Here is a 57,671-nt window from a genome sequence, read left to right on the forward strand (position 1 = left end):
GCACCCTTGCGGAGATGAACCACGCCCTGATGCAGGACTTTGCCCCGTTCGGGGTGACGGAGGGGCGGACCCCGGCGATGCCGGCGAAAGTCTACCCGCGCGGACGGGTGCTGTTCGGCAAGACGCGGCTGCTGATGGATGAGGTGGCCCGGCAGTGCAATGCCAGCTGGATGTTCGTTGACGGGCAGCGGGTGATGCTGACGAAGGACGAGTACATGCATGACGCGGTGGTGCTGAACAGCCGGACCGGACTGGTGGGGACGCCGACGCAGACCCTCGGCAAGGGAATCAACGTGCGGTGTCTGATTACACCGAAAATCCGCACAAACGGCCTTATACACCTAAACCAGGCAGAGGTTATCATCAACCAGCAGAACCTCCCGGCTGAGGATGTGGCGAAGGGCAGCGGGTACTTACCTGTGAATGACAGCAACGGAAACCGGCAGGCGACACGTCCGGCATCGAAAACACAGCTTGCCAGCATCGCGACTGACGGCGTTTACATCGTGCGGGGGATTAACTACAGGGGCGATACGCGGGGCCAGGAATGGTATATGGATATGGTGTGCGAGGCACGCGGCTCAAGAGATGCTTTATCAGCGCCAGAACTAAATAGTGGTGGAGATAAATAATCAGTGAAATCAACATCATTACTTTTATTTATTATTTTATTTATAAAGTCGATTTCGACATCATTTGCAGCATTTCAATGTGGTAGCTACCTTCTGTCTGTTGATGAACGAGGTTATGCTTTTATCAATAAAGAGGAAACGACATCACAGAAAATAATATTTCTTAAAGATTATGGGGATTATGCCAATATGGCAATGGATATGGGCTTAATGCCTGCTAGCGATGGCAATAATTACGGCTTCGAATTCGTTAAGCGTAATGGCAAAGCTTTCTTAAACGTTCAGTTGCTTCAGGCCAATATGGATATACCCCCGATTATTGGCTCATTCCCATGTAAAAAAGTTCCCGACTAACGGGAGTGTTATCAACATTATTGCATTAATCCCCCCCGCCAATCAGCGGATTTTTTATCTCTACGTCTTTAAAGGTGAAACAAACGTACGCTTTTCTATAAGGAGGAACGACGCTAATGGCTATAAATGATTTTAAGCCCTTTGCCACGGGTGAAAACGCAAACGTGACCAACCAGGCCGACTGGGAAGCGCTGCCTGCACTGGGCAGCGGTTTTCAGTCCGGCACTGCATCCAGCGCACAGGTGAATAAGGCGCTGCGGCAGGCAACAGCAATGGGTTCAACCATGGGCCAGTTTATTGCTAACGCAGGCAGCGATGCCTTAGACAACGGCGATATTGCTACTTTGGTCGCGCAATTTACACAAGCATTGACTACCAGCCTTGGCCTGGGTACGGCGGCATATCTTGAAACTGTAACGTCAGCTACCGACTTCAGTGCAAATAGAGTGGTGACAACTGGATGGATGGGGTTAGGTGGGGGGTTAAGTATCGGCTCAGATTCTGAGGCCATATCTGGACAACAATTATTTGATCTGCTTAGGACAAACTATCCCGGCTCGTGCTTTATTCGTTGTAATTACCAATCCAGCGATAGCAGTTTTGCTACCGACTCGCCTGGCGTATGGTTCGTCGGGGGAGATACCTGCACATATATTCAATCTGATTATAGAAATGGCGTTGTACGTGTTTTATCTGGAAACATGTTGGGAACATTATTTGAAAATACACTTTACGGAACGGCTAATCCCCCTCCCTGTGTGCAAAATATTCAGTTAGGGGCCATGAGTGAGATGGACTCACCAGATGATGGCTCATCCCGGCAATTTTTTCCGCCCACGGGTTGCGTACTGACGGGATTGTGGATTGATGAATCACCTAGCGGGGCTGCTGATAATACGGTGGCAATCTATGCTAAGCCGATCCAGCAACTGCTCAACGGCACGTGGGTGACGATAAGCGGTTAATCAATAGGAGGTAAGCATGAAAAATATCAAAAACTTTACGCTCTATAAAAACCCTACGCATCAGTTAATCTCTCCCGGCACGTCAGAAAATATTCTTTTCTTAAAATCTGAAGATAATCTGGACTGGTATGAGAGCCAGGCTCTTTTTGCTGACGATACTATAAAAATTCAATACGATAGCAACGGAACTATTCGTGCCGTAGTGGATAAGCCCGTTCCGCAACGTGGTAATATTTACGCCGTATCTATGCTATGGCCTATCAATATGAGTGTGGCTGAGATCGCAGTAGAGGACTATCCGAAAAGCCTAACGCTTGATGGAACGTGGAAGTTTAACGGTACGTCTGTTTATCAAGATGCTGAGGTCATCGCGCAAAATTCCCGGCAAGCCAATGCGGCCCTACGCTATAAATATATGCTTGATGCAACGCTGGAGATTTCTGCGATCCAGAGTAGCAAGACGGTGGGTAACGCCCGCGAAAGCGATAGTAGCAACCTGCTTGCTCTTCAGCAGTACGTTGATCAACTGCGCGACGTTGACTTAAGTAATCCAGCCTGGCCGCCAGCGCCTGCATTGGCTAATTAACATCATACCAGCTTCTTCACCAGTGCCTCGCTGTGGCGGATGCGCTCCGGGGCGTGCTCCAGATCCTGCTGCACCAGCGCCATAAACAGCAAATCGGTGAGCAGCATCTGGGCGCTGGTGGAGGAGATGGCGGCACTGCGGGTGGCCTGCTCCTCGGCGATGGTATAGAGGCAGCGGGTTGAACGCTGCTGCAACGCGTTAGGGGTGAAGCCGGTGATCGCCAGGATCTTCGCCCCGACGTGTAAGGCCTCATCCGCCGCCATGTTGATCTCCCGCCGTTCGCCGGTATAAGAGATGGCCAGCAGCAGGTCGCTGCTCTCCATCGCCTGCGTCGTCGCCAGCAGGGCGTGCATATCCTGCTCGACCACGGCGTGTAAACCAATCTTCATTAGCTTCCAGCCAAAGTTACGCGCCACTAACCCGGACGCGCCGATACCTGTCAGCACGATCCGCCGCGCATCGCGCAGCATGATCACGCTCTCCTGGAGCTTATCTTCGGTATTCACATCAAGGGTCGCGTTCATAGCGCTGACCTTCTCATGGATCAGCTTCTCGCCTACCACGCGCAGGGGATCGTCACCGCGGATCTGGTTATGCACCGGAACGGAGTGGGAAGTTGGCGTGCTGACCAGCGCTTCGCTAATGGCCAGCTTGAGCGCCGGAAAACCTTTAAACCCCAGCTTCTGGGCAAATTTCACCACGCTCGACTGGCTAATGCCCGCCTCGGCAGCCAACTGCTGCGAACTCAGATGGCGAGCACGATCGGGCTGGGTCAGCAGAAAGTCCGCCAGCTTTTTATCGCTCTGCGCCAGGCCCGCATAGCGCTGACGGATGTGAATCAAACAGTTCATGACAACTCCGGGGGCAAAACGTGACAACGGCAACAAACATCCTGTTCGCAGGCATCAATGAATTATATATTCCATTATACTGCGCGGGACACGAATTAAATATTCAAAAGGTACTGATAATGAATCTTGGCTCACTGGTATCAGAAACGCGAAATTCTGAGACGATGGATCTGGACGCACTTTCGACTATCGAGTTAGTAACCCGTTTTAATCAACAGGATACGCTGGTCGCGCTGGCAGTGAAAGAGACATTGCCAGATGTTGCACGGGCGGTGGATGCTGCCGCAACGGCGCTGAAAGCAGGTGGACGCATCATCTATATGGGTGCAGGCACCAGCGGCCGGCTCGGTGTGTTGGATGCCTCGGAGTGCCCACCGACCTTTGGCGTCCCGCACGGCCTGGTGATTGGCCTGATCGCCGGTGGTCCTGGGGCGCTGCTGAAAGCGGTAGAGGGAGCAGAGGATAACCCGCAGCTGGGAGAGGACGACCTGCGCGACTTGTCGCTCGCCCCCCAGGATCTGGTAGTGGGCCTGGCCGCATCTGGACGCACGCCTTACGTTATCGGCGGACTTAAGTATGCCCGGGCCACAGGCTGCACCACGGTGGCTATCTCCTGTAACCCCGGCTCGCCGATAGCCCAGGCGGCGGATATTGGTATCTCGCCGGTCGTGGGGCCGGAAGCATTGACCGGCTCGACCCGCCTCAAGTCCGGCACGGCGCAGAAGCTGGTGCTGAACATGATCTCCACCGGGGCGATGGTCAAGTTTGGCAAGGTCTACCAAAACCTGATGGTCGATATGAAGGCGAGCAATATCAAGCTCGTTGATCGCGCCTGCCGGATGGTCGTTGAAGCAACGGGCGTTACCCTTGAGCAGGCTCGCAGCGTGCTGGAGCAGACCGGGTATGACGTCAAGCCCGCTATTTTGATGGTGCTGACCGGCCTGGACGTGGACGCCGCCCGCGCCCGGCTCGACATGCATCAGGGATTCTTACGTGCCGCGCTGAATGGCTAAGAGGTTCATATGGATAAGTCACTGACGCTGGCAGGCGAGATTTTGCAGGGCATCGGCGGGCAGGGCAACATCCTGCGGCTGGAAAACTGTATGACCCGCGTACGGTTTGAGGTGCAGGATGAGGGGCTGCTCAATATCGGCAGGCTGAAAGCGCTCCCGGGCGTCAGCGGCTACGTCAAGCAGGGCGAGCAGCATCAGCTGATTGTCGGGCCGGGAAGAGCCGGACAGGTGGTGGATGCCATGCGCTCGCTGGTTAACGGGGCGGAAGAAGCCACGATCCCGGATGAGATCGCCCGTAACAAGGCGCAGGCGAAAGCCCAGTATAAAGCGCCGATGAGCGACGCCCTGCGCATGCTGGCGAACGTGTTCATTCCGCTTATTCCGGCGTTCATCGCCTCCGGGCTGATTACCGGCATTATCAATATCCTGAAGCGACCCGATATTGCTGGTGATATCGCGATTCACTATCCCAACCTGCTGGGGCTGCTTGGCATCTTTGGCAGCGCCGTGTTTGCGATCATGAATATTCTCGTGGGGGTCAACGCAGCGAAGGTGTTCGGCGGCTCGCAGGCGTTAGGCGGGGTGATGGCAGGTATTCTCTCCAGCCCGCAGCTGGCGCAGATCACGCTGTTTGGCGAAGCGTTACAGCCTGGGCGCGGCGGGGTGATCGCCGTGCTGCTGGTGGTGGCTCTGATGTGCTGGTTTGAGAAGCGGCTGCGCGAACGGCTGCCGGGTTCGCTGGAGCTCATTCTTAACCCGCTGCTGACCACCCTCATCACCGGGGCGATCGCTATCGTGGCGCTACAGCCGCTCGGGGGCTGGATCGCTGAATCTATTGCCCATGGGGCAGGTTGGGCTATCGATCGCGGCGGTCTGCTGGTGGGCGCGGTGCTGGCCGGAACCTTTCTGCCGCTGGTGCTTACCGGGCTGCATCAGGGGCTGGTGCCTATCCACGTGGAGCTGGTTCAGGCGCACGGCTATAACGCCCTGCTGCCTATCCTCTCAATGGCGGGCGTCGGCCAGGTCGGGGCGGCGCTCGCCGTGCTGCTGAAAACGCGCAATGCCCGGCTAAAGACGGTTATTAAAGGTGCGCTGCCGGTGGGGCTGCTGGGCATCGGTGAGCCGCTGATTTTTGGCGTCACGCTGCCGCTGGGTAAGCCCTTCATCGGTGCCTGCCTGGGCGGCGCGGTGGGTGGGGCGCTTGTCTGCTACTGGAAAGTGGCAACGGTCATCACCTTTGGCATTTCCGGTTTACCGCTGGCTTTAACGATTGTTACCGGAAAAGTCACGATCTATCTGTTAGGCTATTTATTGGCGGTCATCGCCGGGTTCCTGTTTACCTGGCTATTAGGTTTTAACGATCCAAAGGAGTAGGGTTTGGCAAATAGCGAGCGTCGTGTTGTATTTTTCGATCTGGATGGAACGCTGCATCAGCAGGATATGTTCGGGACATTTCTGCGGTATCTGCTGCGGCATCAGCCACTCAATGCGCTGCTCGTTCTACCTTTGCTGCCGGTTATCGGCATTGCGTTACTGGTAAAGGGGCGGGCCGCCCGCTGGCCGATGAGCCTGCTGCTGTGGGGCTGCACTTTTGGTCACAGCGAGGCGCGGCTTAAGGCGCTGGAAAAGTCATTTGTTACCTGGTTTCGCGAGCGCGTCACTGCCTTCCCGGTGGTGCAGGATCGCCTGACCAACTACCTCGACGCGTCGGATGCCGATATCTGGCTGATCACCGGCTCGCCGCAGCCGCTGGTAGAGCAGGTCTATTTTGATACCCCGTGGCTGCCCCGCGTCAACCTGATTGCCAGCCAAATCCATCGCAGCCACGGCGGCTGGGTGCTCTCCATGCGCTGCCTCGGCCATGAGAAGGTGGTGCAGCTGGAGCGGAAAATCGGTACGCCGCTGCGCCTCTACAGTGGCTACAGCGACAGCAAGCAGGATAACCCGCTGCTCTACTTCTGCGAGCATCGGTGGCGCGTCACTCCCCACGGTGAGCTTCAGCAACTCGAATAGTGTGTGCGTACTTACACCTGTGTATAATGCGCCCCGTTTTGACTACTGGAGTGCTGAGCCGTGTCCGATACCGAATTAACCCATGAAGACTGGATGCGCCACGCGCTTATGCTCGCGCAGCGCGCCTGGGATGAGGGGGAGGTGCCGGTCGGGGCGGTGCTGGTGCACAACAACCGCGTTATTGGCGAAGGGTGGAACCGGCCCATCGGCCACCACGATCCCACCGCGCACGCCGAGATCATGGCCCTGCGTCAGGGGGGGCTGGTGCTGCAAAACTACCGTCTGCTCGATACCACCCTCTACGTCACCCTGGAGCCCTGCGTGATGTGTGCGGGGGCGATGGTTCATGGCCGTATCGGCACGCTGGTGTTTGGCGCGCGGGATCTGAAAACCGGCGCGGCAGGCTCCCTGATGGATGTCCTGCACCATCCTGGAATGAACCACCGGGTTGAGATCGTTGAGGGAACGCTGAGTGACGAATGCTCGGGCATGCTCAGCGAATTTTTCCGCCAGCGTCGGCTGGCGATAAAAGCGCAAAAGCAGGCGCGCTAATGCGTCTCCGCGTCAGCGCCTGCTGACGCCTGGTTCAGGATCCCCGGCAGCGTAAAGCTGGACTGACCAAACGCCTCGGCGGGAGAGAAGGCGCTCAGCGGCATCACGCCATAGTGCCTCTCTGCCAGCTCCTCCTGAGCGACCACCGGATAGCTTTGCGCCATACGCTGCTCATGGGCGATCTGCTGCTCCTGCTGCCGCGCTTTCTCCTGCAGATAACCCACCAGGCTAATCTGATACTTACGGATATTTTCCACATAGGCGTAAGCTTCATGCCCCCGGGCGTAGCCGTAGGTCAGTCTGCTGTACCACGCCTTCTGGCTAAGCAGCGGCAGGCGCTGCTTTACATCGGACCAGCTATCCGGGTTGCCTTTGGTCTTCGCCGTCAGGGCGCGGGCGTCAAGCATATGGGCATAGCCCATGTTGTAGGCCGCCAGCGCAAACCAGATCCGCTCCTCCTCGGGCACCGTTGCCGGGACGTGATCCATCATATCCTGGAGATAGCGCGCGCCGCCGCTAATGCTCTGTTCAGCATCGGTGCGATCGGTCAGGCCCAGGCTCTGGGCGGTATTTTTGGTCAGCATCATCAGGCCACGCACGCCGGTAGGAGAGGTGGCCTGGGTGTCCCAGTGGGACTCCTGATAAGAGATAGCCGCCAGCAGACGCCAGTCAATCTTCTGGGCGTACTTTTCAAACAGCGGACGCAGGTCAGGCAAGACGCTATCGATGGCGCGCAGGAAGGCGCGGGTATCAACATAGTCGAACCCTTTGCCGTGGCCGAGATACTTCTCCTCAAGGCGCGCCAGGGTGCCGTCCTCGTTAATCACGTTGAAGAAGTCCAGCATGGCGGCGGAGAGGGCATTATCGCTATCTTTTTGGCTAAACCACGCCACCGGCTGCTCGTCGGTAATATCCAGCGCCACCGCCAGCTCGGGGTGCACGCGCTGGAACAGGCTAATGGCCACGGAGTCAGCGATGGTATAGGCCAGCTTCCCCTGGGCAACCTGCAACAGCAGATCGTTAGTGCCCAGCTTCTCGTCCACCTTCCAGCTCAGATCCGGGTACTTCTTCTCCTTCAGCGCCTGCAGATCGCTAATAACAACGTGCCCCGGCGCGACGGTCAGCTGCGCATCGGTCACTGTCGCTAACGTGCGCGGACGCAGGCTGCCTACGCGATAGACCAGCTGCTGGGAGACGGAATAGTAGACCGGCCCGCTCTGATAGTGCTTGATGCGCTCGTTGTTATAGACCAGCCCGGCCGCCAGCATATCGGCATTGTCATCATCGAGATCGTCAAACAGCTGGTTGATGTTTTGCCGCACGGTGATGCGCAGCTTCACCCCGAGATAGCTGGCGAACTGCTCGGCCAGCTCATAATCGAGGCCGGTGGGTTTATCGCTGGTGGCGTTCCAGGTAAGCGGAGAGACCAGGGTGCTGACGCGCAGCTCGCCGCGCGCCTGGATAGCAGCGATGCGGTTTTCGGCTTTGCCCGACCAGGGGATTGAGGGCCACAGGGCCGCTGCCAGCAGCAGGGTGACAATGCCGATAAGCAGATAATTAAACTTTAATTTTCTCAAGGAGTTAATTCTCTGCGTCGCCTGACGCCTCAGTCCGCCGTCATTATTATAGAAAAGCATTTGTCCGGAAGTGAGCGGCATTTTGCTTAAGATTGCGGCACTTAGCAACTTATTAGAGAATTAGGTAACATCTATTGTTAAAAAATGCGGGCAATTTTATTTCCACGCAAACGGTTTCGTCGACGAGCAGGATTCTTTATAATGACGCCCGTTTTCCCCCTGGCGCATTCTTACAGCGTCATCGACGCGCTAAAGACGAGAGACTTATGATGGAAATTCTGCGTGGTTCGCCTGCACTGTCTGCATTCCGTATCAATAAACTGCTGGCACGCTTTCAGGCAGCCGCCCTCCCGGTAAGCAACATTTACGCTGAGTATGTCCATTTCGCTGACCTCAACGCTCCTCTAAATGCCGATGAACACGCCCAGCTCGGCCGCCTGCTGACCTACGGCCCGCGCCTGAGTAGCCACGCGCCGACCGGCAAGCTGCTGCTGGTGACGCCGCGTCCGGGGACCATCTCTCCCTGGTCTTCTAAAGCAACGGATATCGCCCACAACTGCGGCCTGACGCAGATCGCCCGCCTTGAGCGCGGCGTCGCCTGGTACGTTGAGGCGTCGACCCTGAGCACAGCGCAGTGGCAGGCGGTGGCCGCTGAGCTGTATGACCGCATGATGGAGACGACCTTTGACGCGCTGGAAGAGGCGGAGAAACTCTTTGCCCACCATCAGCCCGCGCCGGTAGAGAGCGTGGACATGCTGGGGCAGGGACGTCAAGCGCTGGTGGAGGCTAACCAGCGTCTGGGTCTCGCGCTGGCGGAAGACGAAATTGATTACCTGTTCGATGCCTTCACTACCCTCGGGCGCAACCCGAACGATATCGAGCTTTACATGTTTGCTCAGGCGAACTCTGAGCACTGCCGACACAAAATCTTCAATGCCGACTGGGTGATCGACGGCGAGCAGCAGCCGAAGTCGCTGTTTAAAATGATCAAAAACACCTTTGAGAAAACCCCGGATCACGTGCTGTCTGCCTATAAAGACAATGCGGCGGTGATGGAAGGCTCAGAGGTTGGGCGCTTCTTCGCTGATAGCGAAGCAGGCCGCTACGATTTCCATCAGGAGCCAACCCATATTCTGATGAAGGTCGAGACCCACAACCACCCGACGGCGATCTCGCCATGGCCGGGTGCGGCAACCGGCTCCGGCGGTGAGATCCGTGACGAAGGCGCAACCGGACGCGGCGCGAAGCCAAAAGCGGGCCTGGTAGGCTTCTCGGTATCTAACCTGCGTATTCCAGGCTTTGAGCAGCCGTGGGAAGAGGATTTCGGCAAGCCGGAACGTATCGTGACTGCGCTGGATATTATGACAGACGGCCCGCTGGGCGGCGCGGCGTTCAACAACGAATTTGGCCGTCCGGCGCTGACCGGTTACTTCCGTACCTACGAAGAGAAGGTCAACAGCCACAACGGCGAAGAGCTGCGTGGCTACCACAAGCCGATCATGCTGGCGGGCGGTATCGGGAACATTCGTGCCGACCACGTGCAGAAGGGCGAGATCACCGTTGGCGCGAAGCTGGTGGTACTCGGCGGTCCGGCAATGAATATCGGCCTTGGCGGTGGGGCGGCTTCGTCCATGGCCTCTGGCCAGTCCGATGCTGACCTCGACTTTGCCTCCGTGCAGCGTGACAACCCGGAGATGGAGCGCCGTTGCCAGGAGGTGATCGACCGCTGCTGGCAGCTGGGCGATGCCAACCCAATTCTGTTTATCCACGACGTTGGCGCGGGCGGTCTCTCTAACGCCATGCCGGAGCTGGTGAGCGACGGCGGCCGCGGCGGGCGTTTCGACCTGCGCAGTATCCTGAGCGACGAGCCGGGCATGAGCCCGCTGGAGATCTGGTGTAACGAATCGCAAGAGCGCTACGTAATGGCGGTGGCCGCCGACCAGATGGAGCTGTTTGACGCCCTGTGCCGCCGTGAGCGCGCGCCCTATGCGGTGATCGGCGAAGCGACCGAAGAGCGTCACCTGAGCCTGACCGACAGCCACTTCGACAATCAGCCTATCGATCTGCCGCTGGACGTCCTGCTCGGTAAAACGCCGAAGATGACCCGCAACGTTGAGTCGCTGAAAGCCGCCGGGGATGCCTTCGACCCGCAGGGCATTACCGTGGCCGACGCGGTTAACCGCGTGCTGCACCTGCCTGCGGTGGCAGAGAAAACCTTCCTGGTGACCATCGGCGACCGTACGGTCACCGGCATGGTCGCCCGGGATCAGATGGTTGGCCCGTGGCAGATCCCAGTTGCCAACTGCGCGGTAACCACCGCCAGCCTCGACAGCTACTACGGTGAAGCAATGTCCATCGGGGAACGCTCTCCGGTGGCTCTGCTGGACTTTGCCGCCTCCGCCCGTCTGGCGGTCGGTGAAGCGCTGACCAACGTGGCCGCCACGCAGATTGGCGATATCAAACGCATCAAGCTCTCTGCAAACTGGATGGCCGCAGCTGGTCACCCAGGTGAAGATGCTGGCCTCTATGAGGCGGTGAAGGCGGTGGGTGAGGAGCTGTGTCCGGCCCTCGGCCTGACCATTCCGGTGGGTAAAGACTCGATGTCGATGAAAACCCGCTGGCAGGAAGGAAGCGAGCAGCGTGAGATGACCTCGCCGCTGTCGCTGGTGATCACCGCGTTTGCCCGCGTTGAGGACGTGCGCCACACCGTGACGCCGCAGCTCTCTACCGACGATAACGCCCTGCTGCTGATTGACCTTGGCAAAGGCCACAACGCGCTGGGCGCGACGGCGCTGGCGCAGGTTTACCGTCAGCTGGGTGACAAACCGGCCGACGTGCGCGACGTGCATCAGCTGAAGGGCTTCTACGACGCCATGCAGGCGCTGGTGGCGGCACGTAAGCTGCTGGCCTACCATGACCGCTCCGACGGCGGCCTGCTGGTGACCCTCGCCGAGATGGCCTTTACCGGCCACTGCGGGATCGAAGCTGATATCGCCACCCTGGGCAGCGACCGTCTGGCGGCGCTGTTTAACGAGGAGCTGGGGGCGGTGATCCAGGTGCGCGCCGAGGATCGTGACGCGGTGGAAAACATCCTTAGCGCCCACGGTCTGGCCGACTGCGTACACTATCTGGGTCGCGCCGTCGCAGGCGATCGCTTCGTGATTACCGCCAACGATCGGGCGGTGTTCAGCGAAAGCCGCACCACGCTGCGTATGTGGTGGGCAGAGACCACCTGGCAGATGCAGCGCCTGCGTGATAACCCGGCCTGTGCCGATCAGGAGCATAACGCCAAGGCGCAGGATAACGATCCGGGCCTCAACGTGAAGCTCTCCTTCGACATCAACGAAGACGTGGCTGCGCCTTATATTGCTACCGGCGCACGGCCAAAAGTGGCCGTCCTGCGCGAGCAGGGGGTTAACTCCCACGTTGAGATGGCAGCCGCCTTCCACCGAGCGGGCTTTGACGCCATCGACGTGCACATGAGCGACCTGCTGGCGGGCCGCACCTCGCTGGAGAGCGCTCACGCGCTAGTGGCATGCGGCGGCTTCTCCTACGGGGACGTGCTCGGCGCAGGCGAGGGTTGGGCGAAATCGATCCTTTTCAATGAGCGCGTACGCGACGAGTTCGAAACCTTCTTCCACCGTCCGCAGACCCTGGCCCTGGGCGTCTGTAACGGCTGTCAGATGATGTCCAATCTGCGGGAGCTGATCCCAGGCAGCGAGCTGTGGCCGCGCTTTGTGCGTAACGTCTCCGATCGCTTCGAGGCGCGCTTCAGCCTGGTTGAGGTTACGCAAAGCCCGTCGCTGCTGCTGCAGGGCATGGTCGGCTCGATGATGCCTATCGCGGTGTCTCACGGTGAAGGCCTGGTTGAAGTACGTGACGATGCGCACCTCGCTCAGCTGGAGAGCAAAGGACTGGTGGCGCTGCGCTACGTGGATAACTTCGGTAAGGTCACCGAGACCTACCCGGCCAACCCGAACGGCTCGCCGAACGGGATCACGGCGGTGACCAGCGAAAGCGGACGTGTCACCATCATGATGCCGCACCCGGAGCGCGTCTTCCGTACCGTGGCGAACTCCTGGCACCCGGAAAACTGGGGCGAAGATAGCCCGTGGATGCGTATTTTCCGCAACGCCCGTAAGCAGCTGGGTTAATAGTAAAACGCCGCTGTCGCAAAATCCCGACAGCGGCAAAAATCAATGTCGCCAATTGGCGACATTTAATTTATTGATTTTAAATGCTTTATTTTTGATGCTTTTGAGGTGTTGCTAATCAGCGACACTTTGCTTAAAAAGAGCGCAAAGATGATGCAGTTCAAAAAATAATAAATAGCCATATAAACAGATGGTTATGTATTAATAATATACATTGGCATAACTTGTGCATATAATAAGGCAGTGGCTCATTCACCTTCTTATGTCAGCCCCTTCGGGACGCGCTACATAAACCCTGGAATGACGCACAAACAGGTGCCTGCCGTCTCACTTCTGATCATAGCGTTGCTATTTCAGGCCCGAGGCGAAACGTCGAGTAAGGCACCGCCTATTCCATGATAAAGCCGGGTTTTTACCCGGCTTTATTGTTTTTAGCCTTCCCCCATCCGTCATCCTCAGCTAGCATTCCGGTACATCCTTTCTAACGAGAGTAACGCGTTGAAACGCTGGCCTGCATTTCCCCGCTCCCTGCGACAGCTTGTCATTATGGCGTTCTTGCTGGTTCTGCTGCCGCTGTTGGTGCTGGCCTGGCAGGCGTGGCAAAGCCTGAACACGCTCAGCGCCCAGGCGGCGCGCACCAACCGAACCACGCTTATCGACGCCCGGCGCAGCGAGGCAATGACCAACGCGGCGCTGGAGATGGAACGCAGCTACCGGCAGTACTGCGTGCTTGACGATCCCACCCTGGCGCGGGTTTACCAGAGCCAGCGCAAACGCTACAGCGACATGCTTGACGCGCATGCTGACGTGCTGCCGGATGAGCGACTCTCCCAGGCGCTGCGGGAGGATCTGAACGCCCTTGCCCAGCTGCAGTGCCACAACAGCGGCCCCACGCAGGCGGCCTCCACCAGCCTTGAAGCCTTCGCTGCCGCCAATACCGAGATGGTGCAAACCACCCGCAAGGTGGTGTTTAACCGTGGGCAGCAGCTTCAGCAGGAGATTGCCGCCCGGGGTCAGTTCTTTGGCTGGCAGGCGCTGCTGCTGTTTCTGGTCAGCCTCGTGCTGGTGCTGCTCTTTACCCGCATGATCATCGGCCCGGTGAAGGGGATTGAGCGCATGATCAACCGGCTGGGGGCAGGGCAGTCGCTGAACAGCCGGGTGGCCTTTAAGGGGCCGCGCGAGCTGCGCTCCGTTGGCGAGCGCATCATCTGGCTCAGCGAGCGTCTGGCGTGGCTGGAGTCCCAGCGCCATCAGTTTCTGCGCCATATCTCCCACGAGCTGAAAACCCCTCTGGCCAGCATGCGGGAAGGCACGGAGCTGCTGGCCGACGAGGTAGTCGGGCCGCTCACGGCGGAGCAAAAAGAGGTGGTCGAGATTCTGGACGGCAGCAGCCGCAATCTGCAAAAGCTGATCGAGCAGCTGCTGGACTACAACCGCAAGCTGGCCGATGGCGCGGTAGAGCTGGAGACGGTGGCCATTGCGCCGCTGATCGAGACGGTGATCTCCGCTCACAGTTTACCGGCACGGGCTAAAATGATGCATACGGAGGTCGCGCTGAAGGCGGAGAGCTGCCTGGCAGAGCCGGTGCTTTTACTGAGCGTGCTGGACAATCTCTACTCTAACGCGGTGCACTATGGCACTGAATCCGGTAACATTCTTATTCGTAGCTATCCGCACGGCACGCGCTTGCGTATAGAGGTCACCAATACCGGTACACCTATTCCGCAGGCCGAGCGGGAGATGATTTTCGAACCTTTCTACCAGGGAAGCCACCAGCGAAAAGGCGCGGTAAAAGGCAGCGGGCTGGGTCTGAGCATCGCCAGGGACTGTATTCTGCGCATGCAGGGTGAACTGCAGCTGGTCGCCGGCGATGAATCGGGCGTCTGTTTTCGTATTGAGCTGCCGCTGGCTGGATCGGATAAAAGCTAAATGAATCTATATCAGGTAACTATGTCGCATATTTTGAGTCGCGTTGTGAAAATGATTTCGCAGCATTCCGCGTTGCCTGTTGGCTTAGCCTGCCTGCTGCTGGCGGGCTGCGCACCTGACGCCCCCCTTAAGCCGGTAAATAAAGTTCAGCAGGAGAAGCTTCCCCAGCACCAGCTGGCCGATTTTATGTCAACACCCTGTGATAACGTCTGGTCGCTAACCGGGCAGGCCGTTGAGTCGAATCCGCTCTACTGGCTGCGCGGCATGGACTGCGCGGAGCGTCTGTCGCCGGTGATGGCGCGCGCCGAAGCCAGACGCTGGCCGGATGATACCTGGCAGGCAACCTTTAAGCGCGGCATTCTGCTGGCCAATGCCAAAATTACCCCGCTTGAGAGACGCGCCTTTACCACGCGGATGGACACCCTCAGCCCGCAGCTGCCGATGCAGGTCCGGACGCTGTTCCAGGTGTGGCGCGACGGTCAGGCGACGCAGCTCCAGCTGGCGGAGGAGCGCTCACGCTATGCCAAGCTTCAGCAGTCGCGGGACAGCGATCTGGAGGCGTTACGTCAGCAGCAGCAGCATCTGCGCGAGGAGCTGGAAACCACTTCACGTAAGCTGGAGAACTTAACCGACATTGAGCGGCGGCTCTCGACGCGTAAACCTGGCGGGGCGGAGCTCCCCGACAGCACCCGCCCGGCCCAGCCGGATGCCCAACAGGAAGAGGTGAAGCCATGATGACGCCGCGTAAACCTGCCCATCTGCTGCTGGTGGATGACGATCCCGGCCTGCTGAAGCTGCTGGGCCTGCGCCTGACCAGCGAAGGCTATAGCGTAGTAACCGCCGAAAGCGGCCAGGAGGGCCTGCGCGTGCTGGCCCGGGAGAAGGTCGATCTGGTGATCAGCGATCTGCGGATGGATGAGATGGACGGTATGCAGCTGTTTGCCGAGATCCAGCGCGTCCAGCCGGGCATGCCGGTGATCATCCTTACCGCCCACGGCTCGATTCCTGACGCCGTTGCTGCCACCCAGCGGGGCGTGTTTGGCTTTCTCACCAAGCCGGTGGACAAAGACGCGCTCTATAAAGCTATTGACGACGCCCTGGAGCATGCGGCTCCGGCCAGCGACGAGGCGTGGCGGGAGAATATCATCACCCGTAGCCCGGTGATGCTGCGCCTGCTGGAGCAGGCCCACATGGTGGCCCAGTCCGACGTTAGCGTACTGATCAGCGGCCAGAGCGGAACCGGCAAGGAGATCCTTGCTCAGGCGATCCACAACGCCAGCCCGCGCGGCAAAAATGCCTTTATTGCCATCAACTGCGGCGCGCTGCCAGAGCAGCTGCTGGAGTCGGAGCTGTTTGGTCACGCGCGCGGGGCGTTTACCGGTGCGGTCAGCAGCCGGGAAGGGCTGTTCCAGGCGGCAGAGGGCGGCACGCTGTTTCTCGATGAGATTGGCGATATGCCTATCCCACTGCAGGTCAAGCTGCTGCGCGTATTGCAGGAGCGCAAGGTACGTCCGCTGGGCAGCAATCGCGATATCGATATCAACGTGCGGATCATCTCTGCCACCCACCGGGATCTGCCTAAGGCCATGGAGCGGGGTGAATTTCGCGAGGATCTCTTCTACCGCCTGAACGTGGTCAGCCTGAAGATCCCGGCGCTGGTGGAGCGGGCGGAGGATATTCCCCTGCTGGCCAACCATCTGCTGCGCCAGTCGGCCAGCCGACATAAGCCGTTTGTGCGGGCCTTCTCTACCGACGCCATGAAGCGCCTGATGACCGCCTCCTGGCCAGGCAACGTGCGCCAGCTGGTCAACGTCATTGAGCAGTGCGTGGCGCTCACCTCCTCGCCGGTGATCAGCGATGCGCTGGTGGAGCAGGCGCTGGAGGGCGAGAACACCGCCCTGCCGACCTTTGCCGACGCCCGCAACCAGTTTGAGCTTAACTATCTGCGCAAGCTGCTGCAGATCACCAAGGGCAACGTGACCCACGCAGCGCGCATGGCCGGGCGTAACCGCACCGAGTTTTATAAGCTGCTTTCGCGTCACGAGCTGGACGCTAACGACTTTAAAGAGTAGGCCGCACACGGGCGTGAAATATGGTAGTGTGAGCAATCGATTACGACGCTGCTGACAGGCAAAAGAATTAGGGGATCACCGTGAAAAAGATTGATGCGATTATTAAACCTTTCAAGCTGGATGATGTGCGTGAAGCGCTGGCTGAGGTCGGCATTACCGGGATGACCGTCACCGAGGTGAAAGGCTTCGGTCGCCAGAAGGGGCACACCGAGCTGTACCGTGGCGCGGAGTACATGGTGGATTTTCTGCCAAAGGTAAAAATTGAGATCGTGGTGACTGACGATATCGTTGACACCTGCGTGGATACCATTATCCGCACGGCGCAGACCGGGAAAATCGGCGACGGTAAAATTTTCGTTTTCGACGTAGCGCGCGTAGTACGTATTCGTACCGGCGAAGAGGACGACGCGGCTATCTAACTAGTCCGCAGGCTTACCCCAGCCCCCATTGCGCGGGCCGGGGTAAGCGAGATCTTAGAGAACCTTGTGCGGACCAAAGCACTCGTAGTGGATGCGATCGGCATCAACCCCAAGCGCAATCAGCTGTTTCGCCGCGAACTGCATAAAGGCTACCGGCCCGCAGAGATAGCACTGCATCGTCGGATCGCTAAACGCCCCCTCCAGCTTGCTCAAATCCATCAGCCCTTCGCTATTAAAGCGTGCTGCGCTGCGATCTGCCTCAGTGGGAATACGATACCAGGTATGCGCCTGGAAGTGCGGCAACGTGCTGCCCAGGGCGGCAACTTCATCTTCAAAGGCGTGCACCTCGCCGCTCTCTGCCGCATGGAACCAGTTTACCTGGCCTGGATGCTGCGCGCTGGCGAGGGTATCCAGCATGGCCAGCATCGGGGTCTGTCCTACGCCAGCGGAGATCAGCGTTACCGGGGCCTGCGGCGGGACGTCGAGAAAGAAGTCACCTGCCGGAGAAGCCAGCTGAACCACATCGCCCACGCGCGCTTCATCGTGCAGCCAGTTGGAAACCTGACCGCCTTGCTCACGCTTCACGGCGATACGATACCCTTTCCCATCGGCCTTGCGGGTCAGAGAGTACTGGCGGATCTCCTGGTGCGGAAAACCTTCCGGTTTCAGCCAGACGGCGAGATACTGGCCTGGGCGATACTCGGCCACCGGCTGGCCGTCGACCGGCTCGAATTCAATGCTGGTGATCAGTGCGCTGCGTGGCGTTTTCGCCACGATGCGGAAAGCGCGAGTGCCTTCCCAGCCGCCGGGCTGGGTAGCGTGCGCTTCATACAGCTCGGCTTCGCGGTTGATAAACACGCCCGCCAGCACGCCGTAGGCTTTGCCCCACGCCTCCAGCACCTCCTGCCCTGGGCTATACAGCTCATCAAGGGTCGCCAGCAGATGTTCACCGACGATGTTGTACTGGTCAGGTTTGATCTGGAAGCTGGTGTGCTTCTGCGCGATCTTTTCTACCGCAGGCAGCAGCGCCGGGAGATTCTCAAGATTGCTGGCATAGGCGGCAATGGCGTTAAACAGCGCTTCGCGCTGGTCGCCGTTGCGCTGGTTGCTCATGTTGAAAATCTCTTTCAGCTCCGGATTATGCTTAAACATACGGTCATAGAAGTGCGCCGTCAGCTTCGGGCCGGTCTCGACAAGCAGAGGAATAGTGGATTTTACGGTTGCGATAGTTTGAGCATCGAGCATTGCCTTTTCCTTATTGATTATTTCTATAAGTTGTATTTTAAATGCATCTTATAAAAGTTACCCTATATTGTAAATGGTTAATAGCGTATTTCCGTTACGTTGGAATGTCATGAAATATTTGCACGATAAACCTGAAAAGAAATCGTGATTACAGAGAGGGGCGCTTGGACAACAAACCCTTGCGCCACGCGGAGCCAATCGTTTGCGTAAAAACCCATGTCAAGACCTGTTATCAGAAAATGGATCGGTTATACTGGACGCCGTTGCCCTGAGGGCCATTGAAAATTACCGTTAGCTGAGTCAGGAGATGCGGATGTTAAAGCGTGAAATGAACATTGCCGATTATGATGCCGAACTGTGGCAGGCGATGGAGCAAGAGAAAGTACGTCAGGAAGAGCACATTGAGCTGATCGCCTCCGAAAACTACACCAGCCCGCGCGTTATGCAGGCTCAGGGTTCTCAGCTGACCAACAAATATGCCGAAGGCTATCCGGGCAAACGCTACTACGGTGGCTGCGAATACGTCGACGTGGTTGAGCAGCTGGCTATCGATCGTGCCAAAGCGCTGTTTGGCGCAGACTACGCTAACGTTCAGCCGCACTCTGGCTCCCAGGCTAACTTCGCGGTCTACACCGCGCTGCTGCAACCGGGCGATACCGTTCTGGGTATGAACCTGGCGCAGGGTGGTCACCTGACTCACGGCTCCCCGGTTAACTTCTCCGGCAAACTGTACAACATCATCCCTTACGGTATTGATGAGTCCGGTAAAATTGATTACGAAGACATGGCGAAGCAGGCTAAAGAGCACAAGCCGAAGATGATCATCGGTGGCTTCTCGGCTTACTCCGGCGTGGTCGACTGGGCAAAAATGCGTGAAATCGCAGACAGCATCGGTGCTTACCTGTTCGTTGATATGGCGCACGTTGCGGGTCTGATTGCCGCAGACGTTTACCCGAACCCGGTTCCGCATGCACACGTCGTAACCACCACCACCCACAAAACCCTGGCGGGCCCGCGTGGCGGTCTGATCCTTGCCAAAGGCGGTGATGAAGAGCTGTACAAAAAACTGAACTCCGCTGTGTTCCCAAGCGCGCAGGGCGGCCCGCTGATGCACGTTATCGCGGCAAAAGCAGTTGCGCTGAAAGAAGCGATGGAGCCAGAGTTCAAGGTTTACCAGCAGCAGGTTGCCAAAAACGCCAAAGCGATGGTAGAGGTGTTCCTGAACCGTGGCTACAAAGTGGTGTCTGGCGGTACTGAAAACCACCTGTTCCTGCTGGATCTGGTTGATAAGAACCTGACCGGTAAAGAAGCTGACGCTGCCCTGGGCCGCGCCAACATCACCGTGAACAAAAACAGCGTGCCAAACGATCCGAAGAGCCCGTTTGTGACCTCCGGTATCCGTATCGGTTCTCCGGCTGTAACTCGCCGCGGCTTTAAAGAAGCGGAAGTGAAAGAGCTGGCTGGCTGGATGTGTGACGTTCTGGACAACATCAACGACGAAGCGGTCATTGAAAGCACTAAACAGAAAGTGCTGGCTATCTGCGCTCGCTTCCCGGTTTATGCATAATCCGTCTTTGATATGAACAAAGGCCGCTGATGCGGCCTTTTTTATTGATTACCGCTCGCTGCGCAGCGTAACGCCCACGTCGCCGCCGGGATGCACTGCCAGCAGGCTCTCTTTCGAATACCCACTCTCGCTCATCAGGCAGGCGCAGGCGGCATCGAAAATCGCCAGCGCCAGCACGATGGAGGTGGTTGCCAGCATGTTCAATGGATCGATCTCACGCCGCACGCCGGTAGAGATCACCAGCCGGGAGGCGTGGGCAATCGCTGAATCGGCGTTCTCGGTCACGCTGACCAGCGGCACGCTGCGGGACGCCAGCCCTGGCAGGAGCCGCGTCAGCTCGTCGGAGTTACCCCCGCGCGAGAGCATGATCATCAGGTCGTCGGCGCGTAAAAAACCCAGATCGCCGTGGGCCGCGTCGGTAGCGTTCAGGTAGATCGCCGGGCGCTCCACGCAGGCCAGCATATGGGCAATCTTACGCGCCGCGATGCCGGAAGTGCCCACACCCGTTACCACAATTTTGCCTTTGCAGCCGCGCAGTTCAGCCAGCAGCGCCTCCCACTGCGGCTCGCTGAGGTGCTGACCGAGTCCGGCCAGCGCTTCGCTATAGATACCCCAGGCGGCGGTTGCATGCTGCCACGATGAACTCATGCTCCCTCCTGCATCAGCTGGCGGTACTTCATGTGATCTTCATACATCGCATGGAACACCTTGTACTTGCGGTCATAGTACTGCTTGATCTTGTTGGTCTGCGGCGTGACGGTCTTACCGATCCGGCTCATGGCCGACATCGCCTCCGGGAAGGTTTCGAATACGCCCGCCGCAAGGGTACCCATCATCGCGCCGCCGAGCAGCATCGCTTCGCTCTCTTCCGGCAGCAGCATGGCGCAGCCGGTGGCGTTGGCGTGCTCCTGAACAAAGATCGGGTTCTTGGTGCCGCCGCCGCTGGCCATAATAGTGTCGATGGTGTAGCCAGTCTGATTCATAGTCTCAATAATGTGCCGCGTACCGAGGGCAATCGCCTGGATGGTCGCCAGATAGTGCAGGGCCATATCCTCCGGCGTGCGGGAGAGCTTCAGACCACTAATCACCCCGGTTAACGTCGGGTTAGCACGCGGCGAGCGGTTGCCGTGGAAGTAGGGCAGAATATGAATATCGCGGGTCAGGAAAGCGATATCCTCCGGCTCGCCGGCCATCTTGCGCAGCAGGGCGTTAAGTACTTCATAGATGGTCTGCCCCTGGGTTTTCGCCTGCGCCAGCAGGGTTTCATAGCAGGGGTGAGACTGAATAATATGATCGATCAGCGCCCCGGTCGCCGACTGGCCGCCTTCGTTAAGCCAGTAGTCCGGCAGCACCGCCGAGTAGTAAGGCCCCCAGACGCCGCCGATAAAGCGCGGCTGCTGAGAGATCGCCATATGGCCTGTCGAGGTGCCACCAATCAGCGCCACGCGGCGATCGAAATCCGCCACTTCGCCAGAGACGCCGCTGGCTCCCAAGGTGCCGAGGGTGCCCGCGTGGGCATCGATAATCGATACGCTCACCGCGGTGCCGGGGATCAGCCCCATCTCGCTGGCGGCGCGCTGCGTCAGGCCGTGGCCGAGCGGTTCGCCCATGGTTTTAACGTAGCGGCCAATTTTCTCCGCATCGTGCTCAAGGAGATCCTCCAGCCCAATCTGGCGGAAGTAGCTCCCGTCCCATTTATCCTCGTGGCCCATGTAGGTCCATTTGCAGACGGTGGAGCAGAGCGAGCGCGTATCGTCATCCGTGGCCCGCCAGGTCAGGAAATCCGGCAGGTCAAAATAGTAGCCCGCGTTAGCCCAGGTATTCGGCATGTGCTGCTTCAGCCACAGCAGCTTCGGGGTCTGCATCTCGGGCGAGATAATCCCGCCGACGTAGTCCAGCACCCGGTGGTGCAGGGCGTTGATGCGATCGGCCTGGGTAATGGCGCGGTGATCCATCCAGACGATAATGTTCTGCTCGCTGCGCCCGGAGGGGCTGATGGTCAGCGGCTTACCCTCTTTATCCAGCACCACCAGCGAGCAGGTGGCGTCGAACCCCAGGCCTTTCACCTGAATGGGATTGATGTCTGCCTGGTTAACCGCATCGCGCACCGCGTTGCACACCATCTGCCAGATATTGTCGGAGGACTGCTCAACGAAATCAGCCTGCGGACGATACATTTCAATGGCCCGGCTGGCCTGGCTGACCATTCTGCCGTTTAGATCAAACACGCCCGCCCGGGCGCTCCCTGTGCCTACGTCCACACCAATGAAGTAACTCGCCATAATTTGTTCTCCTGACATCAGGCTTTACGATTCTGTAATGCGATAAAGAGGATCAGCACGGCACCCCACAGCGCCATCGTCAGATAGCTGCTGATCCCCAGCAGATTAAAGCCACTTTCCAGCATCTGCAGCACGATGAGGGCCAGCACCAGGCCGACGATGCGGCCAAATCCGCCGTCGGGGTTAATGCCGCCCAGCACCGAGGCGAGAATGGTCACCAGCAGATAGGATTCGCCATAGCCCGCCTTTGCCGAGTTAAATTTCGCCATCATTAAAATGGCGGCAACCCAGCCGAGCAGGGCGGAGATGACATACACCGCAATCTGCACGCGGACGGTATTCACGCCGCTGTAGCGCGTGGCCTGCTCGTTGGAGCCTACCAGGTAGAGGCTACGTCCGAGGGTGGTGTGCTCCAGCAGAACCCACAGCAGCACCGCCACCAATAAAAAGAGCAGCAGCGCCACGGGGATGCCCACCACGGTGGCATTGCCCAGGAACTGGATCGCTGCCGGGAAGCCGGAGATCACCGTCCCGTTAGAGAGCAGAATATTGAGGCCGGAGATCAGCGTCATGGTGCCGAGCGTGGCGAGGATAGGCGATACCCCCACCCAGGCGATCAGCGCCCCGTTCAGCGTGCCGATCGCCACCGCTACCGCCGCGCCAGCCAGCAGGGCCAGCGCCAGAAACAGCGGATTATCGGGATGGCTGACGATCACCGCCGCCATCACCAGCGAGCAGGCGTTAGCGCCAGCGATAATCGACAGGTTAATGCCGCCGGTAAGCATGGTGATGCCCATTCCCAGCGCCAGCATGCCGAGGATCGGCAGCTGCGAGGTGATGGACTGGAAGTTAGCGACGCTGAAGAAGCGGCTGCCCAGCAGTGCCGAGAAGACCACGGCAACGACGATAATGATCACGCACTGCAGGCGGATGATGGCATCACCGGGTAAGAGTCGTGCGATTGCTTTCATCTCAAAGCTCCCTTGCGAGTTTGCGTTTTTCATTCCAGGCCGTGGCGCTAATGCTGACCAGGATAATGACGCCGCTGAATACGGTATGCCAGTAAGAGGAGACGCTCAGCAGCGTCAGGCCGTTTTGCAGAAACGCCAGCAGCACCACCCCAAGCAGCGTGCCGGTTAAGGTGCCGCGCCCGCCGCTCATGCTGGTTCCGCCCAGTACTACCGCCGCCAGCACCGTCAGCTCATAACCGAGCAGCGAGTTGGGGGCAACGGACTGGGTGATCTGCGCCTGCACCACGGCGGCGACCCCGGCGAGAATGCCCATGTAGCCGTAGACGTAGAAGTGGAGCTTCACCAGATTCAGCCCCAGACGTGAGGCCGCGTCGCGGTTGCCGCCCATGGCGTAAATCTGGCGGCCAAGGCGGGTAAAGTTCATCAGTACGGCGGTGAAGATAATGACCGCCGCCAGGCAGAGCAGGGGCAGGGTAAGGCCATAGTCATAGCCGTCGGCGGCGGTGAACGACAGCCAGTTGATGCCGTTCATAAACCAGTCAGGGAAGCCATACAGCCAGGTGCCTTTGGTGGCATAAACCAGCAGGCCGTAGTAGACGTTGAGCGTCGCGATGGTGATGATAATCGCCGGTACCCGCAGCCAGTAGACCAGGAAACCGTTGATCAACCCGAGCAGCAGGCCGACAGCCATCGCGATGATCAACGCCAGGGCAAAGTTGCCGCCGTGGGCGATCACCCAGCTTGCCATTGCATACTGGGCAATGGCGGTCATGGCCGGGAAGGAGATGTCGATCCCGCCGGAGATCAGCACCACGAACAGGCCGCAGGCGAGGATCCCGAGGATCGCGTAGCTGGTGGCAACGTCCGTCAGGTTGCCCAGCGAGAAGAACTCGTCGGTGCTGATGCTCAGCCCGACCGCCAGCGCCACCACCAGCAGCCCAAGCCAGAACTCATGTTGCCCGACCAGGCGGGAAAGTCTGTTATTCATGGATCACCTCAACCACTTCAGCAATCTCCTGTTCCGTACAGCGATGCGGATTAAACTCTGCGACCAGCTTGCCGCGGCGCATAACCAGCACGCGGTGGCTGTTGTAATAGGCTTCCGGGATCTCATCGCAGATCATCAGCACCGCCATCCCCTGTTCCGCCAGGTCGCGGGCAATCTGGTAGATACCCTCTTTATTAGCGATATCCACCCCAACGGTGGGGGAGTCGAGGATCAGGATGCGTGGATCCGTCGCCACCCACTTCGCAATGGCGATCCGCTGCGCATTGCCGCCGGAGAGGGTTTTCACCGGCAGATGCGGATCGGAGACTTTGATATTCAGGTTGCGGATCAGATCGGCCACCAGCTTTTTCGCCTTGCCGTGATCCAGCAGGCCACCGCGCGTGTGCAGCTTGTCGAATACCGTGACGATGGTGTTGTCGTAGATCGACTGCTCCATGATCAGCCCTTGAGTCAGGCGATCCTCTGAGACGTAGCCGATCCCATGCTTAATGGCATCATGGTTATTGCGCAGGGTGACCGGCTTGCCGTTGATGCGCATCTCTCCGCTCTCCGGGTGGGTCATGCCGAACAGGCTCAGACACAGCTCGGTTCGCCCGGCACCCAGCAGGCCAACGATAGAGACAATCTCGCCGCTGCGCAGCGACAGGTTGATGTTCTGGTATTTGCCCCGGCGGCTGAGGTTACGCAGCTCCAGCATCGGCTCCTGATCGGCGGATGGTTTTTCCGGCAGAGGACTGTAGTGGAAACGCTGGCCGGTCATCAGGAACGCCAGCTCGTGGCTGTCGAGCTGGCTCGCCGGGTAGGTCCCCACTAGCTTGCCGTCGCGCATGACGCTGATGCGATCCGCAACTTCCATCACTTCATCGAGACGGTGGCTGACGAAGACCACGCAGATCCCGGCGGCTTTCAGTTCGTTGACCACCCGCAGCAGGCCGTTAACCTCCTGGCGGGTGAGGGAGGCGGTAGGCTCATCCATAATCACCAGCCGGGCGTCGGCGGCGATAGCGCGGCAGATCGCCACCAGCTGACGGTCGGCAATAGAGAGCTTCTCGACTTTTTTATCGGGATCGATGCTGACGCCGATGCGCTGCATTGCCGCCAGCGCCTGCTTGCGCATTGCACCGCGCCGTACCCAGACGTCGCCGCCCGGCAGATAGCGGTTAACGGCAATGTTCTCCGCCACGCTGAAGTTGGGAAACAGGGAGAGATCCTGGTATATAACCTGAATGCCGTAGTGGGCGGAGAGCTGCGGTGTAAGGTGGTGGAACAGTTTGCCATCGAGCTGGATCTGCGCCCCTTTTTCCGGGTGATAGACGCCAGAGATCACTTTAATAATGGTGCTCTTACCGCAGCCGTTCTGCCCTGCCAGACAGTGAACTTCGCCTTTCTGTAGCGTCAGGTTCACGTTATCCAGCGCCAGCACGCCCGGGAATTGCTTGCTGATATTCTCAAGAGTGATAAATGCGGTGGTGTCGGCCATGGACAATACCCCTGCGAGCGCCCGTGTGGGCGCTTAAGTCATTCTGTACGAGTGTGCCGGCCAGACGGCCGGCGTTGAGGTTCCCTGGTGTAGGCGGAGAGCCTTAGAAACCGAGCGACTGTGCGTTATCTTTGGTGACTTCGAGGATCTTGTTAAAGCGGATCACTTTCTTCTCCATGTCGACATCGGCTTTCCCTAAACCATCGATGGTCAGATCGGACGTCACTTCTTTACCCTTCAGCAGCTGGTCGGCAACGGTCACCAGCGCATAGCCTGCATCTTTCGGATCCCACAGCAGCGCTTTCTTGATATCGCCGCGCATCAGGTAAGGTGCAGCCTGGGCTGGCATGGCGATACCCACTACGGCCACTTTCTCTTTCGCACGCTTCTTCTGCACCGCCTGACCTGCACCGATAGGACCGAGTGAGCCGAAGCCGATCACCCCTTTCATCTGCGGATAGGTTTTCATCAGGTCCAGAGTCGTGGAGTAGGATTTGTCGATGCTCTCGGCCACCGGCAGGCGAGACGTCACCTCAAACATGTCCGGGTATTTCTCTTTCTGATATTTAATGGCGTAATCGGCCCAGGCGTTATGCAGCGGCACCGTCAGGGAGCCAACGTAAATGGCGTAGCCGCCTTTGCCGCCCATATCTTTCGCCAGCTCATCGACGTTGGCCTGCGCATACTTCTCGCTGTCGATGGTTTCAATATCCCACTGACCAATCTGCTGATCCGGTGACTCATGGGTCAGCACCACAATGCCTTTATCGCGAGCTTTTTTCAGCACCGGCTCCAGCACCTTAGCGTCGTTAGGCACCACGATAATGGCGTTAACGTTTTTGGCGATCAGATCCTCAATCACCTTCACCTGCTGGGCCGGATCCGGCGTAGAGGGGCCGGTCTGGTAGGCGTTAACGTCAAGCTTTTTCGCCGCTTCGTTGACGCCGGTTTCCATACGGTTAAACCACGGAATGCCGGTCACCTTGGCGACCACGGCAATTTCATACTTCTCCGCTGCAACCGACGTACCGGACACCATGCATGCAGAAATCAGGGCTGCGCTGAGCAATGCGAGTTTGAATTTCATAGTTCTACCTTTTTTAGGGACCGAGGCATGTCACGGAGGGAAGATTAGCAATGAAGGGAAGGGGAAACGTATCGCAGAAATGTGAATTGTGATCTGCGCACGAAAATGTAAATTTATAGATAATTTTAGGTTAAAATTAAGTTAAATATCAATAATGTCATTACGTTATCAATGGCTATACGTGTTAAAAAATGATTATTCTATAACTTTTATTTAACATTTTATTATCATTTAACTTAAGTGGGGTGTGGTTTCTGGTCGCTTTACCCTTTTTCATCGCGCGTTAAGTTGCAAATATGTGAACTGAATCGAGACAAGCAAATTCACGCTTCGGCAAACGGCATAGGTGTTTCGGGTTTGCTTGCACCAGCGGGGTTTTAACGCCAGACTAACGCCTCCAAAACGGGAGGGATTCATGGTTTTGCATTCCACGCGCTGGCTGGCGCTGAGCTACTTTACCTACTTTTTCAGCTACGGCATCTTTTTACCTTTCTGGAGCGTTTGGCTCAAGGGTACCGGCCTGACGCCGGAAACCATCGGCCTGCTGCTCGGGGCAGGGCTGGTCGCCCGCTTTCTCGGCAGCCTGACCATTGCCCCTCGGGTCACCGATCCCTCCCGGCTGGTGTTCGCCCTGCGCGTGCTGGCTCTGCTGACGCTGTTGTTTGCCCTGGCCTTCTGGGCTGGCAACCACGTTGGCTGGCTGATGGCGATCATCATCGGCTTTAACCTCTTCTTCTCGCCGCTGGTGCCGCTCACCGACGCGCTGGCTAACACCTGGCAAAAGCAGATCGTCATGGACTATGGCCGGGTACGCCTGTGGGGATCGATCGCCTTTGTGATCGGCTCGGCGCTGACTGGCAAGCTGGTGAGCCTCTTCGACTACCGGGCGATCCTGGCGATGCTGACTCTGGGGACAATATCCATGCTGCTCGGGATGCTGCTGCGCCCGTCGGTGATGCCGATCGGGGAGCGTCGGGCGCAGGCCGCCGCTGGCTGGCCCGCGTGGCGGAGCCTGATCGGCCAGAACGGGCGCTTTCTGGCCTGTGTCTCGCTGCTACAGGGGGCGCACGCTGCCTACTACGGCTTTAGCGCCATCTACTGGCAGGAGGCGGGTTACTCTGCCTCAACGGTTGGCTATCTCTGGTCTCTGGGCGTTGTCGCGGAGGTGATTATCTTCGCGCTGAGCAACCGCCTGTTCCGCCGCTGGAGCGCCCGGGATCTGCTCCTGCTGTCAGCGGTATGCGGCATAGTGCGCTGGACGTTGATGGGCTGGACCACGGCGCTGCCATGGCTGCTGGTGGTGCAGGTGCTGCACTGTGGAACCTTTACCGTCTGCCACCTGGCGGCGATGCGCTATATCGCTGCCCGCCAGGGAAGCGAGGTGATCCGCCTGCAGGCCGTCTACTCGGCGGTGGCGATGGGGGGCAGCATCGCGGTAATGACCATCTTTGCCGGCTTCCTGTTCCAGCATCTGCATCAGGGCGTATTCTGGGTGATGGCGATGGTCGCGCTGCCCGCGCTGTTTGTCCGGCCCGGCGTTACCGCCCGGACCTAAGACTCCAGCATGTCACGAATATGTAACTGCTGCTGCTCGCTCAGGGTCATCACCGCATGGATCAGCGGGGCAGAGAAGAGCGGCAGCGGCGTTACGTAAGGCGTCACAATCAGGGCGGCCTCACGCGGGGCCCCCTCCTGCTGGAAGGTGGCGAGCGGCAGATACTTGATATTCAGCGGCAGCAGCGTCAGCTCCCGCAGCTGCTCCTCAATGGCGCGTTCCCGCTCGGGCGCGTCGTCAGTCAGCAGCACCACCTGCTTCTCGTGCAGATCGTTCTCCTGCATCAGCCATGCGCCAAAGATCACCGCCACCAGGCCCGCCTCCTCATGGGTAAAGCACAGGTTGTACTCCTCCTCCAGACAGAGCAGCGCCTCGCGGGTGGTACGCATCAGCCGGGGGTAGAGCAGATTAATCTCCTCCGTCAGGCTGGTATCGATCCCGATGCCAAACAGGCTACGGTTCAGCGCCTGCGCCAGATGAATATAGAGCTGATCGGTCAGGCCCTGCTCATCGCTAAAGTCCATCCCGGAGAGGGCGCGAAAGCGCTCGATAGTCTGGTGGATAGCCCCCCGCAGCCGCGTGTCCTGCTGATGGCTGTCGTGGATCGGATCCGGCGTGCGCAGCAGCATAAACAGCACCGTCAGGAAAAGATGCTCGCTCACGTGGGGAACGGGGATCACCCGGCGCTGCCAGTGGCGAATAATCTCATTGGCAACCAGATACTCTGCCCGCGCTTCGGCCCAGGCCTGCTGCAACGGTGCAAACGCGGGCGTAAAGCCAAGCTGGTGCGCAAGCAGACAGTATTGTAAATAGAGACGCAGAAACTGAATATCTCGCTGTTCAAACTGCCGCTCAAGGCGACGGGAGCAGAGATTAATCAGGGCGTGCAGGTTAGTATCGTCATACAATGTTCTGGCGATACCCTGTTGCTTAAGCGCGTTTTTTAGCGCCGGGGTAAAGTGAGTGCTAACAAAGTTGGGGCAGAGACGAATGGCGCGCTTGAGCCAGTGGATGAGGCAGAGACGCTGGTCGAGAGCCGCGCCCTCAATGCGGTAGCTGCCGTCCTGCTGCGCGGTAATGTTCAGCCGGTGGTAGCGCTGGATCTCATGACCCGTATCGGCAATATCTTGCCGGGTAATTGTGCCGTCCACGTTGTTCAGCTTGCCGAGTATATCTGGTGTCACCGTTTGTCCTGGCAGGGCGAGCATTAGGAGTACATGACAGCGGCGTTGTGAACTGGAGAGCACAGATGGCGGTATCGTTACGGTTGTCATCTGCTGGATTCCAGTTAGGGGTTTCGATAAGAATAGCTAAAGGATACGGCGGCGAAAGCCCTCCTGTCGGGCTTTCCCTCAGGAATGCCGGGGGGCGTCACAGAATTTTTCTCGTAAGGAACACATGCAAACAGTTAAACCGTACGCTGGCGCGCTGGTTTTCGCGTTTTTATCGCTTCCCGCGCTGGCGCATCCCCATAGCTTTATTCGCTTGCAAACCGAGCCGGTAGTGGCGGACGGGCAGCTTGTGGCTCTCGATATGCGCTGGACGATGGATGAGATCACTTCAGCCGATCTGCTCTATGACGCGGGTGACGCCAGGCCGGAGTCACCGGTATGGAAAAAGCTGGCGGCGGAGGTGATGGCCAACGTGCTGGGACAGCACTACTTTACCGAGGTCTGGCATAACGGGCAGCGGGTTAAGTTTCTTAATCGACCCACGCACTATGGCATGTCGCGGGTCGATCACCAGGCGGTGCTGACCTTTACCCTGCCGCTGGCCACGCCGCAGCCGTTGGCCGGGCAGCGCTACACCTTTTCCACCTTCGATCCCACCTACTATGTCGATATGACCTACCAGAGCGAGCGTGACATTACGCTCTCTGCCGATCTGCAAAAGCAGTGTCAGGCAGAGCTGCACACGCCGACGCCAGGGGAGGATACCCTGGCCTTCGCACAGTCGCTGGATAAAGAGGATGCGCCGCCGGAGGATATGGATCTCGGCAAGCAGTTTGCCCAGACCGTGACCCTGGAGTGCAAGGCATGATGCTAAGTTCGGTGAGAAGCGCGCCCCGTTGGCGAGCGCTCTGGCCGCTGGCCCTGCTATTGCTCTGTGCTGTAGTGGGTGGGGTGCAGCTGTGGCACGCCTGGCCCCGGATCATGCTGGAGAGCGCGGGCTGGCAGCGAGAGGTTAACCAGCAGATGAGCGCCCTATTAAAAGGCGTGGCGGCAGATCCGAGCCGGGCGGGTGGGGCCTTGCTGCTGTTTAGCTTTCTCTATGGGGTGCTGCACGCTCTCGGGCCGGGCCACGGTAAAGTGGTAATAACCACCTGGCTTGCCACTCATCCGTCAAAACTGAGGTCGAGCATTGGCCTGACCCTGGCCTCGTCGCTGCTACAGGGGCTGGTAGCCATTGTGCTGGTGGTCGTGGTTCTGACTCTGCTCCAGCTGCCTGCTCGCCAGCTGCATGTGAGTAGCTACTGGCTGGAGAAGGGGAGCTATGCCCTGGTGGGCGTGCTGGGACTTCTGCTCTGCTGGCGGGCACTGAACAGGCTGCGTCGTCTCTTGCGCAGGCCGACGTTTACCGCTTTTACGCCACACCATGTGCATGATGCCCACTGCGGCTGCGGGCATCAGCATCTGCCCACGCCGGAGCAGCTTACGCGCGGCGATGACTGGCGCGCCCGGCTGATGATTATTCTGTCGATGGGGATGCGACCCTGCTCCGGGGCGATCATGGTCCTGCTGTTCAGTAAGGTTATCGGGGTGTTTAGCTGGGGAATGGCATCGGCCATGGCAATGGCGGCAGGCACGTCGCTAACCATCTCTTCCCTGGCGCTGCTGGTGTATAGCTTTCGGCGACTGGCGGTCAAGCTCGGCGGCAATAAAACGCCGGTGCTGTGGCAGCAGGTGGGGTGGTCAACGCTGGCTTTGGCCGGAGGCGTGATTCTGGTAACGGCGGCGGTGGTGATGTGGCTCAGTGCGGTGCCGGTGGGAAGGGGACTACGACCGTTTTAAAACGCCGGATAGCGCTACGCTATCCGGCGTTAGCGATGCTTAACGCTTCAGCGCTTCGCTCAGCTCGTCACGCATGTTCGCCAGCATGGCTTTCACCACGCGCGGGTTACCGGCGACGAGGTTACCGCTCATCATGTAGTTGTGGTTACCGGTGAAGTCACACACCAGGCCACCCGCTTCACGAACCAGCAGCTCGCCTGCGGCGAAATCCCACGGCTTCAGGCCGATCTCAAAGAAACCGTCTACGCGGCCAGCGGCAACGTAGGCCAGATCCAGCGCGGCAGAGCCGGTGCGGCGGAAGTCCGCGCACTCGGTGAACAGTTTACCGACGATCTTGATGTAGGTCTGGGCATGCTGTTTGGCTTTGAACGGGAAACCGGTCGCCAGGATGGTGCCATCCAGATCGCGAGCGGTGCCGCCGCGCAGGCGGTAGCCGTTGAGCTGTGCGCCCTGACCACGGGTAGCGGTGAAGAGTTCGTTACGCATTGGATCGTAAACCACGGCAACTTCGGTACGGCCTTTAATGCGCACGGCGATAGAGACCGAGAAGTGGGGCAGACGCTTGATAAAGTTGGTGGTGCCATCCAGTGGATCGATAACCCATTGCACATCCTGATCTTCGCCTGCGTGTTCACCGGACTCTTCGGTGATAATGGTATGTTGCGGGTAAGATTTGCGGATAGTGTCGATAATCACGGCCTCGGCGGCTTTATCAACGTTAGTTACGAAATCATTGCTGCCTTTCTGGTTGGTTTCAACAGAGTCTGGCGTTTCGTAGTGTTTGGCAATTACATTACCCGCCTTGCGCGCTGCGCGCACGGCGATGGTCAGCATTGGATGCATCGGTATCTCTCACTGGATGTTAAAGAACGGGGGTGAAAACGGCGCAGAGTATACCAGCGAGTTCGGATTATGTCTTTGCTTTATGCTAATATGCGCAAATATTCTTAAGACGCTGAAAAACTATGCTGCAAAATATACGAATCGTGCTGGTTGAAACCTCTCACACCGGCAACATGGGCTCCGTTGCCCGCGCCATGAAAACCATGGGCTTAACGAATCTTTGGCTGGTTAACCCGCTGGTGAAGCCGGACTCCCAGGCCATCGCCCTGGCCGCCGGGGCCAGCGACGTCATCGGTAACGCACAGATTGTCGACACCCTCGACGAGGCGCTGGCGGGCTGTAGCCTGGTGGTGGGCACCAGCGCCCGCTCCCGTACGCTGCCGTGGCCGATGCTCGACCCGCGCGAGTGCGGGCTGAAAAGCGTCAGCGAAGGGCAGCACGCACCGGTCGCGCTGGTATTTGGCCGCGAGCGCGTGGGCCTGACCAACGAAGAGCTGCAGAAGTGCCATTATCACGTTGCCATTGCCGCGAACCCGGAGTACAGCTCGCTGAACCTGGCGATGGCGGTGCAGGTTATCGCCTACGAGGTGCGCATGGCCTGGCTGGCGGCGCAGGAAGCCGACGCTGAAACGGCAGAGGAAGAGACACCCTATCCGTTGGTGGACGACCTTGAGCGCTTCTACGGCCACCTTGAGCAGACCCTGCTGGCGACCGGTTTTATCCGCCCCGATCATCCGGGACAGGTGATGAACAAGCTGCGCCGACTCTTTACCCGTGCGCGCCCAGAGAGCCAGGAGCTGAACATCCTGCGCGGAATTCTGGCGTCGATTGAGCAGAAGAACAATAAATAACAGCAGTGCCGCTTTGCCCGGCGGCGCTTCGCTGGCGCGGGCCTACGGTTTTGTAGGCCGGGTAAGCGCAGCGCCACCCGGCGTTAAGGACATCGCACAAAACGCCTAATACCTGACTAAAACAGTCAAGTAAATAGTTGACCATTTTAGTCGGGAATGTCACACTTGCGCCTGCTATGTAACAGACCATTTATACCTGTTTTTATAACTATCTATATAACGACAACCCCGGGCAGGGGCGAGTTTGAGGTTAAGTAAGACATGAGACTGACATCTAAAGGGCGTTATGCCGTTACTGCAATGCTGGACGTTGCGCTCAACTCTGAATCGGGCCCGGTTCCGTTGGCTGATATCTCCGAGCGTCAGGGCATCTCCCTCTCTTATCTGGAGCAGCTCTTCTCCCGCCTGCGTAAGAATGGCCTGGTGGCCAGCGTGCGCGGTCCGGGCGGCGGTTATCTGTTAGGTAAAGATGCCAACAGCATCGCCGTTGGCGAAGTGATCAGCGCCGTTGACGAATCGGTAGACGCGACCCGCTGTCAGGGCAAAGGCGGCTGCCAGGGCGGCGATAAGTGCCTGACCCACGCGCTGTGGCGTGACCTGAGCGATCGTCTGACCGGCTTCCTGAACAATATCACCCTCGGTGAATTGGTCAATAACCAGGAAGTGATGGACGTTGCCGATCGCCAGCACAGCCAGGAAACACAGCGCACGACCCGCGCGCAGGACGCAATCGACGTCAAACTGCGCGCGTAATAAAACCATAAAAGATTTATGAACCAGGCCGGAGCGCCAGCTTCGCCACGTCGGCCGTACATCCAGCCGGTTGCCTGGTTCCTTGCATTGAAGCGATGTACGGAGTCTATAGAGCAATGAAATTACCGATCTATCTCGACTACTCCGCAACCACGCCGGTGGATCCGCGTGTTGCCGAGAAAATGATGCAGTGTCTGACCCTGGACGGAAACTTTGGTAACCCAGCTTCCCGTTCACACCGTTTTGGCTGGCATGCTGAAGAGGCGGTAGATATCGCCCGTAATCAGATTGCCGAGCTGGTTGGCGCTGATCCGCGTGAAATTGTTTTCACCTCCGGTGCAACCGAATCTGACAACCTGGCGATCAAAGGTGCTGCCAACTTCTACCAGAAAAAAGGCAAGCACATTATCACCAGCAAAACCGAACACAAAGCCGTGCTGGATACCTGCCGTCAGCTGGAGCGTGAAGGGTTTGAAGTGACCTATCTCGCCCCGCAGAGCAACGGCATTATCGACCTGAAAGAGCTGGAAGCCGCCATGCGCGACGACACCATTCTGGTCTCCATCATGCACGTCAACAACGAGATCGGCGTCGTACAAGATATCGCGACCATCGGCGAACTCTGCCGTGCGCGCGGCATCATCTACCACGTTGATGCAACCCAGAGCGTGGGCAAGCTGCCTATCGATCTGAGCCAGCTGAAAGTTGACCTGATGTCCTTCTCCGGCCACAAAATCTACGGTCCGAAAGGGATTGGCGCGCTGTACGTGCGTCGTAAACCGCGTATTCGTATCGAAGCGCAGATGCACGGCGGTGGTCACGAGCGCGGCATGCGTTCCGGTACGCTGCCTGTGCACCAGATCGTTGGCATGGGTGAAGCCTACCGCATCGCCAAAGAAGAGATGGACACCGAGATGGCACGCCTGCGTACGCTGCGTAACCGTCTGTGGGACGGCGTGAAAGATATGGAAGAAGTGTATCTGAATGGCGATCTTGAGCAGGGCGCACCGAACATCCTCAACGTCAGCTTTAACTACGTTGAAGGCGAGTCGCTGATCATGGCGCTGAAGGATCTTGCGGTCTCTTCCGGTTCCGCCTGTACCTCTGCAAGCCTTGAGCCATCCTACGTGCTGCGCGCGCTGGGTATGACTGACGAGCTGGCACACAGCTCTATTCGTTTCTCTTTAGGTCGTTTCACTACCGAAGAAGAGATTGACTACACCATCAATCTGGTTCGCAACTCCATTGGCCGTCTGCGCGACCTCTCTCCGCTGTGGGAGATGTTCAAACAGGGCGTGGATCTGAACAGCATTGAATGGTCTCATCATTAATCGGTAGCGGTATCAGGAGAATTTAAAATGGCTTATAGCGAAAAAGTAATCGATCACTACGAAAACCCGCGCAACGTTGGCTCTTTCGACAACAGCGATGCCAGCGTTGGCAGCGGCATGGTGGGTGCACCGGCCTGTGGCGACGTCATGAAGCTGCAGATCAAAGTGAACAACGACGGCATCATCGAAGACGCGCGTTTTAAAACCTACGGCTGCGGCTCGGCGATCGCCTCCAGCTCCCTCGTGACCGAGTGGGTGAAAGGTAAATCCCTGGACGAAGCCCAGGCGATTAAGAACACCGACATCGCCGATGAGCTGGAGCTGCCGCCGGTTAAGATCCACTGTTCTATCCTGGCGGAAGATGCAATCAAAGCTGCGATTGCGGACTACAAAAGCAAGCGTGACGCGAAATAACGAGCAGAGGTTTGTATGTCGATTACCCTTAGCGACAGTGCTGCCGCGCGAGTAAATAGCTTCCTGGCCAACCGGGGTAAAGGGTTTGGCCTGCGCCTGGGGGTGAGAACCTCCGGCTGTTCGGGTATGGCCTACGTGCTGGAATTTGTTGACGCGCCTGCGGCAGAAGATACCGTGTTCGAAGACAAAGGTGTTAAGGTCGTGGTCGATGGCAAAAGCCTGCAGTTCCTGAACGGCACTCAGCTGGACTTCGTAAAAGAGGGCCTCAACGAAGGGTTTAAGTTTACCAACCCGAACGTGAAAGATGAGTGCGGCTGCGGCGAAAGCTTCCACGTTTAACCGCGCCTGAACGACTCAACCCCACTGCTCTGCGGTGGGGTTTGCTTTAACCCGCCTAACCCCGAGACTGTTATGGATTACTTTACCCTCTTTGGGTTGCCCGCCAGCTATCATCTGGATACTCAGGCGCTGGCTACCCGCTTTCAGGATCTGCAACGTCAATACCATCCCGACCGGTTTGCCAGCGGCACCTCCGCTGAACAGCTTGCCGCCGTCCAACACTCTGCGACCATCAACCAGGCATGGCAGACGCTGCGCCATCCGCTGCCGCGCGCCGAGTACCTGCTCTCCCTGCACGGTTTCGACCTCGCCAGCGAGCAGCATACCGTCCGCGACACCGTCTTCCTGATGGAGCAGCTTGAGCTGCGTGAAGAGCTGGATGAGATTGAGCAGGCCCGCGATACCGATCGGCTTGAGGCGTTTTTGAAGCGCGTGGCGGCGATGTTTACCTCGCGCCACCAGACCCTGGTAGAGCAGCTTGATGGCGAGTCGTGGAGCGATGCCGCAGAGACGGTGCGTAAACTCCGTTTTCTCGATAAACTACGCAGCACAGCAGAACAACTCGAAGAAAAGCTGCTCGATTTTTAAATTTCGGAAGCAAACATGGCCTTATTACAAATTAGTGAGCCGGGCATGAGTGCCGCGCCGCACCAGCGTCGTCTGGCGGCGGGCATTGATCTGGGTACAACACACTCTCTGGTGGCTACCGTGCGTAGCGGCCAGGCAGAAACGCTGCCGGACAGCGACGGGCGTCACCTGTTGCCGTCCGTGGTGCACTATCAGCCGCAGGGCCACCGGGTAGGCTTTGAGGCGCGCAGCAATGCGGTCAACGATCCGGCTAACACCATTAGCTCGGTTAAACGCATGATGGGCCGCTCGCTGGCCGACATCCAGGCGCGCTACCCGCATCTGCCGTATCAGCTGCAGGCGAGTGAAAACGGCCTGCCGATGATCGCCACCGCTGCGGGTCTGCTGAACCCGGTACGCATCTCTGCCGATATCCTCAAGGCGCTGGCCGCTCGTGCCACTGAAGCGCTGGCAGGCGAGCTGGACGGCGTGGTCATCACCGTCCCGGCCTACTTTGACGATGCCCAGCGTCAGGGCACCAAAGACGCCGCGCGGCTGGCGGGCCTGCACGTTCTGCGCCTGCTTAACGAGCCGACGGCAGCAGCTATCGCCTACGGCCTCGACTCCGGCAAAGAGGGCGTGATCGCCGTTTACGATCTGGGCGGCGGCACCTTTGATATCTCTATCCTGCGTCTGAGCCGTGGGGTATTTGAGGTGTTAGCCACCGGCGGCGACTCCGCGCTGGGCGGTGACGACTTCGACCACCTGCTGGCGGATCGCATCCGCGAGCTGGCGGGCATCAGCGATCGTCAGGATCCGCGCCTGCAGCGCCAGCTGCTGGACGCTGCCATCGCCGCAAAAATCGCCCTCAGCGATGCCGAAAGCGTCGACGTTGACGTGGCAGGCTGGCAGGGCAGCATCACCCGCACTGAATTCAACGATCTCATCTCCTCCCTGGTTAAACGCACGCTGCTCTCCTGCCGCCGGGCGTTGAAAGACGCAGGCGTTGAGGCCGACGAGGTGCTGGAAGTGGTGATGGTGGGTGGCTCTACTCGCGTGCCGCTGGTGCGCGATCGCGTCGGCGAGTTCTTTGGTCGCCAGCCGCTGACCACCATCGATCCCGATAAGGTTGTTGCCATCGGCGCGGCCATTCAGGCCGATATTCTGGTGGGCAACAAGCCGGACAGCGAAATGCTGCTGCTGGACGTGATCCCGCTGTCGCTGGGTCTGGAGACCATGGGCGGGCTGGTGGAGAAAGTGATCCCGCGGAACACCACCATTCCGGTGGCGCGCGCCCAGGAGTTCACCACCTTTAAAGATGGCCAGACCGCCATGTCGATCCACGTGATGCAGGGCGAGCGTGAACTGGTCACCGACTGCCGCTCGCTGGGTCGCTTTACCCTGCGCGGCATTCCGGCGCTGCCTGCTGGCGGGGCGCACATTCGCGTGACCTTCCAGGTGGACGCCGACGGCCTGCTGAGCGTCACCGCCATGGAAAAATCCACCGGCGTGGCCGCCTCCATTCAGGTTAAGCCCTCCTACGGGCTGACCGACGGCGAAATCGCCACCATGATCCAGGACTCCATGAGCTTTGCTGGCGAAGACGTGAAAGCGCGAATGCTGGCAGAGCAGAAAGTGGAGGCCGCGCGCGTGCTGGAGAGTCTGCAAAGCGCGCTCGGAACCGATGCCGCGCTGTTAAGCGCCGCAGAACGTCAGGTTATTGACGACGCCGCTGCACGTCTGCGTGTAGCCGCCGAGGGCGATGACGCTGACGCCATAGAGCAAGCCATTAAAAATATAGACAAACAAACCCAGGAGTTTGCCGCACGCCGCATGGACCAGTCGGTTCGTAAAGCGCTGAAGGGCCACTCTGTGGACGAGGTTTAATATGCCAAAGATTGTATTTTTGCCCCATCAGGATCTCTGTCCGGATGGCGCTGTGCTGGAAGCGAATGTCGGTGAGACCATTCTTGACGTTGCCCTGCGTAACGGCATTGAGATTGAACACGCCTGCGAAAAATCCTGTGCCTGCACCACCTGCCACTGCGTCGTGCGTGAAGGCTTTGACTCGCTGGCGGAGAGCACCGAAGACGAAGACGACATGCTGGATAAAGCCTGGGGTCTGGAGCCGGAGAGCCGTCTGAGCTGTCAGGCTCGCGTCACCGACGAAGACCTGGTGGTCGAGATGCCGCGTTATACTATTAACCACGCGCGGGAGCATTGATATGGGCCTGAAGTGGAGTGACAGCCGTGAAATCGGCGAGGCGCTGTATGACGCTTACCCGGATCTTGATCCGAAAACCGTGCGCTTTACCGATATGCACCAGTGGATTTGTGAACTGGACGACTTTGATGACGAACCAAACGCATCCAATGAAAAGATTCTGGAAGCGATTCTGTTAGTCTGGTTAGACGAAGCGTCATAATGCATAGCGGGCTGCCTTCGGGTAGCCCGTTTTCACATTGCAGGCTTGATCATAAGGACAGAATAATGACAACCGAAGCCATGAAAATTACCCTGACGACTCAGCCCGCCGATGCGCGCTGGGGCGAGAAAGCAGCTTACAGTATTAACAGTGACGGCGTTGCGCTGCACCTTACCGGCGCAGACAATCTGGGCCTGATCCAGCGTGCGGCGCGTAAAATCGACGGCATGGGCATCAAGCACGTCCAGCTGGCAGGCGAGGGCTGGGACGTCGATCGCAGCTGGGCATTCTGGCAGGGCTACAGAGGGCCGAAAGGCAGCCGCAAAATTGAGTGGGCTACGCTGGATGACGCCCAGCAGAAAGAGCTGGAGAGCCGCCGCAACGTTATCGATTGGGTGCGCGATGCCATCAACGCCTCTCCCGAAGAGCTGGGGCCGGAGCAGCTGGCCCAGCGTGCGGTGGATCTGCTGAGCGGCGTGGGCGGAGAGAACATCTCCTACCGCATCACCAAAGGCGAAGATCTGCGGGAGCAGAACTACATGGGGATCTACACCGTTGGCCGTGGCTCCGAGCGCACGCCGGTTTTGCTGGCGCTGGACTACAACCCCACCGGCGATAAAAACGCCCCGGTCTATGCCTGCCTGGTCGGCAAAGGCGTCACCTTTGACTCCGGTGGCTACAGCATCAAGCAGAGCGCTTTTATGGACTCGATGAAGTCCGATATGGGCGGCGCGGCCATGGTCACCGGCGCGCTGGCGTTTGCCATTACGCGCGGCCTGAACAAGCGCGTGAAGCTCTATCTCTGCTGCGCAGATAACCTGATCAGCGGCAACGCCTTCAAGCTTGGCGACATCATTCGCTATCGCAACGGCAAAACCGTTGAGATCATGAATACCGATGCCGAAGGCCGCCTGGTGCTAGCCGATGGCCTGATCGACGCGGTGAAGCAAAATCCAGAGCTGATTATCGACGCGGCAACGCTGACCGGCGCGGCAAAAACCGCCCTCGGCAACGACTACCACGCGCTGCTGAGCTTTGATGACAAGCTGGCTAATCGCCTGCTGGCCAGCGCCAGCGCGGAGAACGAGCCGTTCTGGCGTCTGCCGCTGGCAGAGTTCCACCGCAGCCAGCTGCCGTCTAACTTTGCTGAACTGAACAACACCGCTAGCGCCGCCTTCCCGGCTGGAGCCAGCACCGCCGCCGGTTTCCTCTCCCACTTCGTTGAGAACTACCGCGAAGGCTGGCTGCATATCGACTGCTCTGCCACCTACCGTAAAGCGGCTGTGGATCAGTGGGCTGCTGGGGCAACCGGTCTGGGCGTGCGTACCATCGCCAACCTGTTAACAGCGGAATAATTGCTACGCCCGGCGGCGCTGCGCTTGCATGGGCCTACCTGTTACGTAGGCCGGGTAAGCGTAGCGCCACCCGGCATGTGTGAATGACTCATTTTATGTCTGAAACGAAAAACGAATTAGAGACCCTGCTTGAGCAGGCGGCGACCGAGCCGGGCCACCGTCCTGCGTTCTTCCGCACGCTGATGACCTCCACCGTCTGGGTTCCCGGTACGGCGGCAGAGGGCCAGACGGTGGTTGAAGATAGCGCCGTGGATATTCAGCACTGGGAGAAGGACGACGGCACCTCGGTGATCCCGTTCTTCACCTCCCTTGAGGCGTTGCAGCAGGCGGTTGAGGATGAGCAGGCCTTCGTGGTGATGCCGGTGCGTACCCTGTTTGAGATGACTCTCGGCGAAACGCTGTTCCTCAACGCCAAGCTGCCGACGGGCAAAGAGTTTACGCCGAGTGAGATCAGCCACCTGGTGGGGAAAGAGGAGGGTAACCCCCTCAGCCAGCAGAAGGTCATTGAGGGCGGCAGCGCGCTGCTGCTTTCCGAGGTGGCCGAGCCGCCTGCGCAGATGGTTGACTCGTTGACGACGCTGTTTAAGACCATGAAAACGGTCAAGCGGGCGTTTCTCTGCTCTATCAAAGAGGAGGCTGACGCCCGGCCCAACCTGCTCATTGGAATCGAAACCGAGGCTGACAGCGACATCGAGGCGATAATCCAGTCAGCCGGCAGCGTTGCCACCGACACGCTGCCGGGCGATGAGCCTGTCGACATCTGCCTGGTTGCCGAAGGCGAGAAGGGCATCAGCCACTTTATGCTGGCGCACATTACGCCCTTCTACGAGCGGCGCTGGGGCAGCTTCCTGCGCGACTTCAAGCAGCGTATTATCTAGTCTCTCTGACGGGGTGAGCGTTCACCCCGTCGCTTCCAGCAGCAGCAAATCCATCAGCAGCACCAGGTTCGACTCGAACGAGGTTACCCCTGCGGCTTCGGCGGCGAAATGCACCGCCTCGTCATACAGCCCGAAATGGAGATCCGCCATGCCCGCCAGGCTATTGGCTGAGGCGCGGGTAAAGGCCACGATGGTCATGCCAACGTTTTTCGCGATCCGCGCCTTATCCAGCACCTGCTCTGTCTCACCGCTGCGGGAGACGGCAATAAACACCTCATAGCGGGCGGCGTTGCTGAGGAAAATATTGCGGCTGTCCCCCGGACCGGAGATAAACGCCGTCTTGCCCAGCACCTGCAACTTCTTGGTGAGATACTCGGCAAAGAGATAGGAGAACCCCGCCCCGTAGAGAAAAAAGCTCTCTTTCTCGCGCAGCAGGTCGGCGAAAAAGCGGCGCTTCTCTTCCGTGGCCCAGCGAAAGGTCTGCTGATAGTTAGCGATAAACTGGTTAAACCGCAGCGAGAGATCGGCGGTTTCATCCGCCGGGACCGCGATGTGCGGTGTATCGGCAAGCAGCTGCTTGCAGTACCAGATCAGCTCGCTGTAGCCGCTAAAGCCCAGCTTCTGACACAGGCGCATAATGGTAGCGGTAGAGACAAAGGTCTCCTGCGCCAGCTCGCGCACCGTGATGTTGCCCACTAAAAGCGGGTGGGTGGTGAGATGGGCCAGCACACGATACTCCGCGCGGGTCAGCGACTCGCCGCGCGACAGCAGCGGCGCAAGGCGGTTGTCCATGCTCAGGCTGGTTCAACGGGCAGATCGTCCCGCGCGCCCCATTCACTCCATGAGCCGTCATAGAGCGTAACGCCGTCGACGCCCAGCGTCTCCAGCGCCAGCGCCACCACGGCAGCGGTAACCCCGGAGCCGCAGCTCACCACGATCGGCTTGCTAAGATCGACACCCTGACGGGCAAAGACAGCGCTCAGCTCGTCGGTGGTTTTTAACTCACCTTCAAACACCAGTTCGCCCCAGGGCACGTTCAGCGCGCCGGGAATATGCCCGCGCTTCAGTCCCGGACGCGGCTCATCCGCTTCGGCGTTGAAGCGCGGGGCAGGGCGGGCATCCACCAGCTGGGCGGTTTTCTCATGGCTGATCAGCAGCACGTCGGTCAGGCGCTTCACGCGGTCGGCATCAAAGTGGGCTTCAAACTCAGCTTCGGGCAGCGTTACGTCACCCTGCTGCAGCGGCAGCTCGTCGCGCTGCCAGCCTGCCAGGCCACCCGCCAGGATCGATACCTGCTCCACGCCAAAGGTTTTCAGCATCCACCACGCCCGGGGTGCAGAGTAGAGGTTACCTTCATCGTAAATCACCAGATGCTTGTCGCTGCTTATGCCTAGCTCACGCATGGCGACGGCAAACGCCTCTGGACGCGGCATCATATGGGGCAGGGAAGAGGTGTGATCGGAGAGGGCCTCAATATCAAAAAAGACCGCGCCCGGAAGGTGTCCGGCGCGGTACTCGGCGCGCATATCACGGTGCTCCTGGCCAACCGGTGCCATGCGTGCATCAATAATCTGTACGTCAGGAGAGTCGCCGTGTTCAATCAGCCAGTCGGCAGCAACGAAGAATGAGGTAGTCATAGCAGGTGGGCCTCCTTTAATGTGTTGATTAAAGGATTGTCGGTGTTTTTTCTCACACCGACAAGTTTACCCTCTCAACGCCGCGAGCAGGCTTCAGAAATTTATAGCGATTCTCCATCCTGCCAGGCTTTTTGCAGCTGCGGCCAGTAGTCACGGTTCGCCTCGATCATATCGTCGAGGATCGCCTTCGCATGCTGCATTGTTGGCACGGTGCGGTTCAGCGTAAAGGCCTGGAGCGCTTTCTCATAGCTGCCTTCGATGGTCGCCTCCACCAGTAGCTGTTCAGAGGCCAGCTGCTGCATCAGCAGAGTCTGGTGGAACAGCGGTACCGCGCCCATCCGTACTGGCTCCGGCCCGTTGGCGGTAATGTAGGCCGGCACCTCGACCATGGCATCATAGGGTAGGTTAGCGATTGCTCCCTTGTTTTCGACGATCACCAGATGACGCTGGCGCAGATCAAAGGCCAGCGAGCAGGCGACGTCGACGATAAACGCTCCGTGGACGCCAACGTGGAAGGCATCCGGCAGGATCCCGGTGCGCTGGTACTCTTCGGCGGCGGCAAACAGTTTCTTCTCGCGACCGTTCATCACCTCGTTAGCGCGAGTCAGGTGCGGATCCTGATGCTCAACGATCTGGTTCGGCATCAGGTAATATTGCAAATAGGGGTTCGGCAGATAGTCAGGGAAGTGATCCATGATCGGCTTAATGTTGCGCCAGGTCTTCACCCACGAGGGATCGGCGTGCTGCGGATCGGTCTTCGAGGCATCCTCGGTGAGCAGGCCAAACTGCGCCACGTGACGACGCACCTCGGGCAGGCGGTCTTCCCCGTCCACCAGGATGCGGGTAAACCAGCCGAAGTGGTTCAGGCCAAAGTAGTCCACCTGTAATTTGTGACGATCGACCCCCAGAATGGCCCCGATGTTACGCATTGCCGCCACCGGCATATCGCAGATATTCAGCACCCGGGCGTTAGGACGCAGGCGACGTACCCCTTCGGCCACAATTGCCGCCGGGTTAGAGTAGTTCACAATCCACGCCTTCTTATCCGCGTACTGCTCTACCAGGTCGATAAGCTCAACCATCGGCAGAATGGTGCGCAGGCCGTAAGCCAGGCCGCCTGGCCCGCAGGTCTCCTGGCCTACTACGCCGTGGCGCAAGGGGATCTTCTCATCCTGCTCGCGCATTTTGTACTGGCCCACGCGCATCTGGGCAAAGATGAAGTGTGCTCCGCTGAAGGCGGTTTCGGCATCGCTGGTAACGATAAATTTAATCGTGTCGCTGTGGTCGCGGATCACCTTCTCCACCACCGGGGCCAGCGTGCGCTGACGTGCCTCATCGATATCATAGAGGCGGATCTCCGCCAGCGGGAAATCCTCCAGCCGCACCATCAGGCTTTTGACGATGCCTGGCGTATAGGTGCTGCCGCCGCCGGCGATGGACAGAATAAATGGGGGGGTAAGCATGTGTGCCTCCTTCAAAGAAACGCCTCAACGGCCTCTCGCATTTTTTTGACGTGCAGCCCGTAGACCACCTGAACGTTATTGCCTTGTTTGATCACCCCCTTCGCGCCAGTGGCTTTCAGGCGTGGCTCGTCGATCATCGCCACGTCTTTCACCGTTACGCGCAGGCGGGTATAGCAGTTATCCACCACCTCAACGTTGTCGCGCCCGCCCAGCCCGGCGACAATGGCCTCGCCCAGTCCGTCGTTGCCACCTTTCGCCTGATACTCCTGCTTGCTGTAGAGGCGGGTCTCCTGATCTTCCTCCTCGCGCCCCGGCGTTTTCATATCGAAGCGCAGGATCAGGAAGCGGAAGATGACAAAGTAGAGGGCGAACATAATCAGGCCGACCACGATATACATCGGCCAGTTGGATTTTTCGGTGCCGAGCGGCAGGTTGTAGATAATGAAATCAACAATGCCGTTCGCGCCAATGGCGTGAACCCCAAGCAGATAGAAGAGCATCATGCCGATGCCGGTCAGCACCGCGTGAACAACAAACAGCAGCGGGGCGACGAACAGGAATGAGAACTCAATCGGCTCGGTGACACCTACCAGCAGAGAGGTGAGCGCCGCCGGGATCAGAATCGCTTTGGCTGCCGCTTTGCGCTCGGGTTTAGCGGTCAGGTACATCGCCAGCGCGGCGGCGGGCAGGCCAAACATTTTGCTGATGCCGCGCGCATCCCATACTACGGTGCTGCTCAGCTGGTGTACCGAGGGGCAGGCCATCTCGGCAAAGTAGATATTGCGCGCGCCCTGGTAGGTCTGGCCGCAGACGTCCGCCGTGCCCCCCAGTTCGGTATAGAGGAATGGGGTATAAACCAGGTGATGCAGGCCGGTGGGAACCAGAATGCGCTCCAGAAAACCGTAGACCGCCACGCCAAATGGCCCCGCGCCCTTGATTGCCAGCGCGGCGGTGCTGATGCCCTGCTGGGCGAAAGGCCACAGCTCGCTCATGATCACGCCGAGCAGCATCGAGACCGGCAGCATAATGATCGCCACGAAGCAGTGGCCGGAGTAGACCGCCATCGCGCCGGAGAACTGCACCCCGGAGTATTTGTTATAGAAGTAGCCCGAGAGCGCGCCGGTGAGGATCCCGGCAAAGACGCCCATCTCCAGCACCTGGACGCCCAGCACCATGCTCTGACCGGCGGCCTTCATCTGATCCGCTGCCGCCAGCTCACCCTGTAGGCTCAGGGTGACGTTCATGGCGTTGATGAAGACGACGAAGGTGACCAGCCCGATCAGCGCCGCATAACCCTTGTCGCGCGCCGCCAGACCCACAGGGATCCCCACGGCGAAGACCAGCGCCAGGTTGACCAGCACCGACACGGCCGATTTTGCCATCAGCTGGCCGAGGCTTTGAATAAAGGGGTAGCCGAGGAAGGGCAGGTACTCCGCCACATTGCCGTTGCCCAGCAAATTACCAAAGGCAATGAACAGGCCGACGATGGGTAAAATCAGCACTGGACCGTAAAGGGACTTACCAAAATTTTGTAGGGCATTAACGGCTCTTTTCATCGTCGTCTCTCATTATGAACCGCGCACGGAGGTGCGATAACAGAGTAACGTTAGCAGCGCCAGGCGGTTTTACGCCAGCTATCTTCTTGTTTTAAAAACAAATGACGGCTAACGTAACATGTAACGTTATGGGCTGTGATCGACGTAACAGTTGGGCCTGCCGTCAAGCAAAGATTGCGAGCCGCTTTCCAGAGTTTTCATTCTCTTTTGGCTAGTGCAAAAACTGGCGCATACTATGGCTGACTCTCGATCAACGGCAGGGATAAAGGAATGAAACCGTTACGTTTTACTGCGCTTGCAATGGCGCTGGTCGCTACCTCTTTTTTAGCGGGCTGTGATAATAGCGGCGCGCCACAGGCGGCGGTCACCAAAGCCGCGGATGCTGATCCAAAGCCAGTGGCTAAAGTCGACAGCGCCCAGCGGGAGAAGCTTGCTGCCCAGAGCGCAGGTAAAACCTTGTCCCTGCAGGATGCCTCAGAGGTGCAGCTTGATGGCGCAGCCACCCTGGTGCTGGCCTTCAATATCCCCCTCGATCCCGACCAGGACTTCTCCCAGACGGTGCACCTTGTCGATAAGAAGAGCGGCAAGCTGGACGGAGCGTGGGAGCTGGCACCCAACCTGAAAGAGCTGCGCTTCCGTCATCTGGAGCCGAACCGGGAGCTGATTGTCTCCGTTGATAGCGGGCTGGTGGCGCTGAACAAAGCGACCTTCGGCAGCAGTTTTGAAAAAACCATTACCACCCGCGACGTGGAGCCGAGCGTCGGCTTTGCCAGCCGGGGCTCATTGCTGCCGGGCAAGGTAGTCGAGGGGCTACCGGTGATGGCGCTCAACGTCAATAACGTCGACGTTAACTTCTACCGCGTGAAGCCCGAGTCGCTGACGGCCTTTGTCAGCCAGTGGGAATACCGCAACTCCCTGACTAACTGGGAGTCCGATACGCTGCTGAAGATGGCGGATCTGGTCTATACCGGGCGTTTCGATCTTAACCCCACGCGCAATACCCGCGAGAAGCTGCTCCTGCCGCTGGCCGAGATCAAGCCACTCCAACAGGCGGGCGTCTATATCGCCGTTATGAATCAGGCCGGGCACTACAGCTACAGCAATGCCGCCACGCTGTTTACCCTGAGCAATATCGGCCTGTCGGTGCATCGTTACCATAACCAGCTGGATGTCTTTACCCAGGGCCTGGAGAACGGCGCAGCGGGTGAGGGCGTTGAGGTCACCCTGCTCAATGAGAAGGGGCAGACCCTGGCCCAGGCCACCAGCGACGCCAAAGGCCATGCGGTGCTCAGCACTGACAAAGAGGCCGCCCTGCTGCTGGCGCGCAAGGATGGCGAAACCACGCTGCTCGATTTAACCCTACCGGCGCTGGATCTGGCCGAGTTCGCCATTGCCGGCGAGCCGGGCTACAGCAAGCAGCTGTTTATGTTTGGTCCACGCGATCTCTATCGCCCTGGCGAAACGGTGATCCTCAACGCGCTGCTGCGCGACCGGGACGGCAAGCCGCTCCCTGCCCAGCCAGTGAAGCTGGAGGTGGTGAAGCCGGACGGCCAGGTGGTGCGCACCGTCGTAAGCCAGCCGCAGGAAGGGGCGCTCTACCAGTTTACCTACTCGCTGGATGCCGGTGCGCCAACCGGCATGTGGCACGTTCGCGCCAATACCGGGGATAACCAGAGCCCGCAGTGGCGCTTCCAGGTGGAAGACTTTATGCCGGAGCGCATGGCGCTCAACCTCAACGCGCAAAAAGCGCCGCTGGCGATGGCCGATAGCGTCAGCTTCGACGTCACGGGGCGTTATCTCTACGGCGCGCCCGCCAACGGCAACACGCTACAGGGACAGCTGTTCCTGCGTCCGCTGCGCGAGGCTGTTGCCGCGCTGCCGGGCTTCCAGTTCGGTAACATTGCCGAGGAGAATCTCTCTCGCAGCCTCGATGAGGTACAGGTCACTCTGGACGAGAAAGGCCACGGCGAGGTGACAACTGAAAGCCAGTGGCAGGAGGCCCATTCGCCGTTGCAGCTGATCCTCCAGGCGAGCCTGCTGGAGTCCGGCGGTCGTCCGGTAACCCGTCGTGCCGAGCAGGCCATCTGGCCCGCCGCCGCGCTGCCGGGCATTCGTCCGCAGTTTGCGGCTAAATCCGTTTATGACTACCGCACCGATACCACCGTTGACCGGCCTACGGTTGACGAGAACGGCCAGGCCGGGTTTGACATTGTCTATGTTGATGCCAACGGTGTGAAAAAAGCGGTCAACGATCTGCAGGTGCGGCTGATCCGCGAGCGTCGCGACTACTACTGGAACTGGTCCGAGAGCGACGGCTGGCAGTCCCAGTTCGATCAAAAGGATCTGGTGGAGGGCGAGCAGTCTCTCAACCTGGCGGCGGATGAGACCGGCAAGGTCAGCTTCCCGGTGGAGTGGGGCTCCTATCGCCTTGAGGTGAAAGCGCCAGATGAAACCGTCAGCAGCGTGCGCTTCTGGGCAGGCTACAGCTGGCAGGATAACAACGAGGGGGCGGATGCCGCGCGTCCTGACCGCGTCACCCTGAAGCTCGACAAGCCCGCCTATCAGCCGGGCGATACCATCCAGCTGCATATTGCTGCTCCCGCAGCCGGTAAGGGTTATGCAATGGTGGAGTCCAGCGATGGTCCGCTGTGGTGGCAGGAGATCGACGTCCCGGCCGAGGGGCTGGATCTGGCTATCCCGGTGGATAAAGCCTGGCAGCGCCACGATCTCTACCTCAGCACGCTGGTGGTGCGTCCCGGCGATAAGTCCCGCGCCGCCACGCCGAAGCGTGCGGTTGGCCTGCTCCATCTGCCGCTTGGCGATGAGGGCCGCCGTCTGGCGGTAAGCCTCGACGGTCCGCAGAAGATGCGCCCTGACCAGCCGCTGACCGTTAAGGTCAAGGCCAGCGTGAGCTCAGGTGAAATGCCGAAAAAGGTGAACGTGTTGCTCTCGGCGGTCGACAGCGGCGTGCTCAATATTACCGACTACGTCACGCCGGATCCGTGGAAATCCTTCTTTGGTCAGAAGCGCTACGGGGCCGATATCTATGATATCTACGGCCAGGTGATTGAAGGCCAGGGCCGGGCGGCGACGCTGCGCTTTGGTGGCGACGGCGACGAGCTGAACCGGGGCGGGAAGCCGCCGGTTAACCACGTCAATATCATCGCCCAGCAGGCGCAGCCGGTGACGCTGGATGAACATGGCGAAGGCACGGTGACCCTGCCGATCGGTGATTTCAACGGCGAGCTGCGGGTGATGGCCCAGGCCTGGAGCGAGGATGAGTTTGGCAGCGCTGAAAGCAAAGTAGTGGTTGCCGCGCCGCTGATTGCCGAGCTGAATACGCCGCGCTTCCTTGCCAGCGGAGACAGTACCCGGCTGGCGCTGGATATCACTAACCTGACCGACAGCCCGCAGACGCTGAACGTCGCGCTTACCGCCAGCGGACTCGTGGAGCTGCAAAGCCAGCAGCCCGCCCCGGTGAGCCTCGCGCCTCAGGCGCGGATCACCATTTTCATACCCATCGCTGCCAAAGATGGCTTTGGTGACGGCGAAATCAGCGCCCAGATTAGCGGCCTGACGCTGCCTAACGAAACCTTCGCCCCGCAGCACAAGCAGTGGAAGATTGGCGTGCGTCCCGCCTGGCCTGCACAGACGGTCAACACCGGGACAATGCTGGCTCCAGGCCAGAGCTGGACTGCACCTGCCGATCTGCTGGCAGGGTTCGCACCTGCCACGCTGCAAGGTCAGCTGCTGCTGAGCGGCAAGCCGCCGCTGAACCTGGCGCGCTATATTCGCGAGCTGAAGGCCTATCCCTACGGCTGCCTGGAGCAGACCGCCAGCGGTCTCTTCCCGTCGCTCTATACCAACGCCGCGCAGCTTAAGGCGCTGGGCATTGCCGGTGACAGCGATGAGAAACGCCGTGCTGCAGTAGAGACGGGCATCTCACGTCTGCTGCAGATGCAGCGCGACGACGGCGGCTTTGCGCTCTGGGATAAGGGCGGGCCGGAAGAGTACTGGCTTACCGCCTACGTTACCGACTTCCTGGTGCGTGCCGGTCAGCAGGGCTACAGCGTGCCCGCCGAGGCGCTGACCCAGGCCAACAATCGCCTCCTGCGCTATCTGCAGGATCCGGGCATGATGGCGATCCGCTACAGCGACAACGATCAGGCAAGTAAGTTTGCCGTGCAGGCCTACGCCGGGCTGGTACTGGCCCAGCAGCAGAAAGCACCCCTGGGCGCGCTGCGTGAGATCTGGCAGCGCCATGAGCAGGCGGCATCAGGGCTGCCTCTGGTGCAGGTGGGCATTGCTCTGAAGCTGATGGGCGACGGTGAGCGAGGCGATCAGGCCGTGGCGCTGGGGTTAAAAACGCCGCGTCAGGACGATACCCGCTGGCTGGCGGACTACGGCAGCGCCATTCGGGATAACGCCCTGATGCTCTCTCTGCTGCAGGAGAATAACCTGCTGCCAAATGAACAAAACCGCCTGCTGCACACGCTCTCCGCGCAGGCATTTGGTCAGCGCTGGCTCTCGACCCAGGAGAGCAACGCGCTCTTCCTGGCGGGCAGAGCCCTGGCGGCAAGTCCAGGCAACTGGCAGGCCCAGACATCACTCGCAGGGGAGGCGCTAAGCGGCGACCGTGCCCGGACGCTGCCGCTGACGGCGGATACGCTCGCGGCGCTGCAGGTAACCAACACCGGCAGCGCGCCGCTCTGGCTGCGTCTCGATACCAGCGGCTATGCGCAGTACGCGCCAGCGCCGTCATCAAACGTCTTGCACATCGAACGGCAGATCCTCGGCACCGACGGCAAGAGCAAATCGCTGTCGGCGCTGAAGAGCGGCGAGCTGGTGCTGGTCTGGCTGGAGGTGAAGGCCAGCCAGAGCGTGCCGGATGCGCTGGTGGTTGATCTGCTGCCTGCCGGACTGGAGCTGGAGAACCAGAACCTGGCCAGCAGCAGCGCCAGCCTGCAGGAGAGCGCCAGCGAGGTGCAGAACCTGCTTAACCAGATGCAGCAGGCGGATATCCAGCATATGGAGTTCCGTGACGATCGCTTTGTGGCAGCGGTAGCGGTAAACGAGGGTCAGCCGGTGACGCTGGTTTATCTGGCCCGTGCCGTTACGCCGGGAAGCTATCAGGTACCGATGCCGCAGGTCGAGTCGATGTACGTACCCCAGTGGCGGGCAACGGGCGCAGCAAGCGGCCCGCTGATTGTCCGGCCATAGCGTGAAACGTGGTCGTATAGGGCGCTCCCGCTGGCTGTTGCTGCCGGGGGCGCTGGTTGCTCTGCTTATTGCGCTGCTGCTTGCGGATCGGATCTGGCCTCTGCCTCTCGCTGAGGTCAATCCGGCGCGGGTGGTGGTGGCTGAAGACGGCACGCCGCTGTGGCGCTTTGCTGACGCCGACGGCATCTGGCGCTATCCGGTGACCATTGAAGAGGTGTCGCCACGCTATTTACAGGCGCTGATCCACTATGAGGATCGCTGGTTCTGGACGCATCCTGGGGTCAACCCGCTGGCGATCGCCCGCGCCGCCTGGCAGGATCTGCGCTCGGCCCGGGTGGTTTCCGGCGGCAGCACCCTCACCATGCAGGTCGCCCGGCTGCTCGATCCCCATCCACGCACCTTCGGCGGCAAGGTGCGCCAGCTGTGGCGTGCAATGCAGCTGGAGTGGCATCTCTCCAAGCGTGAAATTCTGACCCTCTATCTTAATCGCGCGCCCTTCGGCGGCACCTTACAGGGCGTCGGCGCGGCTAGCTGGGCCTACCTTGGCAAGTCCCCGGCGCAGCTGAGCTATGCCGAGGCCGCGCTGCTGGCGGTGCTGCCTCAGGCCCCAAGCCGCCTGCGCCCGGATCGCTGGCCCGAGCGGGCACAGGCGGCACGGGATAAGGTGCTGGAGCGTATGGCATCGCAGCAGGTCTGGTCGGCGCAGCAGGTGCGCGAGTCCCGCGAGGAGCCGGTCTGGCTCGCACCTCGGCAGATGCCGCAGCTTGCCCCGCTCTTTGCCCGGCGTGTGGCGGGCCGGGATAAGCAGAGCAAAATTATTACTACCCTCGACGCCTCTCTGCAACGCCAGCTGGAGGCGTTGGCCCTCAACGTTAAACCGCAGCTGCCACCGCGCAGCTCGCTGGCGATGATCGTTGTCGATCACACCACCATGAAGGTGCGCGGCTGGGTGGGCTCCGTGGATATCAACGACGACACCCGTTTCAGCCATGTGGACATGGTCACCGCCATCCGATCCCCCGGATCGGTGCTCAAGCCCTTTGTCTATGGGCTGGCGATGGATGAGGGGCTGATCCATCCGGCGTCGCTCTTACAGGACGTTCCTCGGCTGGCGGAAGATTACCGTCCCGGCAACTTTGACAGCGGCTTTCACGGTCCGGTGAGTATGAGCGAGGCCCTGGTCCGCTCGCTTAATCTCCCTGCGGTGCAGGTACTGGAGGCCTATGGCCCGAAGCGGTTCGCCGCCCGACTGCGCAACGCCGGGCTGCCGCTGACCCTGCCCGCCGGCGCCGAGCCGAATCTGTCGCTGATCCTTGGCGGGGCAGGCGCGACGCTGGCTGATATCACCGCCGCCTACAGCGCCTTTGCCCGCCACGGCAAGGCTGGGTATTTACGTTTGCAGCCGAACGATCCGCTGGTGGAGCGGCCGCTGATGTCGTCGGGAGCCGCGTGGATTATCCGCCGTATTCTTGCCTCTCAGGCGCAGCCGCTGCCCGATGCCGATCTTGGCCAGGTTGTTCCCCTGGCATGGAAAACCGGCACCAGCTATGGCTATCGCGATGCGTGGGCGGTGGGGATCAACGCCCGCTACGTGATTGGCATCTGGACCGGGCGGCCCGACGGCACTCCGGTCGCTGGACAGTTTGGCTTTGCCAGCGCCGTACCGCTGCTTAATCAGGTCAACACGATGCTCCAGGCTCGCTCGGCGCTGGACGTCGCCCGCCAGCCACGCGATCCGCGCCCGGAGTCGGTTAGCCGGGGCGTGATCTGCTGGCCCGGCGGTCAGAGCTTGCCTGCCGGGGACAGCAACTGCCGTCGCCGTCTCGCGACTTGGCTGCTGGACAAGAGCGAGCCGCCCACGCTTTTACTGCCGCAGCAGGAGGGGATCCGCGGGATCCGCTTCCCGGTCTGGCTCAATGCGCAGGGCCAGCGCGTAGCGGCGGATTGCCCGGATGCCCGGCAGCAAACCCTGGTCGTGTGGCCTCTGCCGCTAGAGCCGTGGCTGCCTGCCAGCGAGCGCCGCGCCGCCCGCCTGCCTGCGCCATCCGTATCCTGTCCACCGCGTCAGCAGGAGTACCCACCTCCGCTGCTGCTTACCGGCGTAAGAGAGGGGGCCGTAGTGAAGCGCCTCCCCGGCGAGGCGTACGTCTCCCTGCCGCTACAGGCGACGGGTGGGGAGGGGGAGCGCTGGTGGTTTATCAACGGTGAGCCGCTGGACAACCATGGGCGAGCGTTAAGCCTGCGCCTTGAGAAACGAGGGGAGTATCAGCTGGTAGTGATGGATGGGGTAGGGCAGACCGCGACGGTGCTTTTTCGGGTGCTGTAGCGCCAGTTTGCGACTGGCTGTTGCTAAAACTCATCTTATTTTAAAAAAATGTTATCTTCATCCATAGGCAAGGGTGACGTTGCTCTCTATAATTCGCGCCGGGTCATACGCGTGTATGCACGACAACAAAACACATAACAGAGGTTATCATGGCAATTGAACGTACTTTTTCCATCATCAAGCCGAACGCGGTGGCAAAAAACGTTATTGGCAGCATCTTTTCGCGCTTTGAATCCGCTGGGTTCAAAATCGTTGGTACCAAAATGCTGCATCTGACCGTTGAGCAGGCTCGTGGCTTCTACGCTGAGCACGAAGGTCGCCCTTTCTTTGATGGTCTGGTTGAGTTCATGACCTCTGGCCCGATCGTGGTATCCGTGCTGGAAGGCGAAAACGCCGTACAGCGTCACCGTGACCTGCTGGGTGCGACCAACCCGGACAACGCGCTGGCCGGTACTCTGCGCGCCGACTACGCTGACAGCTTCACCGAGAACGGCACCCACGGCTCTGACTCCGTTGAGTCTGCTACCCGTGAAATCGCCTTCTTCTTCGGCGAAAATGAAGTGTGTGCCCGTACGCGTTAATTATTTCGCTAATGCCGCCGACAGACGTGGCATTGGTGCGGTAGAATTTGTACAATGCAGCGCCCCGGACGAGCAGCCGCTTACCGGGGCGCTTCTTTTTTCAACCCTCCAGGGGCCACAACGTGTAACAACGAGGCCGGAATCTATTATGTCAGAACAAACTGTTACGCCTGAAATCGTCGTGTCGACGGTTCCCAACAAAGACGCCAAAATCAACCTGCTGGATCTCAACCGTCAGCAGATGCGCGAATTTTTCAAAAACCTGGGCGAAAAGCCGTTCCGCGCCGATCAGGTGATGAAGTGGATGTACCACTACTGCAGCGATAACTTTGATGATATGACCGATATCAACAAGGTGCTGCGTAACAAGCTCAAAGAGGTCGCGGAGATCCGCGCCCCGGAAGTTGTGGAAGAGCAGCGCTCTACTGATGGCACCATTAAATGGGCGATCGCGGTAGGCGACCAGCGCGTTGAGACGGTCTACATCCCGGAAGAAGATCGCGCCACGCTGTGCGTCTCTTCCCAGGTCGGCTGCGCCCTGGAGTGTAAATTCTGCTCTACCGCCCAGCAGGGCTTTAACCGTAACCTGCGGGTCTCTGAGATCATCGGCCAGGTGTGGCGCGCGGCGAAAATCGTTGGCGCAGCTAAAGTCACCGGTACGCGTCCAATCACCAACGTGGTGATGATGGGCATGGGCGAGCCGCTGCTCAACCTGAACAACGTCGTTCCGGCGATGGAGATCATGCTGGATGATTTCGGCTTTGGCCTCTCCAAGCGTCGCGTGACGCTGTCGACCTCTGGCGTCGTGCCGGCCCTCGACAAGCTGGGCGATATGATTGACGTGGCGCTGGCCATTTCGCTCCACGCGCCGACGGACGAAATCCGTGACGAAATTGTACCGATTAACAAAAAGTACAATATCGAAACCTTCCTCGACGCCGTGCGCCGCTACATTAGCAAATCCAATGCTAATCAGGGCCGCGTCACCATCGAGTACGTTATGCTGGATCACGTTAACGACGGAACCGAGCATGCGCACCAGCTGGCGGAAGTGCTGAAGGATACCCCATGTAAGATCAACCTGATCCCATGGAACCCCTTCCCCGGCGCGCCGTATGGCCGTAGCTCAAACAGCCGTATCGATCGCTTCTCTAAAGTGTTGATGGAGTATGGGTTTACCACTATCGTGCGTAAAACTCGCGGTGATGATATCGACGCTGCCTGCGGTCAGCTGGCGGGTGAGGTGATCGACCGTACCAAGCGCACCTTACGCAAGCGTATGCAGGGCGAGACAATTTCGGTTAAGGCCGTTTAATTATGCTTTCTGCACGGTCCCGAGCGGGGATCGTGCAGCATAATCGCGTGGCGTAAGTAACCTAAATATACAGTTTCGATAAATAATTACGGTGCGTTTCCGTCGTGTTTAAGGCAGTATGTAACGATGGAACAACAGTTTAGCCCTTGAGGTAAAAGCTGTTCTGTTATCCCCGGCCTGACAGCCTTATACTGTCGGTCTAAGGTTAACTGACCCAGAAGTTTCGCGGTGCGGGTGGGCATTGTGACTTACCGGCACCTGATTTTACATCTCACGTACCAGCAGCTGTAGCGAATGAATACTGAAGCCACTCAAGACCTAAATGCAACACAAACCACTGGCGTTCGTCTGCGCAACGCCCGTGAACAACTTGGGCTAAGCCAACAAGCGGTCGCTGAACGCCTGTGCCTCAAGGTTTCCACCGTTCGCGATATCGAAGAAGACAAAGCGCCTGCCGAATTGGCTTCCACCTTCCTGCGGGGCTATATCCGCTCTTATGCACGCCTCGTGCACATCCCGGAAGAAGAGCTGCTGCCGATGATGGAGAAACAGGCTCCGGTCAGAGCGGCTAAGGTCGCCCCGATGCAGTCTTTCTCTCTTGGTAAACGCCGCAAGAAGCGCGATGGCTGGCTGTCGAGTATCACCTGGCTGATTGTCTTTGTCGTGGTTGGCCTGACTGGCGCATGGTGGTGGCAGAACCATAAAGCCCAGCAGGAAGAGATCAGCACCATGGCCGATCAATCTTCTGCTGAACTGAACGCCAACAACGAAACGCAAAGCGTCCCCCTGAATACCGACCCAACCGAGCCTGCTGACGCGCAGACCACCGGTACCGCACCAGCCGAGGTGGCGATCCAGACGCCGCCAACGGCTACTACCACCGCGCCAGCACAGACCACCGCGCAAAACGCCGTGGTCTCTCCGTCTCAGGCTAACGTTGACTCGGTGACTGCCCCTGCGGCCACCACTGCACCTGCGGTGACCGCAGCGGCAAATAGCACACCGGGCGCAGCGCCGCTGCCAACCGATCAGGCGGCTGTAACCAATACCGCCGATGCCAACGCGCTGGCCATGACCTTCACCGCCGACTGCTGGCTGGAAGTCACCGATGCTAACGGCAAGAAGCTGTTCAGCGGCATCCAGCGCAGCGGTGCTAACCTGAACCTGGCTGGTCAGACCCCTTATAAATTAAAAATTGGCGCACCGTCAGCCGTGCAGATCCAGTTCCAGGGCAAGCCCGTCGATCTGAGCCGCTTTATCAGAAGTAACCAGGTTGCGCGCCTGACCCTCAATGCCGAACAATCAGCAGCTCAGTAACTGACGGGCAACGCGGGAGAGTTTTCATGCATAACCAGGCCCCTATTCAGCGTAGAAAATCGAAACGCATCTACGTGGGGAATGTACCTATCGGCGATGGTGCCCCTATCGCCGTTCAGTCAATGACCAATACGCGTACCACGGATGTGGAAGCGACGGTTAATCAAATCAAAGCTCTGGAGCGCGTGGGCGCGGATATCGTCCGTGTTTCCGTGCCGACCATGGACGCGGCGGAAGCCTTTAAGCTCATCAAACAGCAGGTCAGCGTTCCGCTGGTCGCGGATATCCACTTTGACTACCGTATTGCGCTGAAGGTGGCGGAGTATGGCGTCGACTGCCTGCGCATCAACCCAGGCAACATCGGCAATGAAGAGCGTATTCGTACCGTTGTGGACTGCGCGCGTGACAAAAATATTCCGATCCGCATCGGCGTTAACGCCGGATCGCTGGAGAAGGATCTGCAGGAGAAGTATGGTGAGCCGACGCCGCAGGCGCTGCTGGAATCCGCCATGCGTCATGTGGATCATCTGGATCGTCTCAACTTCGATCAGTTCAAGGTGAGCGTTAAAGCCTCCGACGTCTTCCTCGCCGTTGAGTCCTACCGCCTGCTGGCGAAGCAGATCGATCAGCCGCTGCATCTCGGGATCACCGAAGCCGGTGGCGCACGCGCGGGCGCGGTGAAATCTGCCATCGGCCTTGGGCTGCTGCTCTCAGAAGGGATCGGCGACACGCTGCGTATCTCGCTGGCGGCGGATCCGGTTGAAGAGATCAAGGTGGGCTTCGATATTCTCAAGTCCCTGCGCATCCGCGCTCGGGGTATTAACTTTATCGCCTGCCCAACCTGCTCCCGTCAGGAGTTTGACGTTATCGGCACGGTTAACGCCCTTGAGCAGCGCCTGGAAGATATCATCACCCCGATGGACGTCTCGATCATCGGCTGCGTGGTGAACGGCCCGGGCGAAGCGCTGGTCTCTACCCTCGGCGTCACCGGCGGCAACAAGAAAAGCGGCCTGTATGAAGACGGCGTGCGTAAGGATCGGCTGGATAACGGCGATATGATCGCCCAGCTGGAAGCGCGTATCCGTGCCAAGGCCTCTATGCTTGATGAAGCCCGCCGCATTGACGTTCAGCAGCTGGAAAAATAACGTCGCTGGGAAGCGGCTGGCTTCCCGTGT

General features: G+C 59.1%; 47 protein-coding genes and 2 pseudogenes. 34 read left to right on the forward strand and 15 right to left on the reverse strand.

Annotated features, from left to right (window positions below; genetic code table 11):
- The 4 genes and pseudogenes from EV102420_RS03505 to EV102420_RS03520 all read left to right on the forward strand — a co-directional run.
- Positions 1-632 (forward strand): annotated as a pseudogene (locus EV102420_RS03505) (hypothetical protein); the annotation flags it as partial.
- A gap of 3 nt (positions 633-635) precedes the next feature.
- Entirely contained in the window at positions 636-986 is a 351-nt protein-coding gene (locus tag EV102420_RS03510) for an STY1065/STY2022 family phage-derived protein (protein ID WP_042388978.1), read from the forward strand.
- A gap of 116 nt (positions 987-1,102) precedes the next feature.
- On the forward strand, positions 1,103-1,951 hold the full coding sequence (locus tag EV102420_RS20805) for a hypothetical protein (RefSeq protein WP_052512316.1): 849 nt from the start codon (positions 1,103-1,105) through the stop codon (positions 1,949-1,951).
- A 16-nt stretch (positions 1,952-1,967) separates the two neighbouring features.
- A complete protein-coding gene (locus tag EV102420_RS03520) occupies positions 1,968-2,537 on the forward strand; it encodes a tail fiber assembly protein (protein WP_042388981.1) in 570 nt (189 codons plus the stop codon).
- 2 nt (positions 2,538-2,539) lie between these two features.
- Here the strand turns inward: EV102420_RS03520 and EV102420_RS03525 are convergent, their stop codons facing one another.
- Positions 2,540-3,388 carry a MurR/RpiR family transcriptional regulator gene (locus EV102420_RS03525; protein WP_042388982.1) on the reverse strand — a complete coding sequence of 283 codons (849 nt, stop codon included), beginning with the start codon at positions 3,386-3,388 and terminating at the stop codon, positions 2,540-2,542.
- 116 nt (positions 3,389-3,504) lie between these two features.
- Here EV102420_RS03525 and murQ point away from each other — a divergent pair, with 116 nt between their 5' ends.
- The 4 genes and pseudogenes from murQ to tadA all read left to right on the forward strand — a co-directional run bounded on the left by murQ (position 3,505) and on the right by tadA (position 6,966).
- Entirely contained in the window at positions 3,505-4,401 is an 897-nt protein-coding gene (gene murQ, locus EV102420_RS03530; protein WP_255211647.1) for an N-acetylmuramic acid 6-phosphate etherase, read from the forward strand.
- A gap of 9 nt (positions 4,402-4,410) precedes the next feature.
- Positions 4,411-5,775, forward strand: a complete 1,365-nt coding sequence (locus tag EV102420_RS03535; protein WP_042388986.1) for a PTS transporter subunit EIIC — start codon at positions 4,411-4,413, stop codon at positions 5,773-5,775.
- Positions 5,776-5,778: 3 nt separating this feature from the next.
- Positions 5,779-6,414 (forward strand): phosphatidylglycerophosphatase C, encoded by a 636-nt coding sequence (yfhb, locus tag EV102420_RS03540; RefSeq protein ID WP_042388988.1) that lies wholly within the window; start codon positions 5,779-5,781, stop codon positions 6,412-6,414.
- A gap of 26 nt (positions 6,415-6,440) precedes the next feature.
- Positions 6,441-6,966: pseudogene (gene tadA / locus EV102420_RS03545) on the forward strand (tRNA adenosine(34) deaminase TadA).
- Here the strand turns inward: tadA and mltF are convergent.
- Positions 6,963-8,603: a membrane-bound lytic murein transglycosylase MltF gene (gene mltF, locus EV102420_RS03550; protein WP_255211646.1), complete on the reverse strand. Its 1,641-nt coding sequence runs from the start codon at positions 8,601-8,603 to the stop codon at positions 6,963-6,965. The pseudogene tadA and the gene mltF overlap by 4 nt on opposite strands.
- A gap of 206 nt (positions 8,604-8,809) precedes the next feature.
- Here mltF and purL point away from each other — a divergent pair, with 206 nt between their 5' ends.
- The 5 genes from purL to glnB all read left to right on the forward strand — a co-directional run bounded on the left by purL (position 8,810) and on the right by glnB (position 17,117).
- Entirely contained in the window at positions 8,810-12,697 is a 3,888-nt protein-coding gene (gene purL, locus EV102420_RS03555; protein ID WP_042388993.1) for a phosphoribosylformylglycinamidine synthase, read from the forward strand.
- A 498-nt stretch (positions 12,698-13,195) separates the two neighbouring features.
- Complete coding sequence (qseE, locus tag EV102420_RS03560) at positions 13,196-14,626, forward strand: two component system sensor histidine kinase QseE/GlrK (protein WP_042388996.1); 1,431 nt, start codon at positions 13,196-13,198, stop codon at positions 14,624-14,626.
- A complete protein-coding gene (gene qseG / locus EV102420_RS03565; protein ID WP_042389004.1) occupies positions 14,627-15,361 on the forward strand; it encodes a two-component system QseEF-associated lipoprotein QseG in 735 nt (244 codons plus the stop codon).
- Positions 15,361-16,698 carry a two-component system response regulator GlrR gene (gene glrR / locus EV102420_RS03570; protein ID WP_042389117.1) on the forward strand — a complete coding sequence of 446 codons (1,338 nt, stop codon included), beginning with the start codon at positions 15,361-15,363 and terminating at the stop codon, positions 16,696-16,698. Before qseG ends, glrR begins: the two co-directional genes overlap by 1 nt.
- A gap of 80 nt (positions 16,699-16,778) precedes the next feature.
- A complete protein-coding gene (gene glnB, locus EV102420_RS03575; RefSeq protein ID WP_002438074.1) occupies positions 16,779-17,117 on the forward strand; it encodes a nitrogen regulatory protein P-II in 339 nt (112 codons plus the stop codon).
- Positions 17,118-17,171: 54 nt separating this feature from the next.
- On the opposite strand, the gene hmpA is transcribed toward glnB, so the two are convergent.
- Positions 17,172-18,362: an NO-inducible flavohemoprotein gene (gene hmpA / locus EV102420_RS03580; RefSeq protein ID WP_042389009.1), complete on the reverse strand. Its 1,191-nt coding sequence runs from the start codon at positions 18,360-18,362 to the stop codon at positions 17,172-17,174.
- Between the two features lie 313 nt (positions 18,363-18,675).
- Between hmpA and glyA the strand changes: the two genes are divergently transcribed.
- Positions 18,676-19,929, forward strand: coding sequence for a serine hydroxymethyltransferase (gene glyA, locus EV102420_RS03585; protein WP_042389011.1), 1,254 nt, complete (start codon positions 18,676-18,678; stop codon positions 19,927-19,929).
- A gap of 48 nt (positions 19,930-19,977) precedes the next feature.
- Here glyA and EV102420_RS03590 read toward each other — a convergent pair whose 3' ends face one another.
- From EV102420_RS03590 to EV102420_RS03615, 6 genes are all read right to left on the reverse strand, one after another.
- Positions 19,978-20,577 carry a KpsF/GutQ family sugar-phosphate isomerase gene (locus tag EV102420_RS03590; RefSeq protein ID WP_042389013.1) on the reverse strand — a complete coding sequence of 200 codons (600 nt, stop codon included), beginning with the start codon at positions 20,575-20,577 and terminating at the stop codon, positions 19,978-19,980.
- Positions 20,574-22,211 carry an FGGY-family carbohydrate kinase gene (locus EV102420_RS03595; RefSeq protein WP_042389014.1) on the reverse strand — a complete coding sequence of 546 codons (1,638 nt, stop codon included), beginning with the start codon at positions 22,209-22,211 and terminating at the stop codon, positions 20,574-20,576. The genes EV102420_RS03590 and EV102420_RS03595 overlap by 4 nt, the downstream gene beginning before the upstream one ends.
- A gap of 17 nt (positions 22,212-22,228) precedes the next feature.
- Positions 22,229-23,182 (reverse strand): ABC transporter permease, encoded by a 954-nt coding sequence (locus tag EV102420_RS03600; protein ID WP_042389016.1) that lies wholly within the window; start codon positions 23,180-23,182, stop codon positions 22,229-22,231.
- A 1-nt stretch (position 23,183) separates the two neighbouring features.
- Positions 23,184-24,170, reverse strand: coding sequence for an ABC transporter permease (locus EV102420_RS03605; RefSeq protein ID WP_042389017.1), 987 nt, complete (start codon positions 24,168-24,170; stop codon positions 23,184-23,186).
- The gene (locus EV102420_RS03610) at positions 24,163-25,671 is read right to left on the reverse strand and encodes a sugar ABC transporter ATP-binding protein (protein WP_042389018.1); all 1,509 of its coding nucleotides are present in this window, start codon (positions 25,669-25,671) and stop codon (positions 24,163-24,165) included. The genes EV102420_RS03605 and EV102420_RS03610 overlap by 8 nt, the downstream gene beginning before the upstream one ends.
- A 103-nt stretch (positions 25,672-25,774) precedes the next feature.
- Positions 25,775-26,758, reverse strand: a complete 984-nt coding sequence (locus tag EV102420_RS03615; RefSeq protein ID WP_042389020.1) for an autoinducer 2 ABC transporter substrate-binding protein — start codon at positions 26,756-26,758, stop codon at positions 25,775-25,777.
- 415 nt (positions 26,759-27,173) lie between these two features.
- Here EV102420_RS03615 and EV102420_RS03620 point away from each other — a divergent pair, with 415 nt between their 5' ends.
- Positions 27,174-28,313, forward strand: a complete 1,140-nt coding sequence (locus EV102420_RS03620) for a 3-phenylpropionate MFS transporter (protein ID WP_042389022.1) — start codon at positions 27,174-27,176, stop codon at positions 28,311-28,313.
- Here EV102420_RS03620 and csiE read toward each other — a convergent pair.
- The gene (gene csiE, locus EV102420_RS03625) at positions 28,310-29,587 is read right to left on the reverse strand and encodes a stationary phase inducible protein CsiE (RefSeq protein ID WP_042389025.1); all 1,278 of its coding nucleotides are present in this window, start codon (positions 29,585-29,587) and stop codon (positions 28,310-28,312) included. The genes EV102420_RS03620 and csiE overlap by 4 nt on opposite strands.
- A 124-nt stretch (positions 29,588-29,711) precedes the next feature.
- On the opposite strand from csiE, the gene EV102420_RS03630 reads away from it, so the two are divergent.
- A complete protein-coding gene (locus tag EV102420_RS03630; RefSeq protein WP_042389028.1) occupies positions 29,712-30,353 on the forward strand; it encodes a DUF1007 family protein in 642 nt (213 codons plus the stop codon).
- Positions 30,350-31,324: a nickel/cobalt transporter gene (locus EV102420_RS03635; RefSeq protein WP_042389030.1), complete on the forward strand. Its 975-nt coding sequence runs from the start codon at positions 30,350-30,352 to the stop codon at positions 31,322-31,324. Before EV102420_RS03630 ends, EV102420_RS03635 begins: the two co-directional genes overlap by 4 nt.
- A 39-nt stretch (positions 31,325-31,363) precedes the next feature.
- Here EV102420_RS03635 and suhB read toward each other — a convergent pair whose 3' ends face one another.
- Positions 31,364-32,167, reverse strand: a complete 804-nt coding sequence (suhB, locus tag EV102420_RS03640) for an inositol-1-monophosphatase (protein ID WP_042389033.1) — start codon at positions 32,165-32,167, stop codon at positions 31,364-31,366.
- Between the two features lie 122 nt (positions 32,168-32,289).
- On the opposite strand from suhB, the gene trmJ reads away from it, so the two are divergent.
- From trmJ to sseB, 11 genes are all read left to right on the forward strand, one after another.
- Positions 32,290-33,018 carry a tRNA (cytosine(32)/uridine(32)-2'-O)-methyltransferase TrmJ gene (trmJ, locus tag EV102420_RS03645; RefSeq protein ID WP_042389035.1) on the forward strand — a complete coding sequence of 243 codons (729 nt, stop codon included), beginning with the start codon at positions 32,290-32,292 and terminating at the stop codon, positions 33,016-33,018.
- 261 nt (positions 33,019-33,279) lie between these two features.
- Positions 33,280-33,771: a Fe-S cluster assembly transcriptional regulator IscR gene (iscR, locus tag EV102420_RS03650; RefSeq protein WP_042389039.1), complete on the forward strand. Its 492-nt coding sequence runs from the start codon at positions 33,280-33,282 to the stop codon at positions 33,769-33,771.
- A 116-nt stretch (positions 33,772-33,887) separates the two neighbouring features.
- Positions 33,888-35,102 (forward strand): cysteine desulfurase, encoded by a 1,215-nt coding sequence (iscS, locus tag EV102420_RS03655; protein ID WP_042389040.1) that lies wholly within the window; start codon positions 33,888-33,890, stop codon positions 35,100-35,102.
- 27 nt (positions 35,103-35,129) lie between these two features.
- Positions 35,130-35,516 carry a Fe-S cluster assembly scaffold IscU gene (iscU, locus tag EV102420_RS03660; RefSeq protein WP_042389043.1) on the forward strand — a complete coding sequence of 129 codons (387 nt, stop codon included), beginning with the start codon at positions 35,130-35,132 and terminating at the stop codon, positions 35,514-35,516.
- A 15-nt stretch (positions 35,517-35,531) separates the two neighbouring features.
- Positions 35,532-35,855: an iron-sulfur cluster assembly protein IscA gene (gene iscA, locus EV102420_RS03665; protein ID WP_042389045.1), complete on the forward strand. Its 324-nt coding sequence runs from the start codon at positions 35,532-35,534 to the stop codon at positions 35,853-35,855.
- Positions 35,856-35,927: 72 nt separating this feature from the next.
- Entirely contained in the window at positions 35,928-36,443 is a 516-nt protein-coding gene (gene hscB, locus EV102420_RS03670) for a co-chaperone HscB (RefSeq protein WP_042389046.1), read from the forward strand.
- Positions 36,444-36,458: 15 nt separating this feature from the next.
- Positions 36,459-38,309: a Fe-S protein assembly chaperone HscA gene (hscA, locus tag EV102420_RS03675; RefSeq protein ID WP_042389048.1), complete on the forward strand. Its 1,851-nt coding sequence runs from the start codon at positions 36,459-36,461 to the stop codon at positions 38,307-38,309.
- Position 38,310: 1 nt separating this feature from the next.
- Positions 38,311-38,646, forward strand: a complete 336-nt coding sequence (fdx, locus tag EV102420_RS03680) for an ISC system 2Fe-2S type ferredoxin (protein WP_034459208.1) — start codon at positions 38,311-38,313, stop codon at positions 38,644-38,646.
- Between the two features lies 1 nt (position 38,647).
- The gene (gene iscX, locus EV102420_RS03685) at positions 38,648-38,848 is read left to right on the forward strand and encodes a Fe-S cluster assembly protein IscX (protein ID WP_042389051.1); all 201 of its coding nucleotides are present in this window, start codon (positions 38,648-38,650) and stop codon (positions 38,846-38,848) included.
- 65 nt (positions 38,849-38,913) lie between these two features.
- Positions 38,914-40,203, forward strand: coding sequence for an aminopeptidase PepB (pepB, locus tag EV102420_RS03690; protein WP_042389053.1), 1,290 nt, complete (start codon positions 38,914-38,916; stop codon positions 40,201-40,203).
- A 95-nt stretch (positions 40,204-40,298) separates the two neighbouring features.
- The gene (sseB, locus tag EV102420_RS03695; RefSeq protein ID WP_042389122.1) at positions 40,299-41,081 is read left to right on the forward strand and encodes an enhanced serine sensitivity protein SseB; all 783 of its coding nucleotides are present in this window, start codon (positions 40,299-40,301) and stop codon (positions 41,079-41,081) included.
- A gap of 21 nt (positions 41,082-41,102) precedes the next feature.
- Here the strand turns inward: sseB and EV102420_RS03700 are convergent, their stop codons facing one another.
- The 4 genes from EV102420_RS03700 to EV102420_RS03715 form a co-directional block, all read right to left on the reverse strand.
- Positions 41,103-41,873 carry a MurR/RpiR family transcriptional regulator gene (locus EV102420_RS03700; RefSeq protein ID WP_042389057.1) on the reverse strand — a complete coding sequence of 257 codons (771 nt, stop codon included), beginning with the start codon at positions 41,871-41,873 and terminating at the stop codon, positions 41,103-41,105.
- 2 nt (positions 41,874-41,875) lie between these two features.
- Positions 41,876-42,718 carry a 3-mercaptopyruvate sulfurtransferase gene (sseA, locus tag EV102420_RS03705; protein ID WP_042389059.1) on the reverse strand — a complete coding sequence of 281 codons (843 nt, stop codon included), beginning with the start codon at positions 42,716-42,718 and terminating at the stop codon, positions 41,876-41,878.
- A 101-nt stretch (positions 42,719-42,819) separates the two neighbouring features.
- On the reverse strand, positions 42,820-44,181 hold the full coding sequence (locus EV102420_RS03710) for a 6-phospho-alpha-glucosidase (protein ID WP_042389062.1): 1,362 nt from the start codon (positions 44,179-44,181) through the stop codon (positions 42,820-42,822).
- An 11-nt stretch (positions 44,182-44,192) separates the two neighbouring features.
- On the reverse strand, positions 44,193-45,737 hold the full coding sequence (locus EV102420_RS03715; protein ID WP_042389065.1) for a PTS transporter subunit EIIC: 1,545 nt from the start codon (positions 45,735-45,737) through the stop codon (positions 44,193-44,195).
- Between the two features lie 270 nt (positions 45,738-46,007).
- Between EV102420_RS03715 and EV102420_RS03720 the strand changes: the two genes are divergently transcribed.
- The 6 genes from EV102420_RS03720 to ispG all read left to right on the forward strand — a co-directional run bounded on the left by EV102420_RS03720 (position 46,008) and on the right by ispG (position 57,641).
- Positions 46,008-50,957, forward strand: a complete 4,950-nt coding sequence (locus tag EV102420_RS03720; RefSeq protein ID WP_042389068.1) for an alpha-2-macroglobulin family protein — start codon at positions 46,008-46,010, stop codon at positions 50,955-50,957.
- Between the two features lies 1 nt (position 50,958).
- Complete coding sequence (pbpC, locus tag EV102420_RS03725) at positions 50,959-53,283, forward strand: peptidoglycan glycosyltransferase PbpC (protein ID WP_042389071.1); 2,325 nt, start codon at positions 50,959-50,961, stop codon at positions 53,281-53,283.
- Positions 53,284-53,432: 149 nt separating this feature from the next.
- Positions 53,433-53,864, forward strand: a complete 432-nt coding sequence (gene ndk, locus EV102420_RS03730) for a nucleoside-diphosphate kinase (protein WP_042389074.1) — start codon at positions 53,433-53,435, stop codon at positions 53,862-53,864.
- Between the two features lie 148 nt (positions 53,865-54,012).
- Positions 54,013-55,179, forward strand: a complete 1,167-nt coding sequence (gene rlmN / locus EV102420_RS03735; RefSeq protein WP_042389077.1) for a dual-specificity RNA methyltransferase RlmN — start codon at positions 54,013-54,015, stop codon at positions 55,177-55,179.
- A gap of 294 nt (positions 55,180-55,473) precedes the next feature.
- Positions 55,474-56,496: a cytoskeleton protein RodZ gene (gene rodZ / locus EV102420_RS03740; protein ID WP_042389080.1), complete on the forward strand. Its 1,023-nt coding sequence runs from the start codon at positions 55,474-55,476 to the stop codon at positions 56,494-56,496.
- Between the two features lie 26 nt (positions 56,497-56,522).
- Positions 56,523-57,641 carry a flavodoxin-dependent (E)-4-hydroxy-3-methylbut-2-enyl-diphosphate synthase gene (ispG, locus tag EV102420_RS03745; protein WP_042389083.1) on the forward strand — a complete coding sequence of 373 codons (1,119 nt, stop codon included), beginning with the start codon at positions 56,523-56,525 and terminating at the stop codon, positions 57,639-57,641.
- Positions 57,642-57,671: the final 30 nt, after the last annotated feature.

Origin of the sequence: Pseudescherichia vulneris NBRC 102420 (assembly GCF_000759795.1) — a bacterium.
In the GTDB taxonomy this organism is placed as follows: Bacteria; Pseudomonadota; Gammaproteobacteria; order Enterobacterales; family Enterobacteriaceae; genus Pseudescherichia; species Pseudescherichia vulneris.

Excerpts from the sequence above, each read along its gene's own strand:
- EV102420_RS03590 (WP_042389013.1), bottom strand. The coding sequence starts at position 20,577 with ATGAGTTCATCGTGGCAGCATGCAACCGCCGCCTGGGGTATCTATAGC.
- iscX (WP_042389051.1), top strand. The coding sequence starts at position 38,648 with ATGGGCCTGAAGTGGAGTGACAGCCGTGAAATCGGCGAGGCGCTGTAT.
- EV102420_RS03595 (WP_042389014.1), bottom strand. The coding sequence starts at position 22,211 with ATGGCGAGTTACTTCATTGGTGTGGACGTAGGCACAGGGAGCGCCCGG.
- glyA (WP_042389011.1), top strand. The coding sequence starts at position 18,676 with ATGTTAAAGCGTGAAATGAACATTGCCGATTATGATGCCGAACTGTGG.
- trmJ (WP_042389035.1), top strand. The coding sequence starts at position 32,290 with ATGCTGCAAAATATACGAATCGTGCTGGTTGAAACCTCTCACACCGGC.
- suhB (WP_042389033.1), bottom strand. The coding sequence starts at position 32,167 with ATGCATCCAATGCTGACCATCGCCGTGCGCGCAGCGCGCAAGGCGGGT.
- iscS (WP_042389040.1), top strand. The coding sequence starts at position 33,888 with ATGAAATTACCGATCTATCTCGACTACTCCGCAACCACGCCGGTGGAT.
- mltF (WP_255211646.1), bottom strand. The coding sequence starts at position 8,603 with ATGCTTTTCTATAATAATGACGGCGGACTGAGGCGTCAGGCGACGCAG.
- EV102420_RS20805 (WP_052512316.1), top strand. The coding sequence starts at position 1,103 with ATGGCTATAAATGATTTTAAGCCCTTTGCCACGGGTGAAAACGCAAAC.
- iscA (WP_042389045.1), top strand. The coding sequence starts at position 35,532 with ATGTCGATTACCCTTAGCGACAGTGCTGCCGCGCGAGTAAATAGCTTC.
- ispG (WP_042389083.1), top strand. The coding sequence starts at position 56,523 with ATGCATAACCAGGCCCCTATTCAGCGTAGAAAATCGAAACGCATCTAC.
- purL (WP_042388993.1), top strand. The coding sequence starts at position 8,810 with ATGATGGAAATTCTGCGTGGTTCGCCTGCACTGTCTGCATTCCGTATC.
- EV102420_RS03715 (WP_042389065.1), bottom strand. The coding sequence starts at position 45,737 with ATGAAAAGAGCCGTTAATGCCCTACAAAATTTTGGTAAGTCCCTTTAC.
- hscB (WP_042389046.1), top strand. The coding sequence starts at position 35,928 with ATGGATTACTTTACCCTCTTTGGGTTGCCCGCCAGCTATCATCTGGAT.
- hscA (WP_042389048.1), top strand. The coding sequence starts at position 36,459 with ATGGCCTTATTACAAATTAGTGAGCCGGGCATGAGTGCCGCGCCGCAC.
- EV102420_RS03600 (WP_042389016.1), bottom strand. The coding sequence starts at position 23,182 with ATGAAAGCAATCGCACGACTCTTACCCGGTGATGCCATCATCCGCCTG.
- glrR (WP_042389117.1), top strand. The coding sequence starts at position 15,361 with ATGACGCCGCGTAAACCTGCCCATCTGCTGCTGGTGGATGACGATCCC.
- fdx (WP_034459208.1), top strand. The coding sequence starts at position 38,311 with ATGCCAAAGATTGTATTTTTGCCCCATCAGGATCTCTGTCCGGATGGC.
- EV102420_RS03615 (WP_042389020.1), bottom strand. The coding sequence starts at position 26,758 with ATGAAATTCAAACTCGCATTGCTCAGCGCAGCCCTGATTTCTGCATGC.
- EV102420_RS03635 (WP_042389030.1), top strand. The coding sequence starts at position 30,350 with ATGATGCTAAGTTCGGTGAGAAGCGCGCCCCGTTGGCGAGCGCTCTGG.
- sseB (WP_042389122.1), top strand. The coding sequence starts at position 40,299 with ATGTCTGAAACGAAAAACGAATTAGAGACCCTGCTTGAGCAGGCGGCG.
- qseG (WP_042389004.1), top strand. The coding sequence starts at position 14,627 with ATGAATCTATATCAGGTAACTATGTCGCATATTTTGAGTCGCGTTGTG.
- EV102420_RS03710 (WP_042389062.1), bottom strand. The coding sequence starts at position 44,181 with ATGCTTACCCCCCCATTTATTCTGTCCATCGCCGGCGGCGGCAGCACC.
- rodZ (WP_042389080.1), top strand. The coding sequence starts at position 55,474 with ATGAATACTGAAGCCACTCAAGACCTAAATGCAACACAAACCACTGGC.
- iscR (WP_042389039.1), top strand. The coding sequence starts at position 33,280 with ATGAGACTGACATCTAAAGGGCGTTATGCCGTTACTGCAATGCTGGAC.
- csiE (WP_042389025.1), bottom strand. The coding sequence starts at position 29,587 with ATGACAACCGTAACGATACCGCCATCTGTGCTCTCCAGTTCACAACGC.
- rlmN (WP_042389077.1), top strand. The coding sequence starts at position 54,013 with ATGTCAGAACAAACTGTTACGCCTGAAATCGTCGTGTCGACGGTTCCC.
- EV102420_RS03700 (WP_042389057.1), bottom strand. The coding sequence starts at position 41,873 with ATGGACAACCGCCTTGCGCCGCTGCTGTCGCGCGGCGAGTCGCTGACC.
- EV102420_RS03630 (WP_042389028.1), top strand. The coding sequence starts at position 29,712 with ATGCAAACAGTTAAACCGTACGCTGGCGCGCTGGTTTTCGCGTTTTTA.
- pepB (WP_042389053.1), top strand. The coding sequence starts at position 38,914 with ATGACAACCGAAGCCATGAAAATTACCCTGACGACTCAGCCCGCCGAT.
- EV102420_RS03535 (WP_042388986.1), top strand. The coding sequence starts at position 4,411 with ATGGATAAGTCACTGACGCTGGCAGGCGAGATTTTGCAGGGCATCGGC.
- hmpA (WP_042389009.1), bottom strand. The coding sequence starts at position 18,362 with ATGCTCGATGCTCAAACTATCGCAACCGTAAAATCCACTATTCCTCTG.
- EV102420_RS03610 (WP_042389018.1), bottom strand. The coding sequence starts at position 25,671 with ATGGCCGACACCACCGCATTTATCACTCTTGAGAATATCAGCAAGCAA.
- sseA (WP_042389059.1), bottom strand. The coding sequence starts at position 42,718 with ATGACTACCTCATTCTTCGTTGCTGCCGACTGGCTGATTGAACACGGC.
- EV102420_RS03525 (WP_042388982.1), bottom strand. The coding sequence starts at position 3,388 with ATGAACTGTTTGATTCACATCCGTCAGCGCTATGCGGGCCTGGCGCAG.
- iscU (WP_042389043.1), top strand. The coding sequence starts at position 35,130 with ATGGCTTATAGCGAAAAAGTAATCGATCACTACGAAAACCCGCGCAAC.
- EV102420_RS03620 (WP_042389022.1), top strand. The coding sequence starts at position 27,174 with ATGGTTTTGCATTCCACGCGCTGGCTGGCGCTGAGCTACTTTACCTAC.
- EV102420_RS03605 (WP_042389017.1), bottom strand. The coding sequence starts at position 24,170 with ATGAATAACAGACTTTCCCGCCTGGTCGGGCAACATGAGTTCTGGCTT.
- EV102420_RS03720 (WP_042389068.1), top strand. The coding sequence starts at position 46,008 with ATGAAACCGTTACGTTTTACTGCGCTTGCAATGGCGCTGGTCGCTACC.
- EV102420_RS03520 (WP_042388981.1), top strand. The coding sequence starts at position 1,968 with ATGAAAAATATCAAAAACTTTACGCTCTATAAAAACCCTACGCATCAG.
- ndk (WP_042389074.1), top strand. The coding sequence starts at position 53,433 with ATGGCAATTGAACGTACTTTTTCCATCATCAAGCCGAACGCGGTGGCA.